This window comes from Eubacterium sp. An3 (assembly GCF_002159465.1).
GTDB lineage: Bacteria > Bacillota > Clostridia > Lachnospirales > Lachnospiraceae > Anaerobutyricum > Anaerobutyricum stercoris.
In genome coordinates this window covers 1-57,671 of sequence record NZ_NFIR01000019.1, presented here as the reverse complement: position 1 = coordinate 57,671, position 57,671 = coordinate 1, and the positions used below count along the sequence as shown (strand labels likewise).

Genomic DNA, 57,671 nt, shown 5'->3' with positions numbered 1-57,671 from the left:
CTTCAGGATCTGATGGAATGGCATTGTGACAGGTGTGGAAACCATTATGTCATATAAAGTGTGTCAAAGATGAAAAGAAAGAGTTTAAAATAATGATCGGACAGTATTCTTTATACCAATGGCTGATATTTTTTTATATTTACAGTTTTTTTGGATGGATATTTGAATCATCTTATGTGTCTTTGCGAAAAAAGAAATGGGTGAACAGGGGATTTCTGATGGGCCCGTTTCTTCCAATATACGGAGGCGGCGCGGTAATGATGCTCTTTGTATCGGAGCCTTTCCGCTCCAATTTAATACTCACTTATTTCGCAGGAGCGGTGGGAGCCACTCTGCTTGAGCTGGTTACCGGTATCGTTATGGAAAGTATTTTCAAGATAAAATACTGGGATTATTCCTCAAAAAAATACAACTATAAAGGGTATATCTGCCTGTCGTCCACCATTGTGTGGGGATTTTTTACTGTGTTGATGAATGAAGGGATTCACCCGTGGATCACTGCTTTTCTGAAGACGGTGCCGGTTCTGCCTCTTCATATTGTTTTTGGTATTGTTTCCGTGCTTTTTATCGTTGACCTGGCGGTGTCTGTGAAGGAAGCGCTGGATCTTCGGGACATGCTGGAGAAAATGGAGAGTCTGCGCGAGGAAATGCTGCGGCTGCGGCGGAGAGCGGATGTTGTTATTGCCTGTCTGGATGACAGCTGGCGGGAATTTGTGGAAAAGAATCCTGCCGCAGACCGGTTTGGAGAGATTTACAAAGGTCTTGAACTTCGTTATAATAAGATCAGGCAGAGCGTCATGGAGAAGGGGATACTCACAGATGACCAGAGAAATGAGCTGGGTGAGCTGAAAGAGCGTTTTAACGTGCTGATCGAACAGCTGGAGAAGCTTCGAAAAGGAAAAACGCACACAAGGCTCAGGAAACGTCTGAGAATACGAATCCTCGGCAATCCGACCATGACTTCCGCGCGCTACCCGGTCTCTCTGGAGTCTCTTAAAGAGCGATTCCGGGAATCCAGAAAAGAAGAATCCCGGAAAGACTAAGGGCGGCAATACATTTTCACACATATTTTTATGAAAGAAAGGACTATACTATAATGAATTTGAACTTAAAAGGCATTCGGATTACAAGATGTGAGTTCCACAATGAGATGGGACCAAATACAAAATTGAATCTTCAGGTAAATGTTAATAATCAGATTAAGCTTCCGAAAGATATGTCGGCGGAATCGGTGGGAACAGTCATCACAAAGGTGATGGTGGGATCTCCTCTGCATCCTCTGTATCTTTATCTGGAACAGGTCAGCAGTTATGCCGATACCGACGAAGTAAAGGGGGAGACTCCGGATATGGAAAGTATGATGAGCCTCTACAAAACCATCTGTGTACCGATGGCTATGAAGGAGCTGGAAGAGACCATTAAAAAGATTTGTGCGGTTTATCATATTCCGGAGATTAAGATTCAGAAAAATGACAATACAGAGAAAGGACGGCACGGTTATTTGAACTGATCGGATATTCTTTGGAAACGGCATTTCAGTCTGCGGGCATTCTGCTGCACCGCCGGCAGGTATTTCATCGGATACGGTCATACTTACAGAAATATTACAATAGCGAGAAGTTATTAAGATAGTATGAAGTTGCCGAAAAAGAATTGACGAACGATGAAAGATGCGGTACTGTTTATCATAAATGATTGATCAACAAATGACGTGCGTCATGCCTTTTGTGTCAGGCGGCGCGCGGATGCACTAGTTAGAATATCAGAACCCGAAAGGTGATTTTTATGAGAGACAAATTAAATCAGTATAAACATGTTTTGTTGTTGTTATATTTTCCTTTTTATCTGGCTGCTTTCCGCTATCTTGAGAATATAAGACCGGATCGTTTACACATTATCAGTTCACCCCTGGACCAGTACATTCCGTTCATACCGGTGTTTATCCTGCCGTATCTGTTCTGGTTTCTTTACATTGCGGGACCGGGTCTTTATTTTCTGTTCTGTGAGAAAGAAGTATTCTGTCGGCTGATGTATTTTGGAATGATAGGAATGACTGTCTTTCTGGTGGTGTCCTGGGTATATCCGAACGGTCTTGCCATCCGGCCGGACAGTTTTGCTGATAACAATGTCTTCACGCAGCTGACGAGATTTGTTTACAGTGTGGATACCGCGACAAATGTACTTCCAAGTATCCATGTTTTTAATTCTGTGGGCATTTATCTGGCGGTGAAAGACAGCGAGCGCCTGAGTCAGAAAAAAGGAATACGGTATGCGTCGCTGATCATGACAACCTTGATTATTTTGTCCACCATGTTTGTGAAACAGCATTCCGTGGTGGATGTCGTTGCCGGACTGACATTGTCCTACGTTTCCTATGAACTGGTTTATGGCGGCCGGGCCGTACAGATATGGAACAGCATGAACATGGTGAAATACCGTAAAAAAGAAGAATTGAAGTCCTGACAGCGTGACGGGCAGATGACCGCCATAGCAGAGGAATATATAAACTGCCTGGAAGGGAAGAGGACAGCATGAGAAAAATTATGTTTGTAGGACGGAGTGAGTCAGGGAAAACTACGCTTACTCAGGCGATGAAGGGAAAAAAGATCATTTATCATAAGACACAGTATGTGAATCATTATGACGTTATCATTGATACGCCGGGAGAGTATGCGGAGACGAGGCGTCTCGGCGGTTCTCTGGCTGTATATGGAGCGGAATCTGACGTGATCGGACTGCTCATAAGCGCTACGGAACCTTTTTCTCTTTATCCGCCCAACTGCACTTCTCAGAGCAATCGGGAGGTTGTGGGTATTGTGACGAAATGCGACCACTGGGCGGGAGACCCGGAGCAGGCGGCGGAATGGCTTCGTCTGGCGGGCTGCAAAAAGATTTTCTATACCAGCTCTTTTACCGGTGAAGGTATTGCCGATATCATCTCGTATCTCAAGGAAGAGCATGAGACTCTGCCATGGGAGACGGTAAAAGCACAGTATGATAAGCTGGAATACGGAAGTAATGCTTCGGATGAAGACATGAACATCAACGGCGTGGTGGTGTAATTCATATGTAATCATATAAAAAGCGGATGCAGGAGCAGCGCCCGATGGCTGTCTCATGCATCCGCTTTTTTGATAGGCGCATTCGGATAAAATCCGGTTAAGCGCAAAAAAAATAAGCTCCCTGCCGGACTTGAACCGGCGACCTACGCATTACGAATGCGTCGCTCTACCAACTGAGCCAAGGAAGCTTGTCTGAACTGACTTGTCTATTCTACAATATTTCAGCATAAAAATCAATAATAAATTTATTTCTGCGATTGTTTTTTTGCTTTTGTCTGTCCTGATGCGGCAATCTGCTCAGATCTTTCCCGTACATTTTTTGCATATGCCGTGAAAAACAACGCTGCACTCCGTAATCTCTCCGTCAAAGTTCTTGTTCAACTGTTGATATAGGGAAGAATCCGGATAATAGGGAAGATCGAGGAGGCATCCGCAGGAATCACAGATAAAATGAGAATGCGGCGTAGACAGACCGTCAAAACGGTCGGTACGATCCTCGCAGGATATTTTTTTAATTTTGCCAAGCTTGGTGAGAAGAGAAAGATTGCGGTATACCGTTCCCAGGCTGATGTTGGGAAAGCTCTCTCGCACCTCCATGTAGATAGAGTCAGCTGTAGGATGATCATGATGGGAGAGAACGCATTGTAAAATCGCTTCTCTCTGCCGGCTTTTCTTCATAGGAGCAGTCATTGATGAATCATCTCCCTCCGTAATTAATATTGATAATCGTTACTGTTCTCATTATATATGAGGAGTAATAAATTTGTCAAGAATCAGGTTGACAAAGAAAAGTATGGATAGTATACTTTGAGCATCGAAAGAAATGTGATTTTAGGAAAAAGGAGATATTTTCTTATGTTAGAGAAGATGAAGGAAATTATTGCAGAGCAGCTTGGCGTAGAAGAGGATGAGATTTCTCTTGAGACTTCCTTTAAGGAAGACCTGGGAGCAGATTCCCTTGACTTATTTGAGTTAACCATGGCTTTGGAAGAGGAGTATGACATCGAGATTCCTGCTGAAGAACTGGGCGAGATTGAAACCGTGAACGATGTCGTTGAATATCTCAAATCCAAAGGTGTGGAAGAATAAGAGTCTGCATGCGATAAGAGACACGAACAGGTATTGAAAGATAACACATCTTTCAATACCTATTTTTGTGTGGCGCTGTTTTCTTACATAATAAATACAAAACAGTCATTTTTATGAAGTTTGAAAAAAGTATTGGAAATTCGATTCATTTCGTTTATAATAGCTATAAGTGTGCAAATTAATGAGCAGAAATGCAGTCAGACAGGGCCCGTACGGACTCTGCTTCAGATAGACAGGATAAAGATAGAAAGGAGATTCCCAATGGCTACGGATATTGGAATTGATTTAGGTACAGCGAGTATTTTAGTATATGTAAAAGGTAAAGGCGTTGTGTTAAAAGAGCCTTCTGTTGTTGCTTTTGATGTGGATACGAGAAAGATCAAGGCAATAGGCGAGGAAGCAAGACTGATGATAGGAAGAACGCCGGGAAATATTGTGGCGGTTCGTCCATTAAGACAGGGTGTCATCAGTGATTATTCCGTTACGGAGAAGATGCTGAAATACTTTGTTCATAAAGCAGTGGGCAAGAGTCTTTTCGGAAGAAAACCAAGAATTTCTGTCTGTGTGCCAAGCGGCGTTACTGAGGTGGAAAAGAAGGCCGTGGAAGATGCTACTTACGCAGCGGGAGCAAGAGATGTTAAGATTATTGAGGAGCCTGTGGCAGCGGCTATCGGAGCGGGAATCGATATTGCGAAACCTTGCGGCAACATGATCGTGGATATCGGTGGCGGAACTTCAGATATCGCGGTAATCTCTCTGGGAGGCACTGTTGTCAGCACCTCCATTAAGGTGGCAGGCGATGATTTTGACGAGGCGATCGTCCGTTATATGAGAAAGAAACATAATCTGCTGATCGGTGACCGGACAGCAGAAGATATTAAGATTCAGGTGGGCAGCGCCTACGTGAGAGCGGAGGAATCTTCCATTGAGGTTCGCGGCCGAAACCTGGTGACAGGTCTTCCTAAGACGGTGACTGTGACCTCAGAAGAAACCAGAGAGGCATTGAGAGAGGCTACAGCACAGATTGTTGAAGCTGTCCACAGCGTGCTGGAGCGCACTCCGCCGGAACTGGCCGCAGATATTTCCGACCGTGGAATCGTACTTACAGGAGGCGGAAGTATGCTGCAGGGACTGGAGCAGCTTATTGAGGAGAAGACAGGAATCACAACTATGACGGCCGACGATCCTATGACCGCGGTTGCCATCGGTACAGGACAGTTTATCGAGTATCTTGGCGGAAGATAAGGAAGGTAAGTTTGGAAGTAAACTTCCAAATCTACCATTATTAACGCAGCAAGTGCGTCAGGAAAGAGGAAAAGATGGCACATCTGGAAGGTTATGTAAGCCATATTCGATTTCATAATGAAGAAAACGGATATACCGTTTTGGAACTGGAAACGACCCACGGGGATGAGATCCTCGTGGGAACTTTTCATTATATCAATGAAGGAGAGTATCTCTCTGTGGAGGCGGAATTTACAGAACATCCGGCCCATGGCCCCCAGTATCAGGTGATTTCTTATCAGGTGAAAGAGCTGGAAGATAAGGAGGCCATGGAGAGGTACCTTGGCTCCGGGGCTGTCCGGGGTATCGGTCCGGCGCTGGCTGCCCGGATCGTGAAGAAGTTCAAGGGGGATACTTTCCGTATCATAGAAGAAGAGCCGGAACGTCTGGCAGAGGTGAAGGGCATCTCCATCCACAAGGCGATGAACTTCGCCGTGCAGTTTCAGGAGAAGCAGGAAATGCGTCATGCCATGATGTTTTTATCCGAGTATGGGATCGCCAATCATCTGGCGGTCCGTATTTTTGAGGAATATGGCGATAAAATGTATGATATTCTGCGGACGAATCCTTACAGACTGGCGGAGGATATTCACGGCATAGGATTTCGTATCGCGGATAATATCGCCGCAAAGGCGGGAATCGCGCCGGATTCGGAACATCGGATCTGCGCGGCCATTCTGTACACGCTCCAGCAGAGTGTAGGAGCCGGTCACGTGTATCTGCCAAGAGAGATTCTTTGCCGCAATACCGGGCAAATGCTCGGTATGCCCCCGGAATATATCGGGGATCATCTGATGAATCTGGTGATGGATAAAAAGCTGATGATTCGCGTTGCGGGTGAGGAGGAACACGTTTATTTAAGCACCTACTATTTTATGGAGAGGAATGCTGCCTCCATGCTCCTGAATCTTGATCTGAAGTTTCCGGCAGATGAAGAAACACTTGCCGGTCGTATCTCCTCATTGCAGGAAGAGACTGGCATAGAGCTTGACGAGCTGCAAAAGTCCGCCGTGCGGCAGGCGCTGACGGAAGGAGTTCTCGTGGTCACGGGCGGGCCCGGCACGGGAAAGACTACGACCATCAATCTGATGATCCGCTGTTTTGAGGCGGAAGATATGGATATCGTTCTGGCGGCTCCCACGGGCAGAGCGGCGAAGCGTATGACGGAGGCAACAGGCTACGAGGCAAAGACCATTCACCGTCTGCTGGAATTGAACGGAGGAATTGAGGATGGCGATACCTGGCGCTTTGAGAAGAATGAGGAGAACCCTATAGAGGCTGATGTGATCATTTTGGATGAGATGTCTATGGTGGACATTTCCCTGATGTATTCCTTCCTGAAGGCCGTACTGCCAGGTACCCGGCTGATTCTGGTGGGAGACTCCAATCAGCTGCCAAGCGTGGGCGCAGGAAATGTACTGAAAGACATCATTGAATCGGAAGTGTTTCCTGTGGTGCGGCTCACGAAGATCTATCGGCAGGAGGCTACCAGCCAGATCGTGTTAAATGCCCACAAGATCAACGAGGGAGAGCAGATCGTCCTTGATAACCGGAACCGGGATTTCTTTTTCTTTGAGAAAAAAGATATCCGCTCCGTGACGGCAGGAGTCATTTATCTTGTGAAGGACCGCCTGCCGGAATACATCGGCGTGAATCCCTTTGAGATACAGGTGCTGACGCCCATGCGCAAAGGCGAACTGGGCGTGGAACACATGAATCAGGTACTCCAGTATTATCTGAATCCCGCCTCGTCCGATAAAGAAGAGCGGGAAGTGCACACCGGAGTTTTCCGGGAGGGAGACAAGGTGATGCAGATAAAGAATAACTATAAGATCGAGTGGAAGGTCGTCAATAAAAAAGGATTTTCCGTGGAAGAAGGACTGGGCGTTTTTAACGGAGACATGGGCGTCATCCGCAAGATTAATACATTTACGGAAAAAGTGACCGTAGTCTTTGATGAGAACCGCCAGGTGGAGTACCCGTTCTCCAATCTGGATGAACTGGAGCTGGCTTACGCCATCACCATACATAAGTCCCAGGGCAGCGAGTACCCGGCAGTGGTGCTGCCGCTCTTAAGCGGCCCGTCCATTTTGTGCAACAGGAATCTGCTCTACACGGCGGTGACCAGAGCGCAGCGGTGCGTGGCCATCATCGGCCGCCAGACTATGGTGGAGCAGATGATCCGCAACGAGTCGGAGCAGAAGAGATATACAGGGCTTAGAGACTGTCTGATGGAGGGCAGCGTGTAAAAAACTGGTTTTAATCTCTGGAGACGCCGATACATACGGAGTAAATATATACATTTTTCACTCCGGCGGCGTGGAGGATGCGGGTGCAGATTTCCATGGTGGCTCCCGTGGTGTAGATATCGTCAATTAAGAGAACCGTGTTGATGCCTGTAATTTCCTTCCGGCAGGCGGGATTGACCATGAATGCGTCCTGCAGGTTGTTGAGACGCGCCTGAGGGCGGAGAGCTTTTTGGGGCGGCGTGTCAATGGTGCGCAGAAGCAGGTGACTCAGGCATGGAATATGCAGCAGGACGGACAGATCCCGGGCCAGAAGTTCCGCCTGATTATAACCCCGCAGACGGCGTTTGTGGCTGTGGATGGGAACGGGAACCAGTACGTCCGGTTTCCGTCGGAGAATATCTGCTGCATGGCGAGAAAAGATTTCGCGGACAAAGAACTGGGAGAGAACGCGGCGATTCTTGTACTTGAAGGCCGTCATGGCAGGACGTGTCTTTTCGTTATACAGAAAAAGCGCCAGGCCGGAACGAAAGCTTTTGGGAAATATGCGGCAGTCGTAGCAATATTCCTGCTCTCTAGAAGAGACCGGTTTGCCGCAGGACAGGCAGGTCGGTTCCTGCACATAGGGAAGCTGCGGAGCGCACTTGCTGCATACATAGTCCCTGTAAGGAAGCAGAACGCCGCAGACAGGACAGTTCCTCGGATAAAGGATGGGAAGAACACGGTCATAAAAGAGGAAGCGCAGCAGATTACGGGAGGGCAGACGGACCGGAACGACAGAAGAAGGCGCATCTGCCCGGCTGTTTGTATGAGTTTTATGACAGAATTTACAATAAATATAACGGAAAAACCGGAAATGCAGACGGTGCATTCCCGGTTTTTTCTTTTGTACAGATTTTTTTAATATATTAAGTTTCTCTAATATATCAAACATATTACGCCTTTCCTGTACTGCCAAAACCGCCCCGGTCCGTGTGGTGAAGCGTGTCTGTCTCCTCAAAATGGATGACAGGCTGGTGCTTCATGATACGGAACTGACAGATGCGGTCATTGACGTGAATCTCGGTGTCACGCACGGCGAGAACCGGCATGTACCACTGGTCATTGTCGCCGCAGTAGGATTCGTCGATGACACCCATGTGATTGGTCTGGATGACGCCAAAATTCTTGAATGTGGAACTTCGGGGCACCACATGGGCCTCATAACCCGCCGGAAGCTCCATGGCGACGCCTAAAGGAATGAGAGCAAACTCTCCTTTCTTCAATGAGACGTCTGCGGCGGCCCGCAGGTCGATCCAGTCCGACTTGTTTTCTATGTAGGTTAATTTCTCAATCTCATCAGAGAAATACTTGATTCGTATAGTTTCCATAAATGTATCTCCTTGTAACCGGAAAATGGCTGGGCTGGCGCAGGATGATGCAGATTACAGCGGGGCGTCTGCCGGCTGATCCAGGGTGATAAGCCTCTGGTTGCTGCTTCCGCGGAATTCCAGCGTCAGGTCGCGCAGTTCTTCGACATAAGGACCGTCCACCAGCACATTGGTCACAGACAAAAGATTGCCAATAGCAGGGTCTGTCTTGGCCATCTCCAGCAAATCTTCATAGACATAACCTGTGTAAGTCATAACATGACCGCCGGTGGCGCGTACCATGCGTCCCAGGGCTGCCAGAGGTTCCGGCTGGCAGAAAGGTTCTCCGCCGGAAAAAGTGATGCCGGAAAGGAGAGGATTCTTTCTGTATTCTCTAAAAATATAGTCTATTGTTTCCACATAGCCGTCAGTAAAAGAGTGAGTCTGGGGATTGTGACAGCCTTTGCAGTGATGCGGGCATCCCTGCACAAAAACGACATAACGGAGTCCCGGTCCGTCCACGATGGACTCTTCCACCAGACCGCTTAAGCGTAACTCAAAGGCCATGTTTTACGCGGTCTCTTTCTTCGGCTTTTTTGGCGTTATTAAAACGATCCATAGTACCCACCAGATATCCGGTGATTCTTCTGATGCGGTCAAAGTCGACATTTTTTCCGATTGCAGTGGTTTCTGCTGTTTTATTATTCAACATAAAAATGCTCCTTTCTATCTTTTGATGGGCGGGACGTCCGGATACTTCTTCTGAAGTTCCAGAAGCTTCTCGATGGAGATGGATTCTCCGGCCCGCCTTCCACAACGTGGACAGACGTCGTTAATGACTCCAGTATACCCGCAAACCGGGTCGCGGTCAACCGGGTGATTGATAGAACCGTAACCGACGCCCTGTTCTTTCATGTACCGGATAATGGATTCGAAGGCAGGAAGGTTACGGCTGGTATCGCCGTCAAGCTCCACATAGCTGATGTGACCGGCGTTGGTCAGCGCATGATATGGCGCTTCCAGCTCAATCTTCCGGTATGCCTTGATCGGATAATATACCGGTACGTGGAAAGAATTGGTGTAATACTCTCTGTCAGTGATGCCCGGCAGTTCTCCGTATTTTTTGCGGTCCATTTTTACAAAACGTCCGCTCAGCCCCTCGGCAGGGGTGGCAAGCAAGGTGAAATTAAGACCTGTCTTCTGGGACTCAGCGTCCAGTTTATGACGCATGTGGCTGATGATGGCGAGCCCCAGTTTCTGTGCTTCTTCACTCTCGCCGTGATGTTTGCCGATGAGCGCCTTTAATGTCTCTGCAAGGCCGATAAAACCGACGCTCAGTGTTCCGTGCTTCAGTACCTCGCCTATGGTGTCGTCAATGGACAGGTGCTCGGAATCAATCCAGATGCCCTGGGCCATCAGGAAAGGATAGTTGCGTACCTTTCTGGCCGCCTGAATCTTAAATCGATGCAGCAGCTGACGGATAACAAGATCCATCATATCATCAAGTTTCTGATAAAAAACTTCGAGATCGCCGTGGGCTTCAATTCCCAGCCGGGGCAGGTTGATGGAAGTAAAACTTAAGTTACCCCGCCCGAAAGTAACCTGTCTGTCCGGGTCATGGACGTTGCCGAGAACCCTGGTCCGGCAGCCCATGTAAGCGACTTCTGTATTAGGATCGCCTTCTTTGTAATAAGACAGGTTGAATGGCGCGTCAATGAAACTGAAGTTCGGAAACAGGCGTTTGGCTGAAGTTTTGATGGCCAGCTGGAACAGATCGTAATTCGGGTCGCCCGGATTATAATTGACGCCTTCTTTTACTTTGAAGATCTGTACCGGGAAAATAGGGGTTTCTCCTGCTCCCAGACCATCTATGGTAGACTCCAGCAGGTTTCGGATGACCATGCGGCCTTCCGGCGAGGTGTCCGTCCCATAATTAATGGAAGAAAACGGAACCTGTGCTCCGGCTCTGGAATGCATGGTGTTCAGGTTGTGGATGAGGGACTGCATGGCCTGACGGGTCTGCTCTTCCGTATACTGCATGGCCTGTTCCATGCAGAAGCTATGCATTTCATCCAGATTTTCCTTGAGGCTGTCCTCCAGAGGAAGCTGGCGGAAGGCGTCAAGGTAAGTCTGTTCCTGTCCCATCTTCAGAGGAAAGGTCACTGCATTTCTTAACACCTTTTCCAGGGTCTCAGCCTTCTGCCTGTCATAGCGCAGCCGAACCTCCACGAAGGAGCGCAAAGCCTTGAAATATTCTTTCGTGTAGGTCTTGGATACGCCTTCTGCCATGGCGTAGTCAAAGTTCGGGAGACTCTGGCCGCCGTGCATCTCGTTCTGGTTGGCCTGAATGACGATACAGGCCAGCGCCGCATAAGTAATGATGGACTGGGGTTCACGCACATAGCCGTGTCCGGTGGAAAATCCGCTCTTGAACAGGCGGATCAGATCGATCTGGCAGCAGGTCTCCGTCAGCATATAAAAATCCATATCATGGATATGGATGTCTCCGTTGGTGTGGGCCGCTCCGATATCTTTCGGCAGCACGTAGTTGGTGATGAAATACTTGGAACCTTCCGAACCGTACCGGAGCATGGTTCCCATGGCAGTGTCGCCGTCGATGTTGGCGTTCTCCCGCTTAATATTCTCCGATTTGGCGCTGGAGTAGGTCAGACGCTCATAAATATTCATCAGATCGAACTCGGTGCTGCGGATCTTGGCATGTTCCGCCCGGTACAAAATATAAGCCTTGGCGGTGGATGCGAAATCGTAGCGGATCAGCATGGCCTCCACAATATCCTGTATCTGCTCAACGGTGGGAACCTCCACATCTTCCACGGCATCGCAGACCTTCTGTGTCAGATAAGAAAGATCCGCGGGAGTCAGATGATCCTCGGAGGCAGTGCTGGCGCGATGGATCGCATTCAAGATCTTGATGGAATCAAAAGGAACCAGGTCGCCGTTGCGCTTCTGAATCTGTTTTCCCATAATATAGTAAAACTCCTTTAATATGTCATATAGACGAAACACAATATATAGTAATTGCGATGAAAACAAACACTATATAGTGAGTTGCGTACCACAATAGTATCACCGGACGAGGGTTTCGTCAACGGAAAATAGTTGTTGCATTTTCCGTAAAAAAGGGTAAGATATTATCAGACAATAAAAAACAGTTCTGACAATTGGCTGATTTGTTTATAAAGGGGGATATCCTGGAAAGTTATCCACATTTTCGGTAGAAGTGTGGAAAAGTCAAATGGACGAGGAAAACAGAGACTTATCAACAATAAAATAAAAAGTTATCCACATTATCCACAAAATCCACAGGTGATTGTGGATAATTTATGCACAACAAAAATAGACGGCTGTACATTTTATATATTTTTATAAAAAAGGAGAAATTTGAACGGCGGGAAGCAGGAGATGGAATATCATGCAGAATATAATCCCGCTGTAAAAAAGGGATTGACTCCGGACGTACGGTATGGTATATTAAGCTGGCGATGGAATAGGTCTTTTTTTTATGCCTAAAAAAGACAAATGCATAATTAAAAAATTGGAGGTGGAAGTTGTGCGCGTGAAGATTACATTGGCATGTACAGAGTGCAAGCAGCGTAACTACAATACTACGAAGGAGAAAAAGAATCATCCGGAAAGACTGGAAACCAGCAAGTATTGCAGATTCTGCAGGAAGCATACTGTTCATAAGGAAACAAAATAGTTGAACCGTTTATAAGGAGTGATGACATGAGCGACGAAAAAAAGAAAACAGGAATCCGTGGTTGGTTCCGTGGTCTTCAGTCCGAGTTTAAAAAGATCACCTGGCCGGATAAGGACAGGCTGGTACGAGAAACAGCGACTGTCGCAGTGGTATCTGTAATCCTTGGTATCATCATTGCTACCCTGGATATGGTTCTTCAGTATGGAATTAATTTTCTTGTCTAGCAAAAGGGTAAAGGTGAATATATGTCAGAATTGAACTGGTATGTGGTCCATACCTACTCAGGCTATGAAAATAAAGTAAAAGCGAATATTGAAAAGACAATTGAAAACAGAAAGCTGCAGGATCAGATATTCGAAGTCAGAGTTCCCCTTCAGGAAGTTGTAGAGATGAAGGGCGGAGTTAAAAAAAATGTTTCCAAAAAGATGTTTCCCGGATACGTTCTTGTAAACATGGTTATGAATGACGACACATGGTACGTCATCCGCAACACAAGAGGCGTTACAGGTTTCGTAGGCCCGGGATCTGAGCCTATCCCTCTGACGATGGCTGAGATGAGAAATCTGGGCATCGCTGAGACGGAAGAAGAGGTTGAGATCGATGTGGAAGTCGGCGATCTGATCGAAGTGGTATCCGGCGCATGGGAAGGTCGTGTGAGCCAGGTCAAAGATATTAACATGGGCAAGCAGACCGTGACCATCGAGGTGGATATGTTCGGTCGGGAGACTTCTGTAGAGATTGGATTTTTAGACGTAAAGAAATTATAAGATGTCTGAACAGGACAGTGGGAGGGAGATTCCCGCAATTACCACAATAGGAGGTTAGCTATCATGGCGAAGAAAGTAACAGGTTATATTAAATTACAGATTCCGGCAGGCAAGGCAACTCCTGCACCGCCTGTAGGTCCGGCCTTAGGTCAGCACGGAGTAAATATCGTACAGTTTACGAAGGAGTTCAACGCAAGAACAGCAGATAAAGGCGATCTGATCATCCCTGTCGTAATCACGGTATATCAGGACAGAACATTCAGTTTCATTACAAAAACTCCACCGGCAGCAGTATTATTAAAGAAATACTGCAACATCAAATCCGGTTCCGGCGAACCAAACAGAACAAAAGTGGCATCTATCTCCAAAGATAAGATTAAAGAGATTGCCGAAATGAAAATGCCGGACTTAAATGCAGCTAGTATCGAAGCAGCTATGAGCATGATTGCAGGTACTGCAAGAAGCATGGGAATCACTGTTGAGGACTAATTGTAATTTTGAAGGATTTAATTTGACGAAGTGGGAGGGTCGCTCCCGATAATACCACAGGAGGTTATTTTTAAAATGAAAAAAGGTAAGAGATATCAGGAAGCTGCAAAGCTCAGAGATAAAACCAATTTATACGAAGCACCGGAAGCTATCGCCATCGTAAAAAAAGCAGCCAGTGCAAAATTTGACGAGACAATCGAAGCTCACTTAAAGATGGGTCTTGACGGACGTCACGCAGACCAGCAGATTCGTGGTGCGGTTGTACTGCCTCACGGAACTGGTAAAAAAGTTCGTGTCCTTGTTTTCGCAAAAGGCGACAAGGCAGAGGAAGCTGCAGCAGCAGGCGCAGAATTCGTAGGAGCAGAGGAGTTGATTCCGAAGATCCAGAACGAAGGATGGCTTGAGTTTGACAAAGTTGTTGCAACACCGAACATGATGAGCGTAGTAGGACGTCTGGGACGTATCCTCGGACCGAAAGGCTTAATGCCTAACCCGAAAGCCGGCACCGTAACCATGGACGTAGGCAAAGCCGTTCAGGAATTAAAAGCCGGTAAGATTGAGTACAGATTGGATAAGACCAACATCGTTCACGTGCCAATCGGAAAAGCTTCTTTCACAGAGGAGCAGTTAAACGAAAACTTCCAGACATTAATAGATGCTATTATTAAAGCAAAACCAGCGGCAGCAAAAGGACAGTATATCAGAAGTGCTACACTGACTTCTACAATGGGCCCTGGCGTAAAACTGAATACAGCAAAATTAGTTTAATATTGTCTCTGAACGAACAATTGGACTGATAGACTGTGTGTATTACAGTTAGAAAAAAGGATTCTGTATTCCACCGCTTTTAAAGCGGTAGAAACAGAATCCTTTTTTTGTGTTAAAATTTTAATAAAAGTTAAACTGCCTCATGGAAGGTTCGCATGATGACCTCCAGCTGTTGTTCCCGGCTCAGGCGGTTAAAGTTCACGGCGTAGCCGGATACCCGGATGGTAAGCGTCGGATAGTTTTCCGGATGTTCCATGGCGTCAAGGAGAAGTTCGCGGTTCATCACATTAACATTTAGGTGATGTGCGCCCTGCACGAAATATCCGTCCAGAATAGAAATCAGGTTGCGGGCTCTTTCCGGATTGGTTTTGCCCAGAGCAAGAGGGGTAATGGAAAATGTATTGGATACCCCGTCCTGGCAGACAGCGCGGTAAGGGATTTTGGCCACGGAATTTAAAGAGGCAAGAGCGCCGTGGATATCCCGGCCATGCATTGGATTTGCGCCAGGGGCAAACGGTTCGCCTGCTTTTCGTCCATCTGGGGTGGATCCGGTTTTTTTACCATACATGACATTGCTGGTGATGGTCAAAGCCGAGAGAGTGTGGATGGCATTACGATACAGCGGATGTTTTTTAAGTTCGGAAGAAAAATAGTTGGTCAATTCTACGGCGATGTCATCCACGGCATCAATATCGTTTCCGTACTTTGGAAAATCTCCTTCGATCCGGAAATCAACGGCGATTCCCTGTTCGTTTCGAATCGGATATACTTTTGCAAATTTTATGGCAGATAAAGAGTCTGCTGTCACAGATAAGCCGGAAATACCAAAAGCTGCCAGACGCTCGACCAACGTATTATGAAGTGCCATCTGGCTTGCCTCATAGGCATATTTATCATGCATATAATGAATGATATTAATCGTATCAACGTAAAGTTCCGCTACATAAGAAAGAACCTTTTTATAATCGGTCAGCACATGAGCGTAATCCAGGACTTCTTCTGTATTTTTTTCAATGCCCGGAACGACAAGAGTGCCTTTTAATTCATCCACACCGCCGTTAATGGCATAGAGGAGACTCTTTGCCAGGTTGGCACGAGCGCCAAAAAACTGCATTTGCTGTCCGACGGACATAGCAGAAACACAGCAGGCGATGCAATAATCATCTCCATAAAGCGGGCGCATCAGATCATCATTTTCGTATTGAATAGAGTCGGTGTCAATGCTCATCTTAGAGCAGTATGCTTTGAAAGGCATAGGAAGATTCTGACTCCATAAAACGGTCAGGTTTGGTTCTGGTGCAGTGCCAAGATTGGTCAATGTATGGAGATAGCGGAAGGTATTTTTTGTGACAAGAGTTCTGCCATCTATGCCCATGCCGCCAAGACTTTCGGTCACCCAGGTAGGATCACCGCCAAAAAGTTCATTATATTCCGGTGTGCGCAGATGACGAACGAGACGAAGCTTGATAATAAACTGGTCTATCAGTTCCTGGGCGCCTTGTTCGTCAAGAAGACCTTTTTCCAGATCTCTTTGAATATAGATATCCAGAAATGTTGCTGTGCGGCCAAGGCTGGTGGCGGCTCCGTTGTTTTCTTTGATACCGGCAAGATATGCCATATAAAGATTTTGGACAGCTTCTTTTGCAGTTTCAGCTGGTTTGGTAATATCGCATCCGTAGCGGGCTGCCATATTGCTCATTGCTTTTAACGCACGAATCTGTTCATTGACTTCTTCCCGAAGGCGAATCCGTTCCTCATTCATTGGACCGTCCAAATGTTTTAAGTCTTCCAGTTTTGACTCGATAAGAAAGTATGTGCCGTAAAGAGGAACTCGTCGATAATCTCCGACAATTCGGCCCCGGCCGTATGCATCAGGAAGACCTGTCAGCAAGCCGGCGGAACGGGCAAGGCGGACTCTCTCTGGATAGGCATCAAATACGCCTTCATTATGGGTTTTGCGATACAGATGAAAATTATTCTCTACTTCTGGATCCAGTTGATATCCGTATTCTGCCAGAGCAGATTTGGCCATTCGCATACCGCCGAAAGGATTGACAATGCGCTTTAGCGGGGCATTGGTCTGAAGTCCGATGATGATTTCGTTTTCTTTATCAATATAGCCGGGGGCAAAATTGTCAATGCCGGATACTGTCGTTGTATCTACATCGATGATTCCTTTTTTGATTTCTTCTACGATTAGAGCATGGGCTTTTTCCCACACTTTTGCGGTGCGTGGACTTATACCGGCAAGGAAATCTTCATTTCCGGTATAAGGAGTATAGTTTTTTTGAATAAAATTTCGCACATTCACCAGATGACGCCATTCTCCGGTCTGAAATCCTTGCCATGCGGTACAATTTACATCAATATTCATGTCTCTTTTCCTCCTGTCTGTTCTTGTGTCTTACATGGATATGGGAAGCATTTGATTCATTTTTTTCTGCCATTCCTGCAGTTGTTCGTCGTTCATAGGGGGAACGCCTTCTAACGGATAGGGAAGATGCATGGTGTGGTACTTGGAAACACCTAAAGTGTGATAAGGAAGTAATTCCACTTTCTGTACGCCGTGTATCTGTCGGATGTAGTTTCCGAGTCCTGTAAGATGCGTGGCACTATCTGTGATGCCGGGTACCACAACGTGCCGAATCCACAAAGGGATCTGCATTTTTTGTGCTGTTGCCAAAAAAGCTAGTGATTCTTCAGGAGACCGTCCTGTAATATGACGATACCCGTCCTCTGTATAATGCTTTACATCAAAAAGAACCAGGTCGGTGTAGGATAATATCTCTTCATATCCTCCAATACCGCAGCCTGCTGTATCCAAACAAGTATGGATACCGGTCTGTTTGCATTTTTTTAATACATCAATTAGAAAATCTTTTTGCAACAATGGTTCACCGCCGGAAAATGTAACGCCTCCTTTTTCTCCGTAATAGGGTTGAAAACGTTGCAGACGACGGACAACTTCCTCGGCGGTCATGGTTTCGTGGCAACTGCTTGTACACGACCAGGTATCCGGATTGTGGCAGTACAAACAGCGGAGATGACACCCCTGTAAAAAAACTACGGTCCGAATACCCGGACCATCCACTAATCCCATGGATTCCCAGGAATGGATGTTTCCTGCAGTCATAACATGCTCCTTTCATGAAAAAACCGGTTTTGGATAAAAATGTAAAGAAAAAGAGCCGCGCGTCCAGACAGTTTCTGCCCAGACGGTCGGCTCTCTATGGTCATATTTCATGTGGTCTGTTCCACAATATCCGTCAGTCATATGACAATCCCTATTGTAAGGGGAAAAAGGGGAATCTGTCAACAGTTTTTGCTATTGAAAGAAAATAGAAGAATAGTATATAATGGAGAAAACAGTAATTAGAAGTAAAAAATGGGAAGAAAAGGAGGATAAAATGAAAAAAATTATAGGTATACTGTTGTGTCTGTGTGTAAGTTGGGGGTCTGTGTCAGAGATTGCTCTGGCTGCAACGCAAAATAGCACAGATACAATAGTGAAAGAACAGCAAACAGAAAAAACGACAAAGAAAAAACAGAAAACGATTTTTATTGCTGCAGGTCATCAGGAACGAGGAATTTCTTCAAGGGAACGCTTGGCACCAGGATCTTCGGCCACGAAAGCGAAATTAACATCCGGGACGACCGGTGTCAGCACGGGTATACCGGAATATAAAACTAATCTTGCCATAGCAAAAGCAACGAAAAAAGCGTTAAAAAAAGCAGGATATAATGTGGTTATGCTTCGAACCACAAACAAATGTCCGCTGTCTAATCAGCAAAGAACAAAAAAAGCAAATAAGAGTGGAGCGAATCTGCATATCTGTATCCATTGTAATGCAGGGGCGTCCAGTGCAAAAGGACCGCTGGTGATTGTGCCGGCAAGCTCGCGTTATGTAGGTAAAAAGATCTATGATAAATCCTGTCGGCTGGGAAGTAATCTGTTATCTGCTGTGACAAAATCTACCGGAAAAAAATCGCATGGTACTATTCGGTCGAATTATTATACGACCATTAATTGGGCGGAAATTCCAACCGTAATTCTTGAGTGTGGTTTCATGAGCAATCCATCAGAAGATCGGCAGTTAAATTCAGCCAGTTATCAGAAAAAAATTGCAAAGGGTATTGTAAAAGGAGTCAACAAATATTTTAAAAATAAATATTGACATTTAAAAATGAACTTGTTAATATAGGTCTATCTATAGTGCTGGGTTGTTACTCAAAGCAGGCAAAACCAGATTTTCAGAAAGAAGGAACATCCTTTCTATGCTGGAAATCTGGTTTTTTTTATCAAGGCATATCATAAACTGCAAAAGAGTGATAATTCGGATATTTTATATTGAGGAGGATCATTATGAGAATTATTAGAACAAGAGATTATGATGAAATGAGTTTGAAGGCAGCAAAATTGATTTCTGCACAGATTTGGTTAAAACCGGCTTGTGTTCTGGGCTTGGCGACAGGTTCCTCACCAATTGGTCTTTATAAAAATCTTGTACAGTGGTACGAACAGGGTGAGTTGGATTTTTCACAGGTAAAAACAGTGAATCTGGATGAATACAAAGGAATGAGCCCGGAAAATGAACAGAGTTATTATTATTTTATGCATGAGCATTTATTTGATCATGTAAATATCAATCCAGATCATACACATGTACCGGATGGTATGATGGAAGATAGTGAGGCTGAATGCCAGAGATATGAAAAATTAATTCAATCCATGGGCGGTGTAGATTTACAGTTGTTAGGCCTTGGACGAAATGGTCATATTGGATTTAATGAACCGGCGGAGTCCTTTGCAAAAATGACACACTGTGTAGATTTGACAGAAAGTACCATTGAAGCGAATAAGAGATTTTTCGCATCTGCAGAAGATGTACCGAGACAGGCATATTCCATGGGAATCGGCACAATCATGAAAGCAGATAAAATTGTCGTTGTTGTTAGCGGAGAAGATAAGGCAGAAGCACTTGCTAAAGCAGTTTATGGTGAGATTACACCAGAAGTTCCGGCATCGATTCTTCAGCTTCATAATAATGTGACAATTGTTGCGGATGAGGCTGCACTTTCTAAAATGCCGAAATAAAGACAGAGAATCAAAAAAAGCATAATGCCGTAATTGGGAAAGAAGGGCATAATATGATTATTAAAAATGTAAGAATCTATAAAGAAGACAAAACTTTTGCTCTGGGACAGCTGGAAATTGCTGATGGTATATTTAAAAAAGTAACAATAGGAAACGATACCGGTGAAACTTTCGATGAAGAAGTAATTGACGGAGAAGGCTGTTTGGCGATACCGGGACTGGTGGATATTCATTTTCATGGATGTAAGGGAGATGATTTTTGCGATGGAAGCCAAGAAGCCATTGCAAATATGGCCGCTTATGAGGCGCAGATTGGAGTAACATCCATTTGTCCGGCGTCTATGACTGTTTCAGAAGAAGAGATTCATCAAGTAATGGTAACGGCAGGAAAGTATCAATCGCAAACAGGGGCAAGATTGGTTGGCATCAATATGGAAGGGCCATTTATCAATGTAAAGAAGAAAGGTGCACAGGCAGCAGAACATATTAAATGTTGTAATGTGGATTTGTTTCACCAATTTCAACAAGAGTCAAATGGATTGATTAAATTGGTGGATATCGCACCGGAGACCGAAGGAGCAATGGATTTTATCGATGCAGTCAAAGACGAAGTCGTAGTATCGATTGCTCATACAACTGCGGATTATGAGACTGCGCGGGAAGCGTTGGAACGTGGAGCCAGTCATGTGACACACTTATATAATGCTATGCCTCCATTTACACACAGAGAACCTGGTGTGATTGGTGCGACGAGAGATAATCCAAATTGTCATGTGGAATTGATCTGTGATGGGATTCATATTCATCCGTCGGTGGTACGTGCCACCTTTGCAATGTTTGGTGCAGAGCGTATTATTTTAATCAGTGACAGTATGCGTGCAACAGGACTGACGGACGGTCAATATACGTTGGGCGGACAGGAAGTGTTTGTGAAGGGAGCAACAGCGACATTAGCTGATGGCACAATCGCTGGTTCTGTCACGAATTTGATGGATTGCATGAAAAATGCAGTGAAAAATATGGGGATTTCTCTGGAGGATGCCATTGCCTGTGCGACGATAAATCCGGCAAAAGAGATTGGAATCGATACGGTTTGCGGAAGTATTACAGAGGGAAAATATGCGGATCTCGTATTGCTTGATGCGGATCTGAATGTAAAGGCCGTTTATGTGGGCGGATGCAAGCAGTGATTGTCAATTGGCATAACCGACAAAAATATTAACATTTTATAAACAACATTAACAAAAAGCAACTCATACCTTGACATTTTTTGTCTAGCCTGTTATTATAGGCACATGACTTACAAATGAATATATAAGGATTGTTACTGTAATAGCAGGCAAAACCGGATTTTAAAGCAAGACAGCGTTGTCAGGCTTATTAAATCTGGTTTTTTTTTATTTGTTAAAACCTGCCATCGATAAAGAAGAGAGAAAGTATGATAATTCAAAAAATAATTAATAACAATATTATTTCTGCATACGATGAATCAGGAGCAGAAATTGTTGTGATGGGGCGAGGAATTGGATTTGGAAAAAAGGCGGGAAATCAGGTTCCGGATGACCGCATTGAAAAAGTATTTCGAATTCAAAGTCACAGTGTGGCAGAACAGCTGCAGGAACTGCTGGCAAATATGCCTTTGGAACATGTAAAAGTTTCCAGTGATATTATTGCTTATGCGAAAGAGCATCTGAAATTAAAGTTAAATCAAAGCATTTATGTTACATTGACAGACCATATTAATTTTGCTATTGAAAGACTGAATCAGGGGATTGCGCTTGAAAATGCTCTTCTTTGGGAGATTAAACGTTTCTATTCACAGGAATTTGAATTGGGGCAATATGCCTTAAAAATGATTCATGAAAAGCTTGGTATTGATTTGCCGGAAGATGAGGCAGGATTCATTGCCCTGCATTTTGTAAATGCAGAGTATGGAACAGATATCCGTGATGCATGGAATTTCCCAAATCTGATGAAAGAAATATTGGCAATTGTAAAAAGTGAATTACAAATTGATCTGGATGAGCAATCGATTCATTATGAACGTTTTGTAACACATGTCAAATTTTTATTGCAAAGAGTATATCGGAAAGAACTATTACCAAATGAAGAAGCAGAATGGGCTGCGATGGTAAAAGGCAAATATCCAAAAGAGTATTGTTGCAGTGAAAAAATAGCAGAATATATCGAGCAGGCCACAGGAAGCAAACTGTCGGGCGAAGAAATTATGTATTTGTCAATTCACATTCGTCGTGTGACCATGGTAGAGTTGTGAAGATAGAATCAATAAGGAGAAAAAAGAATGTTTGGTTTTTTAAAGAAGAAAAAGACAAAAGGATTTTCGTTAGGATCACCGGTAAAAGGAGCAACAATATCACTAAAGGAAGTAAATGATCCGACTTTTCGTGAAGGAATGCTGGGAGAAGGCGTTGCGATAAAACCAACAGAGGGAAAGATTTATGCGCCGGCAGATGGCAGCATTGGGATGGTATTTGATACATTACATGCCATTAGCTTAACAACAATGGAAGGTGCAGAAGTACTCATTCATGTAGGTTTGGATACTGTGAAAATGGAAGGCAAAGCATTTAAATCGTATGTAAAAGCAGGAGATACGGTCAAAAAAGGCGATCTGTTGTTAGAGGCGGATTTGGAGAAAATAAAATCTGCCGGCTATGATGATGTGACCGCAATGATTATATGCAATACAGACCAGTATGCAGATGTCAGTGGAATTTGCGGAAAAGAAGTAAATCCGGGAGAGGATATTGTAGTCATTCAGACAAAATAAAAAATGGTATTTTAACCGATATATTCGGATTAAAATAAAAAAAGGGATTTCATAAGAGAGAAAAGAAAGGGAGGAAAAGTATGAAGTTTTTACAAAAATTAGGAAAAGCGTTAATGCTTCCTGTGGCTTGTCTGCCGCTTTGTGGTTTATTAATGGGTATTGGTTACCTGCTGTGTCCTGCAACCATGCAGGGAGGAAATATCGAAGGGTTTGTACCGTTACTTGGATTATTCCTTGTAAAAGCCGGTGGAGCTCTTATTGATAACATGGCATTATTGTTTGTTATCGGTGTTGGTGTCGGCATGTCTGATGATAATGATGGAACAGGCGGTCTTGCTGCTTTAGCATCTTGGCTTATGATGACAACACTGTTAAGTACAGCATTTGTTACAACTTTAATGCCTAGTATTGCAGATAGTGCAAATAAAACACTGGCATTTGATAAAATTGCAAATCCATTTATCGGTATTCTTGCTGGTATTATTGGTTCTACCTGCTACAATAAATTTAAAAATGTAAAATTACCTGACTGGTTATCCTTCTTCAGCGGAAAACGTTGCGTGGCAATTGTTGCAGGTTTAGTTTCTATTGTAGTTTCTGCTGTATTGCTGTTTGTATGGCCAGTAGTATTTGGTGCTTTAATTGCATTAGGTAAAGGTATTGCCGGAATGGGCGCATTAGGTGCAGGTATCTATGCATTCTTAAACAGATTGTTAATCCCAACTGGTCTGCACCATGCATTAAACAATGTATTCTGGTTTGACACCATTGGTCTTGGTGACCTGTCTCATTTCTGGGCAGGAGATACTTCTGCTGATGTAAGCTGGAGCTTGGGTATGTATATGTCCGGTTTCTTCCCATGTATGATGTTTGGTGTTCCAGGTGCTGCTTTAGCAATGATTCAATGTGCAAAAGATAATAAGAAAAAAGTAGCAATTGGTCTTGTAGCTTCTGCTGCTCTTTGTGCTTTTGTTTGTGGTGTTACAGAACCGTTTGAATTTGGATTTATGTTCTTAGCTCCTGGTCTGTACGTAATTTATGCTTTGTTATATGGTATCTTTACATTTGTTACAGCTTTGGTTGGATTCCGTGCAGGTTTCTCCTTCTCCGCAGGTGCAACAGACTTACTGTTTTCCGCATCACTGCCTGCAGCACAGAAAACATGGATGATTCTTCCTCTTGGCATTGCAGCATTTATTATTTTCTATGTTGTATTCCGTTTTGCAATTACAAAATTTGATTTGAAAACACCAGGAAGAGAAGACGATGATGTGGATGAAACACAGGTAACTCTGGCTAATAACGATTATACAGAGATTGCAAGAATCGTTTTAGAAGGTGTTGGCGGAAAAGACAACGTTACATCTATTGATAACTGTATTACAAGACTTCGTCTGGAAATTGTAGATCAGGCACTCGTAGATGAAAAGAAAATTAAATCAGCAGGTGTTGCCGGAGTTATCCGTCCGGGAAAAAATTCCGTGCAAGTTGTTGTCGGAACAAAAGTTCAGTTTGTAGCTGATGAATTCAAAAAATTATGTAAATAATAAAATTACATAAAATCCCTTTGCATGAAAGCTGTCGTAGTCAGTATTACTGAAAGCGGCAGCTTTTTATTTTGAAATTATGGCAAGGTATATTTTTTCAAAAAAAACTTGACAGTATTTATTTGAAATGCTATTATAGCAAAGTATGAACGCCGAAGACAGCAGGTGCCGATAGGCATAAAGTGAGAACGCCTGCCGAGGAAGTTATATTCTGATAGTGAATATTTCTCACTCTCTGTCTTTGGACAGGGAGTTTTCTTTTTTGTTTCCGGAAAAATTTTAAAATATTTCTTCTATATATTAAGAAGAGAACGGGAGCATAAGACATCAAAAAGATGTCGCGGCGGTACACACAATATTTTAAGGAGGTGCACCAGGAGAATGGCTAAAGTTGAAGTAAAACAGCCGATCGTTGACGAGATCAAAGCGCAGTTAGACGGTGCGAAATCTTTGGTTGTTGTTGACTATCGTGGAATTTCTGTGGCTGATGTGACAGAGCTTCGTAAACAGTGTCGTGAAGCAGGAGTGGTTTATAAAGTTTATAAAAACACAATGGTAAGACGTGCTGTTGAAGGAACTGAGTTCGAGGGTATTGTAAAAGACCTGGAAGGAACCAACGCTTTTGCAATTTCCAAAGAAGACGCAACACTGGCTGCAAGAACTGTTTCCAAGTTCGTCAAAAAAGCAAAAGTCTGCCAGTTAAAGAGCGGTGTAGTTGAGGGAACATACTACGATGCAAAGGGCATCGAGATGATCGCTACTATCCCATCAAGAGACGAGCTCATCGCCAAATTCATGGGAAGCATTCAGTCCCCAATTGCCAACTTTGCCCGTGTGATCAAACAGATCGCAGAGAAGCAGGGCGGCGATGCTCCGGCAGAAGAAGCAGCAGCAGAGTAATCTGCGAAAGATGATATTGACACATAACAGGTCATAGGCGGACGCAGGATGTCCGAGATTTAATCAATAATATTCATGGAGGGAATTAAGATGACAACTCAGGAAATCATTGAAGTTATTAAAGGTTTATCCGTATTAGAATTAAATGAATTAGTAAAAGCATGTGAAGAAGAGTTTGGCGTATCCGCAGCAGCAGGCGTTGTTGTTGCAGCTGGTGCAGCTGGTGCAGCTGACGAAGCAGAAGAGAAGACAGAGTTTGATGTTGAGCTGACAGAGGTTGGCGGACAGAAAGTTAAAGTTATTAAAGTTGTTCGTGAGATCACTGGTCTTGGTCTTAAAGAAGCAAAAGCTGTTGTTGACGGCGCTCCTAAGAACATCAAAGAAGCTGTTTCCAAAGAAGAAGCAGAAGACATCAAGAAACAGATGGAAGAAGTTGGAGCAAAAGTTACAATCAAATAATTGGGCTTTTTCGACACGAATCCGGAATAATGACTATAAGACGCCTGTTTTCCTTTGAGGAAAGCAGGCGTTTTTGTCAACCCTTCGGTTTAACTTGTGAAAATACTGGAAAAAATTTATATAAAACAGGAAAAAAATAGTTGACATGACATTTTAGCTATGATATCATATTAAACTGATTCACAATGGGCATGTGTGCCTGCATGAAAAGAAATGAAGCAACCAGAAGTTTATCAGCAAGATTGTTCAAGGGGTGAAACATCAATGGAAAAGAACAGACTGCGACCTATGCGAATTCCGGGAAGCAAAAATATCAGAATGAGCTATGCAAGACAAAAAGATGTACTCGATATGCCGAATCTCATTGAGGTGCAGAAAGATTCCTATCAGTGGTTTCTGACAGACGGACTGAAGGAAGTATTCGATGACATTTCTCCGATTACTGATTACAGCGGACAGCTCAGTCTGGAATTTGTTGATTTTCAGCTTTGCAGAGAGGACAGAAAGTATTCAATAGAAGAATGTAAAGAACGGGATACTACCTACGCTGCTCCTTTGAAAGTGAAGGTACGCCTTCATAATAAGGAGACGGACGATTTCAAACAGCATGATATTTTTATGGGAGACCTGCCTCTGATGACAGAGACAGGAACTTTTGTGATTAACGGCGCAGAGCGTGTTATCGTTAGCCAGCTCGTCCGTTCCCCTGGTATCTATTACGCGATCAGCCATGATAAGACAGGTAAGAAGCTCTTTTCCTGTACGGTGATTCCGAACCGTGGAGCATGGCTGGAGTATGAGACGGACTCCAACGACGTTTTTTATGTTCGTGTGGACCGTACCAGAAAGGTACCGATCACAGTACTGATCCGTGCGCTGGGTATCGGAACCAACGCAGAGATCAAGGAGCTTTTCGGCGAGGAGCCTAAGATTTTAAAAACGCTTGAAAAAGATACGGCCACCAATTATCAGGAAGGTCTCAAGAAGCTGTACGAGAAGATCCGTCCGGGCGAACCGCTGTCAGTGGAGAGCGCGGAGAGCCTCATCAACAGCATGTTCTTTGACGCGAGACGGTATGACCTGGCCAAGGTTGGACGTTATAAATTTAATAAAAAGCTGATGTTCAGGAATCGTATCGCAGGGCATGTACTGTCCCAGGATGTTGTTGACCCTACTACCGGCGAAATCTTATTTGAGGCTGGTACCAAGGTGACAAAGGAGCAGGCAGATGAGATTCAGAATGCAGCTGTTCCTTTTGTATATCTGGAGACAGAAGAGCGGGAAGTGAAAGTCCTTTCCAATATGATGGTAGATATCCGCAGCTTTGTGGATGTGGACCCGAAAGAAGTTGGTGTGACAGAATTAGTTTATTACCCATCCCTTGAAAAAATTCTGGAAGATTATGATGATATAGAAGAGATTAAAACAGCCATTCGCAAGAGTATCAGCGAGCTGATTCCGAAGCACATTACAAAGGAAGATATTCTGGCTTCCATCAACTATAATATTCACCTGGAGTACGGTATCGGCAACGATGACGATATCGACCACCTGGGCAATCGTCGTATCCGTGCGGTAGGTGAGTTGCTGCAGAATCAGTATCGTATCGGTCTGTCCCGTATGGAGAGAGTAGTCCGTGAGCGTATGACGACTCAGGATATGGAGTCCATTTCCCCGCAGACACTGATCAATATCAAGCCGGTCACTGCGGCGGTGAAGGAGTTCTTCGGAAGCTCCCAGCTGTCCCAGTTCATGGATCAGCATAACCCGCTGTCCGAGCTGACCCACAAGAGACGTCTCTCCGCATTGGGACCGGGTGGTCTTTCCAGAGACCGTGCCGGATTCGAGGTCCGCGACGTACATTACTCCCACTACGGAAGAATGTGTCCGATCGAGACTCCTGAGGGACCGAACATCGGTCTGATCAACTCCCTTGCGACTTATGCGAGAATTAACGAATATGGTTTCATTGAGGCTCCATATCGTAAAGTAGATAAAACTGATCCGAAGAATCCGGTAGTAACCGATGAGGTTATCTACCTGACGGCGGATGAAGAAGATAACTATACTGTAGCGCAGGCCAACGAGCCTCTGGATGAGGAAGGACATTTCATCCATACCAACGTATCCGGACGTTACAGAGAGGAGACTTCCGAGTTTCCGAAGTCCAGAGTGGACCTGATGGACGTTTCTCCTAAAATGGTCTTCTCTGTGGCTACATCCATGATTCCTTTCCTGGAGAACGACGACTCCAACCGTGCGCTCATGGGTTCTAACATGCAGCGTCAGGCGGTACCTCTGTTAAAGACGGAAGTGCCTGTTGTCGGAACCGGAATGGAGGCCAAGGCGGCAAGAGACTCCGGTGTATGTATCCTTGCTCACCATGCCGGTGTGGTAGAATACTCCACCAGCAAGGAGATCATTGTAAAACGTGACGACGGTATCCGTGATACCTACCATGTTATCAAGTTCTCCCGAAGCAACCAGGGTAACTGTATGAACCAGCGTCCGATCGTCAATAAGGGCGACCGCGTGGAAGTGGGCGATGTGCTGGCAGACGGCGCGTCCACCTGCGGCGGCGAGATGGCTCTCGGCAAGAACCCTCTCATCGGTTTCATGACCTGGGAAGGTTACAACTACGAGGATGCCGTACTGCTCAGTGAGAAACTGGTGCAGAAAGACGTATATACCTCCGTTCATATTGAAGAGTATGAGGCAGAGGCCAGAGACACCAAGCTTGGTCAGGAAGAGATCACAAGAGACCTGGCAGGCTTAAGCGAAGATGTGCTGAAGGATCTGGATGAGAACGGTATCATCCGTATCGGTGCGGAAGTTCATGCCGGTGACATCCTGGTAGGTAAGGTTACTCCTAAGGGAGAGACTGAGCTTACCGCAGAAGAGAGACTGCTCCGCGCCATCTTCGGCGAGAAGGCAAGAGAGGTTCGTGATACCTCCCTGCGTGTGCCGCACGGCGCATACGGTGTCGTTATGGATACCAAAGTATTTACCAGAGAAAACGGCGACGAGCTTGCTCCGACCGTTAACAAATCTGTTCGTGTATATATTGCTCAGAAACGTAAGATCTCCGTGGGAGATAAGATGGCCGGCCGTCACGGTAACAAGGGTGTCGTTTCCCGTATTCTGCCGGTAGAGGATATGCCGTTCCTGCCGAACGGACGTCCGCTTGACATCGTACTGAACCCGCTGGGCGTACCTTCCCGTATGAATATCGGGCAGGTGCTGGAGCTGCACTTAAGTCTGGCATCCAAAGTGCTTGGATTTAACGTGGCGACACCGGTATTCAACGGCGCCAACGAGCACGACATCATGGATACCCTGGAGATGGCCAACGATTACGCCAACAAGACATGGGAAGAGTTCGCGGAGATCTGGGGTGACAAGGTCAACGACGATATCATGCAGTATCTGTATGACAACCGTGACCACAGAGAAGAGTGGAAGGGCGTGCCGATCGACCGTACCGGAAAGGTTCGTCTCCGTGACGGACGTACCGGCGAAGAGTTCGACTCTCCGGTCGCCATCGGTTTCATGCATTACCTGAAACTGCACCATCTGGTTGACGATAAGATCCATGCACGTTCCACAGGTCCTTACTCTCTCGTAACACAGCAGCCTCTGGGTGGTAAAGCTCAGTTCGGCGGCCAGCGTTTCGGTGAGATGGAGGTATGGGCTCTGGAGGCATATGGAGCATCTTATACTCTGCAGGAGATTCTGACTGTGAAGTCCGATGATGTGGTAGGTCGTGTGAAGACATACGAAGCCATCATCAAAGGTGAAAATATCCCTGAACCGGGTATTCCGGAGTCCTTCAAGGTACTGCTCAAAGAGTTCCAGTCCCTTGCTCTGGATGTCCGCGTCCTGAAAGAGGATATGACAGAAGTTGAGATTCAGGAGAGCACAGAGCATGTCAATGAATCTCTTACTCCGATGATCGAAAGCAGTCCGGATGATAATAATTACAAGGACGAAGATGAACTGGAAGCTTACGGATATAAAGAAAGTACGCTGGAGGAAGAAGCTGGCGAGTCAGCACCTCAGGAGTTCTTTGCAGCATCGACGATGAGTTCAGATGATTCTGAATTTTAGGATAATATGGAAGGAGTAACCTATGTCTGATATGAATAATCAACCAGCAGAACAGCCAATTAATTTTGATGCCATCAAAATCGGACTTGCATCTCCGGAAATGATTCGTAAATGGTCCAGAGGTGAAGTAAAGAAACCGGAAACCATCAATTACCGTACTCTGAAACCGGAAAAGGATGGCCTGTTCTGTGAAAGAATTTTCGGACCGAGCAAGGACTGGGAATGTCACTGCGGTAAATATAAGAAGATTCGTTACAAAGGCGTTGTCTGCGATAAATGTGGCGTTGAGGTTACCAAATCCAGCGTCCGCAGAGAGCGTATGGGTCACATTGAGCTGGCAGCTCCTGTTTCCCATATCTGGTACTTCAAAGGAATCCCGAGCCGGATGGGACTGATCCTTGACATGTCCCCGAAGGCACTGGAAAAGGTACTGTACTTTGCTTCCTATGTTGTCCTGGATCCGGGCAATACGAACCTGAACAAAAAAGATGTGCTGTCTGACGCGGAATACCGCCGTATCTGTGAGGAATACCGCACAGAGGACGACGGTCTCGGAAGCTTCCGCGTGGGCATGGGCGCAGAGTCCGTGAAGGAACTGCTCATGGAGATTGACCTGGAAGCAGAATCCGCAGAGCTTAAAAAGAGCCTGAAGAATGCCAGCGGACAGAAGAAAGCAAGAAACATCAAACGTCTGGAGGTTGTGGAGGCGTTCCGTCTCTCCGGCAACCGTCCGGAATGGATGATCCTTGATGCGGTTCCGGTCATTCCGCCGGATATCCGTCCGATGGTACAGCTGGACGGAGGACGTTTTGCCACATCTGACTTAAATGATTTATATAGAAGAATTATCAACCGTAACAACAGACTGAAACGTCTTCTGGAGCTGGGTGCGCCGGATATCATTATCCGTAACGAAAAACGTATGCTTCAGGAGGCTGTGGATGCCCTCATTGACAACGGACGAAGAGGAAGAGCTGTGACTGGTCCTGGTAACCGTGCGCTTAAGTCCCTTTCCGACATGCTGAAAGGTAAACAGGGACGTTTCCGTCAGAACCTTCTTGGAAAACGTGTGGACTACTCCGGACGTTCCGTTATCGTCGTTGGACCGGAGCTGAAGATCTATCAGTGCGGTCTGCCGAAAGAGATGGCCATCGAGCTGTTCAAACCGTTTGTTATGAAAGAGCTGGTAAGCAACGGTCTGGCGCACAACATCAAATCCGCCAAAAAGATGGTGGAGAAGCTGCAGCCGGCTGTGTGGGACGTACTGGAAGACGTTATCAAAGAGCATCCGGTTATGCTGAACCGTGCTCCTACGCTCCATCGTCTTGGTATTCAGGCGTTCGAGCCGATTCTGGTGGAAGGTAAAGCAATCAAGCTCCATCCGCTGGTATGTACCGCCTTCAACGCCGACTTCGACGGTGACCAGATGGCTGTGCATCTGCCGCTTTCTGTGGAAGCGCAGGCTGAGTGCCGGTTCCTTCTGCTGTCCCCGAACAACCTTCTGAAACCGTCCGACGGTGCGCCGGTTGCCGTTCCTTCTCAGGATATGGTCCTCGGTGTGTACTATCTGACTATGGAGAAAGAGGGAGAGAAGGGCGAAGGCAAATGCTTCAAATCAGAGAACGAGGCATTCCTTGCTTATGAGAACGGAGTGATCACTCTTCATTCCAAGATTAAAGTAAAGAGAAGAGGAAGAAGACCGGACGGCACCATGGGAAGCCGTATCGTCGACTGTACCATGGGACGTATCCTGTTCAATGAAGTTATCATGCAGGATCTGGGCTTCGTAGACCGTTCCGATCCGGAGAACTTCCTGAAACTGGAGATTGACTTCCAGTGCGGAAAGAAACAGTTAAAACAGATTCTTGACCGGTGTATCAGCGTACACGGCACCACAAAGACTGCCGAGGTACTTGATGACGTCAAGGCTTTAGGTTATAAATATTCTACCATCGGCGCATTGAGCGTATCCATTTCCGATATGACCGTGCCGAAGGAGAAAGCGCAGATTCTCGAAGATGCTCAGAAACAGGTAGAGTACATTACCAAACAGTACCGCCGTGGTTTCATGACAGAGGAAGAGCGTTACAAAGCCGTTGTCCAGACATGGTTCGCAGCCGATGAGGAGTTGACCGACAAGCTGATCAACGGACTGGATAAATACAACAACATTTACATGATGGCCGACTCCGGAGCCCGTGGTTCCAACCAGCAGATTAAACAGCTGGCCGGCATGCGTGGTCTGATGGCGGATACATCAGGACGTACCATCGAACTTCCGATCAAGTCCAACTTCCGTGAAGGTCTGGACGTACTGGAGTATTTCATCTCCGCTCATGGAGCCCGTAAAGGTCTGTCTGATACGGCGCTTCGTACAGCTGACTCCGGTTACCTGACCCGTCGAATGGTTGACGTATCACAGGAGCTTATCATCCGCGAGCAGGATTGCTGCGAGGGAGCTGCTGAGATTCCGGGCATGTATGTGGAGTCCATCATGGATGGAAAAGAGACAATCGAGACTCTTGAGGAGCGTATCACAGGACGCTACGCCGCAGAAGATTATAAAGACGCGGACGGTAATATGATCGTGGCGGCCAACTGCATGATCACCGCAAAACGTGCTGCAGAGGTCGTAAAGGCCGGATACACCAAGGTGAAGATCAGAACGATGCTCACCTGTAAGTCTCATACAGGCGCCTGCTCTAAATGTTACGGCGCCAACCTGGCAACCGGCCAGGCAGTGCAGGTGGGTGAGGCAGTCGGCATCATCGCCGCTCAGTCCATTGGTGAGCCTGGTACACAGCTTACCATGCGTACTTTCCACGCCGGCGGCGTAGCCGGTGATGATATCACACAGGGTCTTCCTCGTGTGGAGGAGCTTTTTGAGGCACGTAAGCCGAAGGGTCTTGCTATTATCACCGAGATCGGCGGATACGCAGAAGTAAAAGAAACCAAAGAGAAACGGGAGATTATCGTTACGAATAATGACACAGGCGAATCCAAGTCCTATGTTATCCCGTACGGTGCGAGAATCAAGGTTCTCGACGGAACCTATCTGGAAGCCGGCGACGAGCTGACGGAAGGTTCTGTCAATCCGCATGATATCCTGAAGATCAAAGGCGTCCGCGCCGTTCAGGATTACATGATGCGCGAGGTACAGAGAGTATACCGTCTGCAGGGTGTTGATATCAATGATAAGCACATTGAGATCATCGTTCGTCAGATGCTCAAGAAAGTCCGCATCGACGAGGCGGGAGACAGTCAGTATCTGCCGGGTTCACTGGTAGATATTCTGGAGTTCGAGAAGACCAACGAAGAGCTTATTGCCGAGGGCAAAGAGCCGGCAACCGCCGAGCAGACACTCCTTGGTATCACAAAGGCTTCTCTGGCGACAAACTCTTTCCTGTCAGCCGCATCCTTCCAGGAAACCACAAAGGTTCTGACCGATGCAGCAATCAAAGGAAAGATCGACCCGCTGATCGGACTGAAAGAGAACGTACTTTTAGGTAAACTGATTCCGGCAGGAACCGGCCTGAAGAAGTACCGTAATCTTCATCTGAACACCAGCGCAGCCCCTCAGATCGAGGAAGAGGAGCTGGATGAGTTTGATTATGAAGAAGGTTACACTTCTCTGGAAGATGAGACCAAGGAAAATATGGCGGAGGAAGCCGTGCTTTCCATGGACGAGGTTCACACAGAAGAGTAAGGCGATATCCTGTTTTCGTCAGAAAATGTGACACAATAATAAAGACAGATAGATACGGACAAAGGGCCGCGGCGAAAAAGCCGCGGTCTTTGTTGTAAAAGATAAGATGATGTCGTAGAAGAAAAAGTCTGGCGCGGACAAAGGTTTTCTTAGTAAATAGGACAAAAGTTTTCTTAGTAAATAGACTCTTGACAAAGGCTGGGAATACCGATATAATCTAGAATTGTGTGCGGGCGTATAACTGCGCCCGCAATTGGATATAATCAAGATGATTTGTCCATGAGGCAATATGCCAGAAGAAACTATCAGGCAACCACATTAGAAAATATGTATGGAGGTGAAATTCAGAATGCCTACTTTTAACCAGTTAGTGAGAAAAGGAAGACAGTCTGTAGCAAAGAAATCCACGGCGCCTGCACTTCAGAAAGGATTTAACTCCTTAAAGAAGAGAGCAACAGATGCCAGCTCACCACAGAAACGTGGTGTATGTACTGCAGTTAAGACAGCAACTCCTAAGAAGCCTAACTCAGCGCTTCGTAAGATTGCCAGAGTTCGTCTTTCCAACGGTATCGAGGTAACAAGCTATATCCCGGGTGAAGGCCACAACCTTCAGGAGCACAGCGTTGTGCTGATCCGAGGCGGAAGAGTAAAAGACTTACCAGGTACCAGATACCATATCGTCAGAGGTACTCTTGATACAGCCGGCGTAGCCAACAGAAAACAGGCTCGTTCCAAATACGGCGCTAAGAGACCTAAAAAATAAGCCTTATCAGGCACTGACTTCCGGTACAAAAAGAATGTACCGAAGTATACCCACGCTGGGTAAGACAGTATGAATCAATGCCGGAATAGCAATATTTTCTCTGTTGGTTGCAGGTAAATATAGATCGCAGTCCGAGCATGAACATTGGAGAAATATTTCTCCGTGAGTACCGATGATTTAATATCTGAGAGAATCAGAAAGTTTTAATTAAGGAGGGAAGAACCGTGCCACGTAAAGGACATATTGCAAAAAGGGATGTATTACCGGATCCTATTTATAATAACAAAGTGGTAACAAAGCTTATCAATAACATCATGTTAGATGGTAAGAAAGGCGTTGCTCAGAGAATCGTTTACGGTGCATTTGAGCGCGTAGCACAGGAGACAGGCAAGGATGCTCTTGAAGTGTTCAACGATGCCATGAACAACATTATGCCGGCTCTGGAAGTTAAATCCAGACGTATCGGTGGTGCTACTTATCAGGTACCTATCGATGTAAGACCGGACAGACGTCAGACTCTGGCTCTTCGTTGGATTACTCTTTACTCCCGTAAGAGAGGCGAGAGAACCATGGAAGAAAGACTGGCGAAAGAGATTATGGATGCTGCAAACAACACAGGCGCATCTGTAAAGAAGAAAGAAGATATGCATAAGATGGCAGAAGCTAACAAGGCTTTCGCACATTACAGATTCTAATAGGAGGAAAGAGACTTGGCTGGAAGAGAATATCCACTTGAGAGAACCAGAAATATTGGTATTATGGCCCATATCGATGCTGGTAAGACAACATTGACAGAGCGTATCCTCTATTATACTGGCGTGAATTACAAGATTGGTGACACTCATGAAGGTACTGCTACCATGGACTGGATGGAGCAGGAGCAGGAAAGAGGTATTACAATCACTTCCGCTGCCACAACATGTCACTGGACTTTACAGGAAAACTGCAGACCAAAAGACGGTGCGTTAGAGCATCGTATCAACATTATCGATACACCGGGACACGTGGACTTTACCGTTGAGGTAGAGCGTTCTCTTCGTGTACTGGACAGTGCTGTCGGCGTATTCTGTGCGAAGGGCGGCGTTGAGCCACAGTCCGAGAACGTATGGCGTCAGGCAGACACTTACAACGTACCTCGTATGGCATTCATCAACAAGATGGATATCATGGGTGCGGACTTCTACGGCGCAGTAGAGCAGATTAAGACAAGATTAGGAAAGAACGCGATCCCGATTCAGCTTCCTATCGGAAAAGAAGATGATTTCAAGGGAATCATCGACCTGATGGAGATGAAAGCTTACATCTATAACGATGAGAAGGGCGAGGACATCGACATCGTTGATATTCCGGAAGACATGAAGGATGACGCAGAACTTTACCGTACCGATATGATCGAGAAAATCTGCGAATCTGACGACGATTTAATGATGGCATACCTTGAGGGTGAAGAGCCATCTGTCGAAGAGCTGAAAGCTGCTCTTCGTAAAGGAACATGTGATTGTTCCATGGTTCCTGTATGCTGTGGTACAGCCTACAGAAACAAAGGTGTACAGAAGCTTCTGGACGCTATCATCGAATATTTACCGGCGCCTACCGATGTAGAAGACATCAAGGGTGTTGACCTGGACGGCAACGAAGTATCCGTAGAATCTTCTGACGATGCTCCGTTTGCAGCTCTGGCATTCAAGATCATGACAGACCCGTTCGTAGGTAAGCTGGCATTCTTCCGTGTATATTCCGGTACTATGAATTCCGGTTCCTACATTTTAAATGCCACAAAAGGCAAAAAAGAGCGTGTTGGACGTATCCTTCAGATGCATGCCAACAAACGTACAGAGCTTGATAAAGTATATGCAGGAGATATCGCTGCAGCAGTAGGATTTAAGATTACTTCTACTGGTGATACGATTTGTGATGAGCAGCATCCGGTTATCCTGGAGTCCATGGAGTTCCCGGAACCGGTTATCGAGCTGGCTATCGAGCCTAAGACAAAAGCTGGTCAGGGCAAGATGGGTGAGGCTCTGGCAAAACTTGCTGAAGAGGACCCTACCTTCCGTGCTCATACCAATACAGAAACAGGACAGACCATCATCGCCGGTATGGGTGAGCTCCATCTGGAGATCATCGTAGACCGTCTGCTTCGTGAGTTCAAGGTAGAAGCAAACGTCGGCGCTCCGCAGGTTGCTTACAAAGAGTCCTTCACAAAAGCTGTGGATGTGGATTCCAAGTACGCTAAACAGTCCGGTGGACGTGGTCAGTACGGTCACTGTAAAGTACGTTTCGAGCCGATGGATGTCAACGGTGAAGAGACATTTAAGTTCGATTCCGAGGTTGTCGGCGGTGCTATTCCTAAGGAATACATTCCGGCTGTCGGCGCTGGTATCGAAGATGCAGCCAAAGCAGGTATCCTTGGCGGATTCCCTGTAGTAGGCGTACACGCTACTGTTTACGACGGTTCTTACCATGAGGTCGACTCCTCCGAGATGGCCTTCAAGGTAGCAGGTTCCCTGGCATTCAAGGACGCTATGAAGAAAGCAGACCCTGTATTACTGGAGCCTATCATGAAGGTTGACGTAACCATGCCGGAAGAGTACATGGGTGACGTTATCGGTGATATCAACTCCCGTCGTGGACGTATCGAAGGAATGGAAGATGTGGGCGGCGGACGTATCGTACATGGATTCGTTCCGTTATCCGAGATGTTCGGTTACTCCACAGACCTGCGTTCCAGAACACAGGGACGTGGTAACTACTCCATGTTCTTCGATCACTATGAAAAAGTTCCGAAAAATGTACAGGAGAAGATTCTGGACGCGCGGAGCAAATAATTTCGTAAGAATTATGTAAGTAGAATATACAAATAAGAACCAAATTTTACTTGCAAATCAACTTAAAATGAAATATAATCATAGCAGGTGCGGCTAAGAGAAGCCGCGGCTTGGCTATGACCAGAGCCTGCTCGGTCAGACAGGCCGAGCGGCAGAATGTGTATTATTAAATCAGCCCGTCGGGGCGTATATTTAAGGAGGAAATTCAAATGGCTAAAGCTAAGTTTGAAAGAACTAAACCACATTGTAATATTGGTACCATCGGACACGTTGACCATGGTAAAACAACTTTAACAGCTGCTATCACAAAGACTCTTCACGAGAGATTAGGTCTTGGTGAGTCCGTAGCATTCGATAACATCGATAAAGCTCCGGAAGAGAGAGAACGTGGTATCACAATCTCCACAGCTCACGTTGAGTACGAGACAGAGAAGAGACATTACGCACACGTTGACTGCCCAGGTCATGCCGACTACGTTAAGAACATGATCACAGGTGCTGCTCAGATGGATGGTGCTATCCTTGTAGTAGCTGCTACAGACGGTGTTATGGCTCAGACAAAAGAGCACATCCTTCTGTCCCGTCAGGTAGGTGTTCCTTACATCGTTGTATTCATGAACAAATGTGACATGGTAGACGACGAAGAGTTATTAGAGTTAGTAGATATGGAGATTCGTGAGCTCTTAAATGAGTACGAGTTCCCAGGAGATGACACTCCAATCATCCAGGGTTCCGCACTTATGGCACTGGAAGATCCAAGCGGCGAGTGGGGCGACAAGATTCTTGAGCTCATGGACGCTGTTGACGAGTGGATCCCAGACCCAGAGCGTGACACAGACAAACCATTCCTGATGCCTATCGAGGATATCTTCTCCATCACAGGTCGTGGTACTGTTGCTACTGGTAGAGTAGAGCGTGGTGTACTGCACGTATCCGATGAGGTTGAGATCGTTGGTATCACAGAAGAAACACGTAAAGTTGTTGTAACAGGTGTTGAGATGTTCCGTAAACTTCTTGACGAAGCTCAGGCTGGTGACAACATCGGTGCTCTTCTCCGTGGTGTTCAGAGAACAGAGATCCAGCGTGGACAGGTTCTGGCTCAGCCAGGCAGCGTTACATGCCATCAGAAATTTACCGCTCAGGTATACGTATTAACAAAAGACGAGGGTGGACGTCACACTCCTTTCTTCAACAACTACAGACCTCAGTTCTACTTCCGTACAACTGACGTTACAGGTGTTATCACTCTTCCAGAAGGAACAGAGATGTGCATGCCTGGTGACAACGTAGAGATGACAATCGAGCTGATTCACCCAGTAGCTATGGAGCAGGGTCTTACATTCGCTATCCGTGAAGGTGGACGTACTGTTGGATCAGGCCGTGTTGCTTCTATCGTAGAGTAATTCGTATAAGTATTGGTTTATTCTGAACTAATCGAATAAAATATTCGTGGAATAGAATAAATATTGAACGATTCAGCCGCTTCCATTTTTGGAGGCGGCTGTTTTGCTGTGAGCCGCTGTTATGTATTTCTCAAAAGTATGTATTCCCAATTTACTAAGTGTTGAGAAGAATATAGTAGAAAGCAGATACCCAGGCTGTGTTTACTTTTTTATATTTAATATATTAAAACAATATTTTTAATAGACAAATAAATATTGTAGGTGTATAATAGTTAAAAAAAGAAGGGGGAATTTTTATAAGAGAGGAACCAGAGAGATTTAAATTAGAAAATACAACAATATGGTCTTTTCCAGAAAGAGGAAACTGGGCTACGCATTCAGGAAAATATAGGGGGAATTGGTCACCATATATTCCTAGAAATATTATTTTACGATACTCAAAGAAAAAAGATTGGATACTAGATCAATTCTTAGGCAGTGGCACAACATTGATTGAAGCAAAGTTATTGGGAAGAAATGCAATCGGTGTTGATATAAATTCTGAAGCTGTCAAATTATCTAACACAAATCTAAATTTTACTTGTCAGGAAAAATCAAAAATATTCACCAAACAAGGAAACGCAAGTAATTTATCATTTATAAAAAACGCAAGTATAGATCTTATCTGTACGCATCCTCCATATGCGGATATTATACGATACAGTGAGAAAATTTCAGGAGACATCTCCCACTTAAAATACGAGGAGTTTTTGAGGGAATTGGAACAAATTGCAGGAGAATCATATAGGGTCTTAAAGAAGGGAGGAATATGTGCATTTATGATTGGAGATATGCGAAAGAAAGGTTATGTATTACCTTTAGGAATGAGTTCGATGCAGAAATTTGTGCGTACAGGATTTAAACTTAAAGAAATTATTATAAAAGAGCAACATAATTGTCGTTCTACAAATTATTGGGAGGGAAGAGAAAGAAAATTTTTAATGCTGGCACACGAATATATTTTTATATTGGAGAAGAGAGACAATCATGATTTCATTTAAAATGTTTTATTGAATGAGAACAAATGTTTTTCAAAAAGTATGCGTTCGCTGAAATAAATATTGATATAGCTGAAATCACATGATAGAATAATAATATAACACTATTTTAGAAAAGGATTTAGAGGTTAAAATATGGCGGTTAGTTATAAAAAATTATGGAAATTGCTTATCGATAGAGATATGAAAAAGAAAGATTTATGTGTGGCTGCGGGTATCAGCCATGCGTCAGTGGCGAAGCTTGGAAAAAATGAGAATATTACCACAGATGTACTGGTGAAAATTTGCACTGCTTTAAAATGTGATATTAGTGATATCATGGAAATAATAGAAATTGAAAGGAATAAGGAGTGATGGAACAAGTTTTAAAGAAGGCAAAGCAGATACAGGCAAAGCCTATTGTGAAATGGGCTGGGGGAAAGACCCAGATGTTAGGAGATATCATGCCTAAAATTCCTCAAAAATATGGAAAATATATAGAGCCATTTATTGGCGGTGGTGCGCTGTTTTTTGCATTAAGTCCAGATAAAGCAATAATCGCGGATAGTAATCCAGAACTGATTAACCTGTATCAACAAGTTGCCGATAACGTAGAGACTGTTATTTCATATCTGAAAAAATATAAAAATACTAAAGAAGATTTTTACGAAGTACGTTCGTTAGATTGGTTTAAATTAAAAAAAGAAGAAGCAGCGGCGAGAACGATTTATTTGAATAAAACATGTTTTAATGGTTTATATCGTGTCAATAAGAAAGGACAGTTTAATGTTCCGTTTGGTAAATATAAAGCTCCTAATTTTTGTGATGAAGAAGCTTTATATGCTGCATCAGATGTATTGAAAAAAGCAACTATAACATGTGGAGATTATTTATCTGTATTGAAAGAATATGCAGAACCAGGAGATTTTATCTTTTTAGATCCTCCATATTTGCCAATTTCAGAATATTCAGATTTTAAAAGATATACAAAGGAACAATTTTATGAAGAAGATCATGTAGAATTAGCGAAAGAAGTTAAAAGATTACAGGAGTTAGGCTGTCATGTAATATTGACAAATTCCAATCATCCATTGGTTCATGAGCTGTACGCAGATTATAAGATCGAGGTTATTCAAACAAAAAGGTATATTTCTTGCAACGGAAGTAAAAGAAAAGGAGAGGATATTATAGTAGATATTTTGCCAAAACAGAAAACTTGGTTAAAAATAGTACCGAAACCTTTGCCTCAGCAGGTAATGAAATATCCAGCAACTAGATATATGGGTTCTAAAAGTAAATTATTACCTCAAATTTGGGCTGTTGCGTCACAATTCAATTTTGACTCTGTAGTGGATCTGTTTTCCGGTTCTGGCATTGTGGGTTACATGTTTAAAGCTCAGGGGAAAACTGTAATTAGCAATGACTATATGGCAATGTCGGCAACCTTTGCCAAAGCAATGGTGGAAAACAATAATGTTGTGTTGCCATTGGATGAGGCAAAGAAATTATTGATTGAAAAAAGAGAGTCTGATCATTTTGTAGAAGAGACATTTCAAGGCTTATATTATAAAGATGAAGAGAATAGGCTAATAGATATTTTACGAACTAATATTGCGACTATTAGAGATCAATATAAGAAAGCAATTGCAATGACGGCATTGATTAGAGCTTGTATAAAGAAAAGACCAAGAGGAATTTTTACATATACCGGAGATCGGTATAATGACGGTAGAAAAGATTTACAGAAATCTTTAGAACAGCAATTTTTGGAAGCGGTGGAAAGTATCAATAATGCAATTTTTGATAATGGTTGTGAAAATAAATCTAAGCATGGTGATGCAATGGAAATAAAAGTTAAGCATCCAGATTTAGTATATATTGATCCGCCATATTATTCTCCATTGTCAGATAATGAATATGTACGTAGATATCATTTTGTTGAAGGTTTGGCACGAGATTGGAAAGGTGTGGAAATACAGGAAAATACAGTGACAAAGAAATTTAAATCATATCCTACACCGTTTTCAACCAGGAAAGGTGCTACAGATGCATTCGATAAGTTGTTTAAAAAGTTTTCAGAAAGCATTTTGATTGTATCTTATTCTTCAAATAGCCAACCAACACAAGATGAAATGGTTTCACTTATGTCAAAATACAAAGATCATGTAGAAGTAGTGCCAATAGACTATACATATTCTTTTGGAAATCAAAAACATGCTAGGACAAATCGAAATAAGGTACAGGAATATTTATTTGTTGGATTTAACGGAGAAGATATATGGAAGAAAAAATAGATATTTGGTTAGTGGGAAATACTGGATTACGAAATCCGAATAGAATACAAGAAGGTTTTAAGGCGTTTGCAAATTCGCCGTATGTGGGAAAACTTCGTGGGAAAGAGAATGAAATTGGTTTTATGAATTTTCTTAATAACCAAGGAATTATTCAAAATGAAGTCGGTAAAGATACATCTGGTAGTCATGCTCGGAAATGGCGTTTGATGTTTTCAAAAAATGGTTTCATTTATCCACAAGTAAAGAAAAAAGATGGAGATCAAGGTGAACTGGGACACTTAGATGATATAACACCATTTGGACGAACTTTTTTAAAGGCAGATACGTATCCGGCAGTGCAGGAATGTTATTTAAGGGCATTAAGTGTTGAACAGTTTGCCATGCCGGATGGAAATTCTTATTTTTCTCCATTGAGGTGGATACTGGCGATTATGTTAGAGTTAGAGAAACGAACAGGAAGTTCAGAGATCACCAGAATAGAATTTGCATTATGGGGACATACAACAAATCCAAGTTATTCAATTGAAAAGGTCGTAGACAATATTTTGGATTTGCGTACTCGAAGAAAACAAGCACCGTCAAAACGTAATTTTGATAGGAAAGAAGTTGCAGAACGTGGAAAACGCTATAATAAGAAAACAGATAATTTTCTTGATTATAGTGATATGAACATGCGGTACTTACGTATTTCCGGGGTGCTACAACGAAAAGGAAGAGGAATGATTATTGTTCCGGCTAAACATATTTTGGCCGAAAAATTGGCAAAATCAACATCCAATGAAGAATCGATAATGATTCAATATAAGCGCTTGTGTGAAGGTGCGGAATTACCAACGGATAATTTAGATACTGCTAAAGCGTTATTGAATGATTTAATAAAGCAGATGAAAAATAGACATATTTTGTTTGATATTACAGATCTGCCATTGAATACCGCAACAGAAGCCAATATTGCTAGAAAACGTTTAGAAAATATCTTATCTCAGACAGATGAAATCCAGTATGCGAAAGAACAATGTAATCAATGGCAAGAAATAGCAGACTATATGGAGCTGTTGATTAAAGGCGGTGGAAAGCGTACATACGATGATGATAATGTTATTGAAGTACCAAAAGATGAGACCCCGGCATATTTGGAGTGGATTTTATGGCGAGCCTCTTTAGCTATTGATCATATGGTCAATAAACCTTATGAGGTAAGGGGATTTAAATTGGATTCAGATTTTCTTCCGGTATCTGCCGCTGGTGGAGGGAAAGGTGATCTATATTGTGAATTTAATGACTTTACAATCTTAACAGAAGTTACGATGTCTACGTCATCACGTCAAGAGGCAATGGAGGGAGAACCTGTAAGAAGGCATGTGTCGGATGCTGTTTTAAAATATGATAAGCCAGTATATGGCATGTTTATTGCAGTGAAAATAGATACAAATACGGCAGAAACATTCAGACATGGAATTTGGTATGCACGAGGCGATATAAAGCAGAGATTGGATATTGTTCCATTAACATTAGCTCAGTACCGGAAGTATTTTATGGCAATGTTTAGAACAGGTTACGTTAATCCAGAAAGACTACGAGAATTGATTTTATTGTGCGAAACAAGAAGAGATATTTTAGATGCACCAAGATGGAAAACATATATAGATACTGCGATTAATGAAGAAATAAAAAGAATGGAACAAGCATTATTGGTAAGTAAAACTTAGGAATTGTAGTAGTGTAACCAGGAGAAAAAATATATATATCATTTAATATATGGTGATAATATAATCTACGTAGAAGCATATTTTAAAAAGTATAAATATACATAAGATAAGGAGTAGATGATGTATAACTATGTAAGCAATTATAAAGGACGAATTGATTTGATGGATTTATATGGGGATAATTCATTGTTATTATATGCGTTGCAATTGCGATATGACATCGAAGATATAATATCGGTTGCTTCGGAAGCATTGACAGATGGAAGTGATGATAAAAAGTGTGATTTGATTTATATAGATAGAGATTCGGGATTTGCAGTCATAGCTCAAGCTTATATGAAGAAAAATCCAACAGAAACAGACTTAGCGAAAGTAAATAAAGCAAGTGATTTAAATGTAGCAGCATCATGGATTTTTACGAGAGATATGAATGATATACCGGATAGAATAAAAGATTCAGTTAATGAATTGCAGGATGCGATTAAGGAAGGCGATATTAACACAGTTTATTTTTGGTATGTTCATAATATGAATGAAAAAAACAATCCAGAAGTTCAGGAGGAATTAAACACTGTTCAGATCGCAGCACAAAAATTGATAAACGATTTAGCTGGAGATAATTCTGTCAAAGTAGTAGCATTAGAGGTTGGAAATAATACGATTGAACGTTGGTATAATAGCTCTAGTAAAAGAATTACAATCGAAGAAGTGATTGATGTGGAAGGTACTGGGAAAGCCTTTGAAGTCAAGGGTGAAAAGTGGAAATCCTGTGTAACAGCAGTAAAAGGTAGTTGGATACGAAAACTTTATTTAATGTATAAAGATGATTTGTTTTCTGGAAATCCAAGAAATTATTTAGGAGCGGGAAAAAGAAAAAATAAAATAAATTTAGGTATTATGAACACAGTACAAGAACAACCAGAAAACTTTTGGGCATATAATAATGGATTGACGGCCTTAGTAAATGATTATGAAATGGATCATGATAATATAAACAAAGTACATGGAATAACTATAATTAATGGAGCACAATCAACTGGAGCCATCGGAGCTGTAGAAAGCTTTAAAAAAGATTTTCTTGTTCCGATACGTTTTATTGTGTGCAGTGAGCCTAAAATTATAGAAGAAATTATTAATAATAACAATAAGCAAAATGAAATCTTGCCATCTGATTTAAGAAGTAATGATAAACAACAAGTAAGACTTAGAAAAGAATTTGAAAAATATCCGCAATTATCTTACAGTGGTGGAAGAAGAGATAGTACAAGGGTTAGAAACAAAGAAGTATTTGATCCATATTTAGTTGCTCAAACCTTACTAGCTTTTCATGGAGATTGTGTAACTGCTTATAATTCAAAAAAATTGATATGGGACGAAGATAAAGAATATACAAATATTTTTTCGGATCAGCTGACTGCAGAGCATATTATTTTTGTGTATTCATTAGGACGAGCTATTGATGAATTTAAAATTAAATTAAAAAATAAAAAAGAACAGAGAACGGATATAGAGAATGATGAATTTAATTTTTTAAGTAAGCGCGGATCTAAAATGTTATTGATATTAGCAGTAAGTACTTGTATGGAAAACTTACTTGGAAAGAAGATTTTAGATTCTTGGAAACTAGTATTTAGAGACAATAGAAATTTTGATAAGTTAGTTGAAGAGTGGAAGATAATATTAGATGTTTTGATGCCATTGCATTCTACGCTTGAACCGGCAATAGAAAGTGGTCTAAAAAGTAAGGAAGCTACACAAAATGCTGCTAAGCAATTAAGAGCGTTATTAGCATCGTTCAGTGGAATGTATGCTCAACAATTGAAACCATTCTCAGATATTATAAATACAGATATGTAAAGAAATTATAAAATACTACAATAATAACAAAATTATCCAAAATCACATGTATACAGTGGAAAATCTGGACTGTATCATTGATGGGTGGTGCTGATTTTTATTCCTATTTCAAAGAGAAAGGACAATACATCATGATAAAACTAATCGTTTCCGATGTGGACGACACATTGCTTCCGGAAAGCACCATGGATCTCAATCCGGAATACTTCGAGGTGATAAAGAAACTGCAGGAGAAAGGCGTCATCTTTGTGGCGGCCAGCGGACGGCAGAAAGTCAGCATCAAAAAAGTATTCGCTCCGATTCAGGAAGAGATCGCCTACCTGGCGGACAATGGAACCGACATCTCAGCCGGAGACTTTGTGCGGTCCATGAAGTTTGAAGAAGGGGATTACGCGAAACTGGCGCAGGATCTGGATGCCTTAAGCAGCCAGGGATTTACCTATATGCCGAGCATGCCGGATTGGAACTTCGTGAATGAAGCGAGAGAAGACTTCTATCAGGTGGTTCTCGGATACGGCTGCCAGGTGAAAAAAGTGCCGAATTTAAAGGCTCTTCCGGATATCAGCAAAGTATCTCTCTATCATCCGGACGGTATCCCGGCGGATGTGGAGCAGACTATGAAGGAACGCTGGTCTGATAAGATGGATGTCTGTATCGCCGGAAGCTGTTATCTGGATTTCACCAAAAAAGGCTGTAACAAAGGAAAAGGTCTGTCTCTTCTGCAAAAACACTATGGTATTACATATGAGGAGACAGCCGCATTCGGCAACGCCGATAACGACATTTCTCTCATCGAAAAGGCCAAATACGGCTACGCCGTGGGCAACGCCAGCGAAGGTCTGAAGAAAGCCGCCTACGAAGTCCTGGTGCCGATGCAGGAAGATGCGGTGCTTGGCAAGCTGAAAGAAATACTGGAGGAGATGGAGTAAAGCAGGTTTCCGGTTACTGCTCAAACCCGGGCCGCGCACGGACTGCGTAGCTGTGAGTCAACATAATTTAACCGGCAGTTTCCGGTCTTTTTACAATCATTTTACAGGAATATGGTTGAAAAATAAAACAAGAATGTGATAGAAAATAACCGGAGGTATGATTTTATGATCAAAAAAATGGAAGGTTTCAGTAAAGAGGGAAACTGGTATAAAGGAAATCTTCACTGCCATACGACGGATTCCGATGGAAGTTTGACGCCTGCAGAGGTAGTGCAGTACTATAAGAAAGAAGGATATGATTTTCTGGCAATTAGTGACCACAATATTTTTTCGGATTATCGGAGAGATTTCGATTGCGATGAATTCATTATTCTGCCTGCCGTTGAGGCGTCTGCTGTTTTGTATAAAGACGAGAGTAAAAACAGGGCGGAACGGTTAAGTATTCATCATATACATGGGATTCTTGGCAATGAGGAAATGCAGCGTAAAGCGGCGAAAGGACTTTTCTCCCATCTGCAGGACTATCCGGAAAGAGAATACTGCGGTTCCTGGAACGGCGCGCAGGTCGCACAGGAGCTTCAGGATGATCTGAAGGCCCATGGATGCATCACCATATACAATCATCCGGTGTGGTCCAGAGTGAGAGAAGAGGACTTTATTTATACGGACGGACTCACTGCTCTGGAGATTTATAATTACGGCACTGTCAATGAGAGCGCCACAGGATTCGATTCCCTGCGCTGGGATGTGATGCTCCGCAATGGAAAGCATATTTTTGCCACGGCGTCAGACGATAATCATAATGACGGAGTTGTCAGAGACAGCTTTGGCGGATATATCATGGTGAAAGCGGAGGCGCTGAATCACGAGTCTGTGATTAATGCTATTATCAATGGAAATTATTATTCCTCCGCAGGTCCTTCTATCTACAACTGGGGTATTGAAAATGACACAGCTTTTGTGGAGTGCAGCGCTGTGAGCCGGGTGAACTTCATGGCAGGGAATTACATTAATGCAGGTGGTTCTGTCATAGCGGAATCAGGAAAAGATGATATTACGCGTGCAGAGTTTCCTTTGCGTGGAAATGAACAGTACATAAGAGTAGAATGTATAGACAGATATGGAAAAACAGCATGGTCTAATCCGATTTTTCTTTAGGAGCTCATGATGAGCTCCTTTTTCTTTTACAGAGAAAACCGTTAGGATTCCTGTAAAACATAGGAGAAACATAAAACCTATGAAAGACAGGAAATCTATGGGGGACAGGAAAGGAGATACGATGGTGAGATACCTTTTATCAATATCAGAACTGGCGAAACTGAAGAACATAACCAGTGAGACACTGCGTCATTATGACAGGATTGATCTGCTGAAGCCGGATTATGTGACTAAAAGCGGCCGCCGCATGTATTCGATCCGGCAGTATGAAAAGTTGGGGACGATTCTTGAGCTGCGGGCAATTGGTATGAGTCTCCACGAGATTCAGGAATATTTTAATAACAGAAACCTGAAGAAATCCATTTCCATGCTGCGCAGATATCAGCAGGAATTTGAAAAAAAGCTGCAGGAACAGATACAGCTCAATGAAATACTGATTGAAAAAATGAAATTTCTGGAGAGTCTGTCTGAGCTTCCTGAGATGGAAACGGTCTTTGAGACATATTTTCCGGAACGGTATATGGTCACTTTAGGAGAAGAGTCCGGAGATAGGGAAAAGCATGCCATGGCATTTACTATGCTGGAAAATTATGTGCGGGAGAAAATACCGATTCTTGCCAGCGACCGGGTGGGCGTCTTCTCGGATGAGCGGCTGCTGGAACCAAATGACCAGTTGATCTCGGCAGTTCCCATGCTACTTGTCTCACCCAAAAATGCTGATGAAGCATATCTGAAAAAAATCACCGAAGGGAACTATGTCTGTATGCTTTACAAAAATGGAACTTTGGAGAAATATGATTCCTCTTTTGAAAAGGTGAAAGATTATATCAGAGAAAAAGGATATCGGATTTGCGGCAATATCCTGCAGATATATAAGATTGACGTGACCCTCTCCAGCGACAGAGAGGAAACGGTACTGGAGATTCAGGTTCCGGTGAAGAAATAAATTTTACCTGAGAATTACAAAACTTTACGGTTTTCTGTATTGAAGTTTTTGCGGCACAAAGAAATAAACTGATGTTGCTGAAGAAAAAAGAAAAACGTAACAAACTCAGGAGGGAATATTGATGAAAAAGAACGTTTTGAAATTAACAGCAGCAGTTCTGGCGTTTTCCGTTTTATTGACCGGATGCAGCGGATCCGGAAGCAGCACGGCGGAAAAAGTGGATCTGAACAGTATGACGCTGGAGGAAATTACAGCGAAAGCAAAGGAAGAAGGAGAAGTGAATTCTGTGGGAATGCCGGATGACTGGGCTAACTGGGACGACACCTGGCAGGGAATATCTGATACTTATGGACTGAAACATACGGATGTGGACCTTTCTTCAGCAGAGGAACTGGCAATGTTTGAGGCAGAAAAAAATAACGCCACAAAAGATATCGGCGATGTGGGAGAAACCTACGGCGCCGTGGCGGAAGAACAGGGCCTGACCCTGAAATATAAGACCAGCTACTGGGATGAGATTCCGGACTGGGCGAAGGACGATGACGGTGACTGGGTGGTAGCTTATTACGGAACTATGGCGCTGCTTACCAATAAGAAACTGGTTCCGGAAGCGCCGACTTCTTTCCAGGATCTGCTGGAGGGAGATTACATGGTATCCATCGGTGACGTGGCAAGATCCACAAGAGCGCAGTACGCGGTGCTGGCGGCAGCTTACGCAATGGGAGGCGATGAGAGCAACATCCAGCCGGGACTTGATTTCTTCCGTCAGCTGGCAGAACAGGGCAGACTGGATAAGGGCGAATTTACTTTAAGCCGGATTGAAAAAGGTGAGATCGGCGTGGCGATCATCTGGGATTTCGTGGGCATCGGTTACCGCGAACAGATCAAAGAAAATAATCCGGGCGCTGATTTTGAGATCTGTATCCCGGAGGAAGGCTCTGTACAGAGCGGCTACACAACGATCATCAATGCCTATACCCAGAGACCACATGCAGCAGCTCTCACAAGAGAATACATTTTAAGTGATGAAGGACAGCTGAATCTGGCGAAGGGCTATGCGAAAACAGTCCGTGACATCGAGCTGCCGGCGGATCTGCAGGCGAAGATGATACCGGATGAGCAGTACCAGAACATCAGAATGGTGGAAGACGCGGACGCGTGGGAACAGACCGTGGCAGAGCTTCCGACCTTATGGAATGAGCAGGTAATGGCTTACGCCAAATAACTTATGGGATGAACAGATAATGGCTTACGCTAAATAAGGAGAGCAGCAATGAAAAAAGGTCATAAAAAGCAGTATTTGTTTGCATTACTTCCTTTTGTGATTCTGATAGGACTTTTTGAAATCATTCCAATTATCTCAGTCGTTATCCGGAGTTTTACTCCGGATGACGGAACCATCGGAATTACACTGGATCATTATATTCGGATTTTTTCTACACATTTATATCGTTCGGCAATTATAAACAGTCTGGTAATTGCAATCTTTTCCTCAGTCATCGGACTTGTGGTGTCCTTTTTCGGAGCCAAGGCGGCCTACGAAAAGGGAGGCATCGCAAAGAAAATATTCATGAGCATTTTAAATATGGTATCGAACTTTTCCGGTGTGCCGCTGGCATTTGCTTACATTATCATGCTGGGAAATACCGGTGTCCTCACATTGATCGGACAAAAATACGGAATCGGTTTTCTTGCTGAATTTCCACTTTACTCCGTTGTGGGACTGATGATCACTTACATTTATTTTCAGATACCTCTGTCAATGCTTCTGCTTCTGCCGGCCTTTGAATCCATCAAGAAAGAATGGAAGGACGCTGTCGGACTTCTGGGAGGAAGCAGCCTGACATTCTGGCTGAAAGTGGGAATTCCTGTTTTGATGCCGAGTATTCTCGGAACCTTTTCTACCATGTTTGCCAATGCCATCGCGGCTTATGCCACGGCTTACGCACTGGTTATGAATAACGTTTCCATTCTTCCAATACGAATTTCGGAGCAGTTTGTGGGCGACGTGGTGCAGAATCCGCATCTGGGCGGAGCGCTGGCGGTCATTTTGATGATCCTGATGATTCTTTCTATTTTGATGAACGAAAAAATTCTGCAGGGAAACAGAAGGAGGAAAACCGGATATGCGAAGTAAAGGAAAGAAAGCAGGGAGCAGCCTGGTTTTGTGGATTATAGGAGTTTATTTGCTGTTTCCGTTGTTCCTGACATTTTTATACTCATTATTTACGGAGTGGATGACCATTCTGCCGAAAGGATTTTCTCTCAATGCCTATGTGGAATTGTTCCAGGATGTGTATTTCTGGCAGAGCATCCTCCGGTCTTTGATCATTTCCATCGTGCCGATCGCGGTCTGTACCATCGTGGTGCTTCTGGCGATGTACGTGATCATCGTGTACCTGCCGGGACTGGACAAGATCATGAAGATCGTCTGTACCATTCCGTACGCAGTGCAGGGCGTCATTCTTCCAATCAGTGTGCTGGGATTATACGCAAACGCACCGGCGCCGTTCAGCAACAGGGTCTTTATGCTGGCCTGCACCTACTGTATCGTCGTGCTGCCGTACATTTATCAGGGCGTCCGCAACAATCTCAACGCGGTACATGCCCCGAGACTTCTGGAAGCGGCGCAGATGCTGGGAGCCGGAAGATTTTATACCTTTTGGAAAATCATTCTGCCGAATATCATGAACGGAATCATGGTTTCCGCCATGCTGGCCATGTCCATTGTATTCGGAGACTTCGTGATCGTTAATACTCTGGCAGGAAATTATTTCCCGACCGGGCAGATGTACCTGTATGCGGAGATGCGCCAGTCCGGACAGCACGCAAGCGCGGTAATCGTACTTTTATTCTTTGTGACCTTGATGATTTCACTGGCAGTGTTTGGTCTGCAAAAAAATAAAAAGAAGGGCAGGTAAAAGAAAATGGCTTATATCGAATTTCAGAATATCAATAAATTTTACGGGGATAATCAGGTGCTGAAAAATGTAAACCTGTCCATCGAGGAAGGACAGTTCGTAACGCTTCTGGGACCGTCCGGCTGTGGAAAAAGTACGCTGCTGCGGTGTCTGGCAGGACTGGAGGAAATCTCCTCCGGGCAGATTCTCATGGACGGCAAGGACATTACCAATCTGAAGCCGAAGGACAGAAATATCGGAATGGTCTTCCAGCATTACAGTCTGTTTCCCAATATGACGGTGGAAGATAATATTGCTTTCGGCCTGAAAATGAAAAAGAAATCAAAGGAAGAAATCGCTGAAAAAGTGAAGGCTGCCATGGAAATGGTGGAGCTGACAGGAAAAGAAAAGGAATATCCGGATAATCTGTCGGGAGGACAGCAGCAGAGAGTGGCTCTGGCAAGAAGTATCGTCCAGCAGCCGAAGGTTCTCCTGCTGGATGAACCATTGAGCGCCATCGACGCGAAGCTTCGGAAGTCTTTGCAGAACAGCATCCGGGAAGTACATAAAAAACTGGGACTGACTTCCATCTTCGTGACCCATGATCAGGATGAAGCCATGGTGATGTCCGATACCATCCACCTGTTCCATGAAGGAAAAATCGAACAGTCCAGTAATCCGATCGAGATGTACACATCCCCGGTAAGCAAATTTGCCGCGACCTTCATCGGAAACTACAATATTCTTTCCGAAGAAGAATTCGCCGCAGTGACCGGGAAAAGAATAACGTCTCCGTCAGGCATCGCCATCCGTCCGGAGACTCTGCAGATCATCGGCGAGAACGGCCCGGAAGAAGATTATACCTTTGAGGGAGTGATCGTGGATAACATTCCGAAAGGAAATGTACTGCAATATCATGTGAAGATCCGGGATGTGATGCTGAAGATCGACGTGCTTTTCCGCAGCAAGAGCCTGTTTGACAACGGAACCAGAATTAAAGTGACCGTTGCGGATCACAACTGTATCCGATTATAGATAATTCGACTATAAATAATATGAAGTGACCTGCTTCATAACAGAAAAGAGGAAATAACGATGAAATATGGAACAGTGAATTCTCTGCAGTCGCCGCGGTTTTCCGGTATCCGGACCTTTATGCGGATGGAAAATGTACGGGCCTCAGAGGATATTGATTTTGCTATGGTGGGAATCCCTTTTGATACCTGTGCCACATACCGCAGCGGAGCGCGCTTTGGCCCTTCGGCCATCAGAGAAGCGTCGGCGCTGGCGGCAAAGCCGTACCATCCGGAACTTGAAGTGGATATTTTTGAGCATTGCTCCGGCGTGGACTGGGGAGATGTGGGTTCCGTTCCGGGATATGTGGAAGATTCCTTCTCCATCATCACAAAGGAGATGCAGGAGATCTTCTCCCACGGAATCATTCCCATCGCCATGGGCGGCGACCACAGCGTGACGCTGGCAGAACTTCGGGCGTGCCATGCGGTGCACGGCCCGGTGGCTCTGTTGCATTTTGACGCACACTATGATACGATTTCCGAGTATTTTGGAAAACCGTACAGCCATGGAACACCATTTTATCATGCGGCAAAAGAGGGACTGGTGGACACCTCCTGCTCCCTGCAGGTGGGAATTCGGGAAGGTCTCTATGGAGCGGAAGACGCTGAAAATTCCCGGAAGCTCGGATATGAAGTCATAAAGGCGTCAAAAATGCACCGTATGACGGCGGAGGAAGTCATAGAGAAGATATACGAGAGGACAAAGGGGAAAAAAGTGTTTCTGACCTTTGATATAGATTTCCTTGACCCGGCATTTGCGCCGGGAACCGGAACGCCGGTGCCGGGAGGATTCTCCACCTGGGAGGCGCAGGAACTGCTCCGGGGACTAAAAGAGCTGAACGTGGTCGGATACGACGTGGTGGAAGTTGCCCCGGCTTACGATGCGGGAGGAATCACATCCATCGCAGCGGCAGAGATCATGCAGGAGTTCATGGCGCAGATTGCATGGAGGAAAAAACATGGAAAACTTTGAAAAGCTTGTGTCAGAGCAGCCGTTGGTGAAGCAGATGCAGCGCCGGGAAGAAGTATTCTGGGTGAATCCCCGGAAGACTTCCTTCGCGGAGAGCATGGAAGACTGCGAGCTTAACGCCGGCGACGTGGAAGATGCACAGCAGAGACTGCTGCGGTTCGCGTCTCTCATCGAGAAATATTTTCCGGAGACAAAACCCCTGCATGGGCTGATCGAGTCTCCGCTGGTGGAAATAAACGCCATGAAAGACTATCTCAATGAGAAATACGGGGCAGCCCTTGACGGGAGGCTTTTTCTGAAAGAGGACAGTCATCTCGCCATTGCCGGTTCCGTAAAAGCCCGGGGCGGCATCTACGAGGTCCTCAACTATACAGAGAAACTGGCCAGAGAGCATGGATTTCTCGGAGAGGGTGAGAGCTACGAGAAACTGGGTGGAGAGCACGGATTCCCCGGAGAGGGTGAGAACTACGAGAAGCTGGGCGAGGAAGAGGTGCGGCGCTTCCTGAACGGTTATACCATTCAGGTGGGATCCACCGGCAACCTGGGACTGAGTATCGGCATTATCAGCGCCGTGCTGGGATATAAAGTGATCGTCCACATGTCCGCCGACGCGAAGCAGTGGAAAAAGGAACTGCTCCGGAGCCATGGCGTTGTGGTGAAAGAGTACGAGGGAGACTACGGGGAAGCGGTGAAAAAAGGAAGAGAACTTTCTGACGCGGACCCTCACAGCTATTTTATCGACGATGAGAACTCCAGAACGCTCTTCCTTGGCTACGCCACAGCAGGAGAACGGATCAAGAAACAGTTCCATGACAAAGGAATCGTCATTGACGAAAAGCATCCGCTTTTTGTCTATATCCCATGCGGGGTGGGCGGTGCGCCAGGCGGCATCAGTTTCGGCCTGAAACAGGTATTCAAAGACGCCGTACACTGCTTTTTTGTGGAACCGGTACAGGCTCCGTGCATGCTGCTGGGGATGGCCACCGGCCTCAATCATGAGATATCCGTTCAGGACATCGGACTCAGCGGCAAAACCCACGCCGACGGTCTGGCCGTGGGACGACCTTCCGGTTTCGTGGGAACCATCATGAAAAAAATGTTCAGCGGCGGCATGACCGTCCGGGACTATAAATTATATGAATATATGAGAGACCTGCTGGCACAGGAGGACATTTTTCTGGAATCCAGCGCCTGCGCTGCATTTCAGGGACCGGTATTCCTGAACCGGAACCCGAAACTGCAGGAATACATCCGGAAAAATGGTCTGGAAAATAAAATGCAGGGTGCGGTTCATGTGGTATGGGCCACAGGCGGAAGTCTGGTGCCGGAAGATATCAGAGAGGAATATATACACACAGAACTGCCGGAGTAAAAGGGCAGCTCGCTGCACGCAGAGACGCCAGAATAAAATGGCAATCCACTACACGGAGGCGCGAGACTAAAACGGCAGCTCGCCCATGGAGAAAATATGTTTGACACACACATGCATACAAGTCCCTTTTCCACAGACGCCGGGATGAAACTTCCGGAACTGCTCAAAAGGAAACAGGAGACCGGACTGGGAATCGTTCTGACAGAGCATATGGACTATGATTTTCCGCCTCCTCTGGTCTACGAATTTTGTACCGACGACTATTTTAAAACCTATTCGCCTTACCAAAATGAAACCTTTCTTCTTGGAATAGAAATCGGTCTCCAGTCCGCCGTCTGCCAAAAAAACAGCGCCCTGATCCGTTCCTGTCCTTTTGATATGGTGATCGGTTCCATCCACGCCGTCTGTGGAAAAGATCTATACGAAAAAAATTATTTTGAGGATTTCCCGGATAAAAAAAGCGCCTACAGTGCTTACCTGGAAACTATGTACCGCTGCATCAGCGAGTTTGATGACTTTGATGCCCTGGGGCATATGGATTACATTTGCCGGAAAGCGCCCTACGAGGACCCGCTTCTTTATTATGAAGAATTCAGAGAAGAAATCGACAGAATATTAAAACTCCTGGCAGTCAAAGAAAAATCACTGGAAATCAACACCCGCCTTTTCGGACAGAAAGAGGCGGTACGGGAACTGGCCGTCATATGCCGGCGTTTTGTGGAGTTGGGTGGCCGCACCGTGACCATCGGTTCTGACGCCCATCACGCCGCAGCCATCGGCAGCTCCCTGAAGCCCGCTTACGACCTGGCGTTTCAGTGCGGAGCAGAGCCGGTGGTATACAAAAAACGCCGCCCCTGCCCGGCGGTATAAAATCTTTCTTATATCTAATATCTAATAAAGCAAAAGCATCTTATAATGGCAGGATACCTCCAAAGTAGATAGATTAAAAATCTGTTACTTTGGAGGTGTTTTGCATTTTAGGGAAATGAAGCTCACGCTGGAGGAAAAGGTTATGGGGATTTTTGAATCTGGGCGTTGATATTACGGTTATTTTTTTAATAAATTCATTTTTAACCGTACTTTAATTACTAAGTATTACGATTATTTTCCTTGTTATCTTGTGTTTTCTCATGAATCACGGTGGTATCTGCGAATATCGTTAAAAAACTGGGAATAGATTCGTCGTGAGCGCAGCTTTTGGCGAATAGCGATAGGAAACACAGGGGAAGTATGCTAAGATAGGGATAGGAATTTATTGGGTTTTACGGAGGGGATACTATGATTGATCACATACCATCTCAATCAGCTATGATTGAATTACTCGGACAATCTTTGTTTGAGGTTTGGCAAAAATTATGCTTGGTCATTGATGAAAAATACGAAATGGAACGATTATGGAATACTGGCGGTAAGAACTGGGCTTATGAGTATAAATATCGCAGAGGTGGCAAAACACTTTGTGCTTTGTATGCTAAAAGTAATTGCGTGGGTTTCATGATTATTTTTGGCAAAAATGAAAGGGCAAAATTTGAAGCGATACGCGATACCCTTTCGGAGTCCGTTTGTAAGAGATACGATGAGGCTGAAACATATCATGATGGGAAATGGGTTATGTTTGAGCCGACAGATACGGCTGAATTTGATGACTATATGAAATTATTAGCTATTAAAAGGAAGCCAAATCGGAAATAACAAATGTAGTTTTGGGGAGGTGTGAAAAATGACAACTTCAAATATAAAAGCCCGTATTCCCTGCGACATTCATAAAGTGTGGGAAGTTGTTACGGATGTTGAGCATTACACATGGCGCAGTGATTTGAGCAGAACAGAAGTTATAAATGATAAGCAGTTTATTGAATACACCAAAGAAGATTATCCGACCACCTTTACGATCACTGCCACGGAACCATATAAGTGTTGGGAATTTGATATGGAAAACAGCAACATGGAAGGACACTGGATTGGTATTTTTACTTCCAGAGATGGTGAAACAGAGATTGACTTTACAGAGCATGTAACAGTGAAAAAATTTTTTATGAAACCTTTTGTAAAGTCTTATTTAAAAAAGCAACAAGCTCAATTTGTCTCTGATTTGAGAAAAGCGGTATCGTACTTAACAGAGGAATAAAATAGAATTCATATAACTGAATAACCGCTGCCCTCACAGCAGCGCCACCGAGCAGGAAATCACAAATGGACTTCCTGCTTTTTCTTTTGTCCCTGATGTTACATCGAGTTGGATAGATTCAGACTGTAGCGGACAGCTCAAAATTTTCCCCAATATTATTTGATATTTTTTAAAATATTATGTGGATTCCTGTGCCGGATTGGTACTTATAGAATAGACAGATATCTGTCCGATGGAAGTAGATAGATGTTTGTTTAGTGAAAATACATGGACATTTGTCCGATATTTTCATACAATGTATGCAGTAGATGTATTACATATCTGTCGTAAAAATGTATGGAAAGTGGAGGTAATCAAGAAATACGCGTGGAAAAATATGAAAAAAATCTAGTGTACCGTCTCATTCATTCTGCGGCATCCTGCGTATTGTGAATGATACAGTACACTAGTCTGAAAGTGCACATTCAGAGATCACGGAGGTGAGGAGATGGAGGATAAAGATATCATCGCTTTGTACTGGGAGCGGTCAGAAAGAGCAATCGAGGAAACGGATATCAAGTATGGAAGGTTGTGCCGCAGTATATCCATGGGGATTGTAGATGATACAAGAGACAGCGAGGAAGTTATAAATGACAGCTGGCTGGCGGTATGGAATACGCTGCCGCCGCAGTGGCCAAAGCTTTTTAAAGCGTATGTGTGCCGGATTGTCAAAAATCTTTCCCTGAAGAGATTTACCCATAACCATGCATTGAAAAGAAAATGTGTATACGAGCAGTCGCTGGAAGAGCTGGACGACTGCGCGGGACATGGAGCGGCCATTGACGATGCGGTGATGAAAGAGGAACTGGTAAAAACGGTCAGCCGGTTTCTGGGAGATCTCTCGGATAATAACCGGGATATCTTTCTGGAAAGGTACTGGTTTGCCAGTTCCCTGGAAGAGAT

53 protein-coding genes, 1 tRNA gene, 1 riboswitch and 1 other annotated feature (1 of these 56 running past the window's edge) are annotated in these 57,671 nt (G+C 44.3%); of the genes, 45 read left to right on the top strand and 9 right to left on the bottom strand.

Going from position 1 to position 57,671, the window contains the following annotated elements; all coding sequences use genetic code 11:
- The 5 genes from B5F87_RS14215 to B5F87_RS14195 all read left to right on the top strand — a co-directional run.
- Nucleotides 1-57: the 3' portion of an Rrf2 family transcriptional regulator gene (locus B5F87_RS14215; protein WP_087282162.1), read on the top strand. The gene continues 384 nt to the left of window position 1, outside the view; 57 of the gene's 441 nt are visible here — the last part of the coding sequence; the start codon falls outside the window, past its left edge; it ends in the stop codon at nt 55-57.
- A 35-nt stretch (nt 58-92) separates the two neighbouring features.
- Entirely contained in the window at nt 93-1,043 is a 951-nt protein-coding gene (locus B5F87_RS14210) for a putative ABC transporter permease (protein WP_087282160.1), read from the top strand.
- 53 nt (nt 1,044-1,096) lie between these two features.
- Nucleotides 1,097-1,510 (top strand): hypothetical protein, encoded by a 414-nt coding sequence (locus tag B5F87_RS14205; RefSeq protein WP_087282158.1) that lies wholly within the window; start codon nt 1,097-1,099, stop codon nt 1,508-1,510.
- A 275-nt stretch (nt 1,511-1,785) separates the two neighbouring features.
- Nucleotides 1,786-2,463 (top strand): phosphatase PAP2 family protein, encoded by a 678-nt coding sequence (locus B5F87_RS14200; protein WP_087282156.1) that lies wholly within the window; start codon nt 1,786-1,788, stop codon nt 2,461-2,463.
- 68 nt (nt 2,464-2,531) lie between these two features.
- Nucleotides 2,532-3,062 (top strand): EutP/PduV family microcompartment system protein, encoded by a 531-nt coding sequence (locus B5F87_RS14195; protein ID WP_087282154.1) that lies wholly within the window; start codon nt 2,532-2,534, stop codon nt 3,060-3,062.
- Between the two features lie 115 nt (nt 3,063-3,177).
- Here the strand turns inward: B5F87_RS14195 and B5F87_RS14190 are convergent.
- Nucleotides 3,178-3,250: transfer RNA gene (locus tag B5F87_RS14190), tRNA-Thr, on the bottom strand.
- A gap of 109 nt (nt 3,251-3,359) precedes the next feature.
- Complete coding sequence (locus B5F87_RS14185; RefSeq protein WP_087282152.1) at nt 3,360-3,752, bottom strand: transcriptional repressor; 393 nt, start codon at nt 3,750-3,752, stop codon at nt 3,360-3,362.
- A gap of 165 nt (nt 3,753-3,917) precedes the next feature.
- On the opposite strand from B5F87_RS14185, the gene acpP reads away from it, so the two are divergent.
- From acpP to B5F87_RS14170, 3 genes are all read left to right on the top strand, one after another.
- Nucleotides 3,918-4,151 (top strand): acyl carrier protein, encoded by a 234-nt coding sequence (acpP, locus tag B5F87_RS14180; protein ID WP_087282149.1) that lies wholly within the window; start codon nt 3,918-3,920, stop codon nt 4,149-4,151.
- Between the two features lie 261 nt (nt 4,152-4,412).
- Nucleotides 4,413-5,396, top strand: a complete 984-nt coding sequence (locus B5F87_RS14175) for a rod shape-determining protein (RefSeq protein ID WP_087282147.1) — start codon at nt 4,413-4,415, stop codon at nt 5,394-5,396.
- A gap of 74 nt (nt 5,397-5,470) precedes the next feature.
- The gene (locus B5F87_RS14170; RefSeq protein WP_087282146.1) at nt 5,471-7,684 is read left to right on the top strand and encodes an ATP-dependent RecD-like DNA helicase; all 2,214 of its coding nucleotides are present in this window, start codon (nt 5,471-5,473) and stop codon (nt 7,682-7,684) included.
- Between the two features lie 10 nt (nt 7,685-7,694).
- On the opposite strand, the gene B5F87_RS14165 is transcribed toward B5F87_RS14170, so the two are convergent.
- The 5 genes from B5F87_RS14165 to B5F87_RS14145 are packed head-to-tail and all read right to left on the bottom strand — an operon-like array spanning nt 7,695 to nt 12,015.
- Nucleotides 7,695-8,615: a ComF family protein gene (locus B5F87_RS14165; protein ID WP_087282144.1), complete on the bottom strand. Its 921-nt coding sequence runs from the start codon at nt 8,613-8,615 to the stop codon at nt 7,695-7,697.
- Between the two features lies 1 nt (nt 8,616).
- On the bottom strand, nt 8,617-9,051 hold the full coding sequence (locus tag B5F87_RS14160; RefSeq protein ID WP_087282141.1) for a dUTP diphosphatase: 435 nt from the start codon (nt 9,049-9,051) through the stop codon (nt 8,617-8,619).
- 54 nt (nt 9,052-9,105) lie between these two features.
- Entirely contained in the window at nt 9,106-9,597 is a 492-nt protein-coding gene (nrdG, locus tag B5F87_RS14155) for an anaerobic ribonucleoside-triphosphate reductase activating protein (protein ID WP_087282138.1), read from the bottom strand.
- Nucleotides 9,587-9,742, bottom strand: coding sequence for an anaerobic ribonucleoside-triphosphate reductase (gene nrdD, locus B5F87_RS21595; protein ID WP_087282136.1), 156 nt, complete (start codon nt 9,740-9,742; stop codon nt 9,587-9,589). The genes nrdG and nrdD overlap by 11 nt, the downstream gene beginning before the upstream one ends.
- 14 nt (nt 9,743-9,756) lie before the next feature.
- A complete protein-coding gene (locus tag B5F87_RS14145; protein ID WP_087282135.1) occupies nt 9,757-12,015 on the bottom strand; it encodes an anaerobic ribonucleoside triphosphate reductase in 2,259 nt (752 codons plus the stop codon).
- A gap of 586 nt (nt 12,016-12,601) precedes the next feature.
- Between B5F87_RS14145 and rpmG the strand changes: the two genes are divergently transcribed.
- The 5 genes from rpmG to rplA all read left to right on the top strand — a co-directional run bounded on the left by rpmG (nt 12,602) and on the right by rplA (nt 14,775).
- Nucleotides 12,602-12,751: a 50S ribosomal protein L33 gene (gene rpmG / locus B5F87_RS14140; RefSeq protein ID WP_139109041.1), complete on the top strand. Its 150-nt coding sequence runs from the start codon at nt 12,602-12,604 to the stop codon at nt 12,749-12,751.
- A gap of 26 nt (nt 12,752-12,777) precedes the next feature.
- On the top strand, nt 12,778-12,975 hold the full coding sequence (secE, locus tag B5F87_RS14135) for a preprotein translocase subunit SecE (protein ID WP_087282133.1): 198 nt from the start codon (nt 12,778-12,780) through the stop codon (nt 12,973-12,975).
- Nucleotides 12,976-12,996: 21 nt separating this feature from the next.
- The gene (gene nusG, locus B5F87_RS14130) at nt 12,997-13,518 is read left to right on the top strand and encodes a transcription termination/antitermination protein NusG (RefSeq protein ID WP_087282131.1); all 522 of its coding nucleotides are present in this window, start codon (nt 12,997-12,999) and stop codon (nt 13,516-13,518) included.
- 63 nt (nt 13,519-13,581) lie between these two features.
- On the top strand, nt 13,582-14,007 hold the full coding sequence (gene rplK / locus B5F87_RS14125) for a 50S ribosomal protein L11 (RefSeq protein WP_087282129.1): 426 nt from the start codon (nt 13,582-13,584) through the stop codon (nt 14,005-14,007).
- Between the two features lie 75 nt (nt 14,008-14,082).
- Nucleotides 14,083-14,775, top strand: coding sequence for a 50S ribosomal protein L1 (rplA, locus tag B5F87_RS14120; RefSeq protein ID WP_087282127.1), 693 nt, complete (start codon nt 14,083-14,085; stop codon nt 14,773-14,775).
- 130 nt (nt 14,776-14,905) lie between these two features.
- Here rplA and pflB read toward each other — a convergent pair whose 3' ends face one another.
- The gene (pflB, locus tag B5F87_RS14115; RefSeq protein WP_087282125.1) at nt 14,906-17,149 is read right to left on the bottom strand and encodes a formate C-acetyltransferase; all 2,244 of its coding nucleotides are present in this window, start codon (nt 17,147-17,149) and stop codon (nt 14,906-14,908) included.
- A 30-nt stretch (nt 17,150-17,179) separates the two neighbouring features.
- Entirely contained in the window at nt 17,180-17,908 is a 729-nt protein-coding gene (pflA, locus tag B5F87_RS14110; protein ID WP_087282123.1) for a pyruvate formate-lyase-activating protein, read from the bottom strand.
- A 69-nt stretch (nt 17,909-17,977) separates the two neighbouring features.
- Nucleotides 17,978-18,059: riboswitch (ZMP/ZTP riboswitch) on the bottom strand.
- Nucleotides 18,060-18,182: 123 nt separating this feature from the next.
- On the opposite strand from pflA, the gene B5F87_RS14100 reads away from it, so the two are divergent.
- From B5F87_RS14100 to B5F87_RS13945, 32 genes are all read left to right on the top strand, one after another.
- Nucleotides 18,183-18,950, top strand: coding sequence for an N-acetylmuramoyl-L-alanine amidase (locus B5F87_RS14100; RefSeq protein WP_204246080.1), 768 nt, complete (start codon nt 18,183-18,185; stop codon nt 18,948-18,950).
- Between the two features lie 188 nt (nt 18,951-19,138).
- On the top strand, nt 19,139-19,870 hold the full coding sequence (gene nagB, locus B5F87_RS14095) for a glucosamine-6-phosphate deaminase (RefSeq protein WP_087282118.1): 732 nt from the start codon (nt 19,139-19,141) through the stop codon (nt 19,868-19,870).
- 53 nt (nt 19,871-19,923) lie between these two features.
- Nucleotides 19,924-21,060, top strand: coding sequence for an N-acetylglucosamine-6-phosphate deacetylase (gene nagA, locus B5F87_RS14090; RefSeq protein WP_087282116.1), 1,137 nt, complete (start codon nt 19,924-19,926; stop codon nt 21,058-21,060).
- Nucleotides 21,061-21,308: 248 nt separating this feature from the next.
- Complete coding sequence (locus tag B5F87_RS14085) at nt 21,309-22,145, top strand: PRD domain-containing protein (RefSeq protein WP_087282114.1); 837 nt, start codon at nt 21,309-21,311, stop codon at nt 22,143-22,145.
- A 27-nt stretch (nt 22,146-22,172) separates the two neighbouring features.
- A complete protein-coding gene (locus tag B5F87_RS14080) occupies nt 22,173-22,661 on the top strand; it encodes a PTS glucose transporter subunit IIA (RefSeq protein ID WP_087282112.1) in 489 nt (162 codons plus the stop codon).
- Nucleotides 22,662-22,741: 80 nt separating this feature from the next.
- Nucleotides 22,742-24,208 (top strand): N-acetylglucosamine-specific PTS transporter subunit IIBC, encoded by a 1,467-nt coding sequence (nagE, locus tag B5F87_RS14075; RefSeq protein WP_087282110.1) that lies wholly within the window; start codon nt 22,742-22,744, stop codon nt 24,206-24,208.
- 134 nt (nt 24,209-24,342) lie between these two features.
- Nucleotides 24,343-24,477: a sequence feature (ribosomal protein L10 leader region), on the top strand.
- A 112-nt stretch (nt 24,478-24,589) separates the two neighbouring features.
- Entirely contained in the window at nt 24,590-25,108 is a 519-nt protein-coding gene (rplJ, locus tag B5F87_RS14070; protein ID WP_087282108.1) for a 50S ribosomal protein L10, read from the top strand.
- 90 nt (nt 25,109-25,198) lie between these two features.
- The gene (rplL, locus tag B5F87_RS14065; protein WP_087282106.1) at nt 25,199-25,567 is read left to right on the top strand and encodes a 50S ribosomal protein L7/L12; all 369 of its coding nucleotides are present in this window, start codon (nt 25,199-25,201) and stop codon (nt 25,565-25,567) included.
- A gap of 264 nt (nt 25,568-25,831) precedes the next feature.
- Entirely contained in the window at nt 25,832-29,674 is a 3,843-nt protein-coding gene (locus tag B5F87_RS14060) for a DNA-directed RNA polymerase subunit beta (protein WP_087282105.1), read from the top strand.
- A gap of 22 nt (nt 29,675-29,696) precedes the next feature.
- Nucleotides 29,697-33,380: a DNA-directed RNA polymerase subunit beta' gene (gene rpoC, locus B5F87_RS14055; RefSeq protein WP_087282103.1), complete on the top strand. Its 3,684-nt coding sequence runs from the start codon at nt 29,697-29,699 to the stop codon at nt 33,378-33,380.
- A 349-nt stretch (nt 33,381-33,729) separates the two neighbouring features.
- The gene (rpsL, locus tag B5F87_RS14050; protein ID WP_087282102.1) at nt 33,730-34,143 is read left to right on the top strand and encodes a 30S ribosomal protein S12; all 414 of its coding nucleotides are present in this window, start codon (nt 33,730-33,732) and stop codon (nt 34,141-34,143) included.
- 224 nt (nt 34,144-34,367) lie between these two features.
- Nucleotides 34,368-34,838, top strand: coding sequence for a 30S ribosomal protein S7 (rpsG, locus tag B5F87_RS14045; RefSeq protein WP_087282101.1), 471 nt, complete (start codon nt 34,368-34,370; stop codon nt 34,836-34,838).
- Between the two features lie 15 nt (nt 34,839-34,853).
- Nucleotides 34,854-36,971: an elongation factor G gene (fusA, locus tag B5F87_RS14040; protein ID WP_087282099.1), complete on the top strand. Its 2,118-nt coding sequence runs from the start codon at nt 34,854-34,856 to the stop codon at nt 36,969-36,971.
- 209 nt (nt 36,972-37,180) lie between these two features.
- Nucleotides 37,181-38,374, top strand: coding sequence for an elongation factor Tu (tuf, locus tag B5F87_RS14035; RefSeq protein WP_087282096.1), 1,194 nt, complete (start codon nt 37,181-37,183; stop codon nt 38,372-38,374).
- Nucleotides 38,375-38,664: 290 nt separating this feature from the next.
- Nucleotides 38,665-39,414, top strand: a complete 750-nt coding sequence (locus tag B5F87_RS14030) for a DNA methyltransferase (protein ID WP_087282094.1) — start codon at nt 38,665-38,667, stop codon at nt 39,412-39,414.
- A gap of 132 nt (nt 39,415-39,546) precedes the next feature.
- A complete protein-coding gene (locus tag B5F87_RS14025) occupies nt 39,547-39,765 on the top strand; it encodes a helix-turn-helix transcriptional regulator (RefSeq protein ID WP_087282092.1) in 219 nt (72 codons plus the stop codon).
- The gene (locus tag B5F87_RS14020; RefSeq protein ID WP_087282090.1) at nt 39,765-41,684 is read left to right on the top strand and encodes a Dam family site-specific DNA-(adenine-N6)-methyltransferase; all 1,920 of its coding nucleotides are present in this window, start codon (nt 39,765-39,767) and stop codon (nt 41,682-41,684) included. Before B5F87_RS14025 ends, B5F87_RS14020 begins: the two co-directional genes overlap by 1 nt.
- Nucleotides 41,669-43,393 carry an AlwI family type II restriction endonuclease gene (locus tag B5F87_RS14015; RefSeq protein ID WP_087282088.1) on the top strand — a complete coding sequence of 575 codons (1,725 nt, stop codon included), beginning with the start codon at nt 41,669-41,671 and terminating at the stop codon, nt 43,391-43,393. The genes B5F87_RS14020 and B5F87_RS14015 overlap by 16 nt, the downstream gene beginning before the upstream one ends.
- Before the next feature lie 162 nt (nt 43,394-43,555).
- Nucleotides 43,556-45,250, top strand: coding sequence for an AIPR family protein (locus tag B5F87_RS14010; protein ID WP_242964485.1), 1,695 nt, complete (start codon nt 43,556-43,558; stop codon nt 45,248-45,250).
- A gap of 131 nt (nt 45,251-45,381) precedes the next feature.
- Complete coding sequence (locus tag B5F87_RS14005) at nt 45,382-46,179, top strand: HAD family hydrolase (protein ID WP_158097057.1); 798 nt, start codon at nt 45,382-45,384, stop codon at nt 46,177-46,179.
- Nucleotides 46,180-46,344: 165 nt separating this feature from the next.
- Nucleotides 46,345-47,337 carry a PHP domain-containing protein gene (locus B5F87_RS14000; protein WP_087282084.1) on the top strand — a complete coding sequence of 331 codons (993 nt, stop codon included), beginning with the start codon at nt 46,345-46,347 and terminating at the stop codon, nt 47,335-47,337.
- 79 nt (nt 47,338-47,416) lie between these two features.
- On the top strand, nt 47,417-48,283 hold the full coding sequence (locus B5F87_RS13995) for a MerR family transcriptional regulator (RefSeq protein ID WP_242964481.1): 867 nt from the start codon (nt 47,417-47,419) through the stop codon (nt 48,281-48,283).
- A gap of 121 nt (nt 48,284-48,404) precedes the next feature.
- Nucleotides 48,405-49,508 (top strand): ABC transporter substrate-binding protein, encoded by a 1,104-nt coding sequence (locus tag B5F87_RS13990; protein WP_087282082.1) that lies wholly within the window; start codon nt 48,405-48,407, stop codon nt 49,506-49,508.
- A gap of 48 nt (nt 49,509-49,556) precedes the next feature.
- On the top strand, nt 49,557-50,420 hold the full coding sequence (locus tag B5F87_RS13985) for an ABC transporter permease subunit (protein ID WP_087282079.1): 864 nt from the start codon (nt 49,557-49,559) through the stop codon (nt 50,418-50,420).
- The gene (locus tag B5F87_RS13980; RefSeq protein ID WP_087282077.1) at nt 50,410-51,204 is read left to right on the top strand and encodes an ABC transporter permease subunit; all 795 of its coding nucleotides are present in this window, start codon (nt 50,410-50,412) and stop codon (nt 51,202-51,204) included. Before B5F87_RS13985 ends, B5F87_RS13980 begins: the two co-directional genes overlap by 11 nt.
- A gap of 6 nt (nt 51,205-51,210) precedes the next feature.
- The gene (locus tag B5F87_RS13975) at nt 51,211-52,218 is read left to right on the top strand and encodes an ABC transporter ATP-binding protein (RefSeq protein WP_087282075.1); all 1,008 of its coding nucleotides are present in this window, start codon (nt 51,211-51,213) and stop codon (nt 52,216-52,218) included.
- Nucleotides 52,219-52,278: 60 nt separating this feature from the next.
- Complete coding sequence (gene speB / locus B5F87_RS13970) at nt 52,279-53,232, top strand: agmatinase (protein ID WP_087282073.1); 954 nt, start codon at nt 52,279-52,281, stop codon at nt 53,230-53,232.
- Nucleotides 53,219-54,601, top strand: a complete 1,383-nt coding sequence (locus tag B5F87_RS13965) for a D-serine ammonia-lyase (protein WP_087282070.1) — start codon at nt 53,219-53,221, stop codon at nt 54,599-54,601. The genes speB and B5F87_RS13965 overlap by 14 nt, the downstream gene beginning before the upstream one ends.
- 96 nt (nt 54,602-54,697) lie before the next feature.
- Complete coding sequence (locus tag B5F87_RS13960; RefSeq protein WP_087282068.1) at nt 54,698-55,471, top strand: histidinol-phosphatase HisJ family protein; 774 nt, start codon at nt 54,698-54,700, stop codon at nt 55,469-55,471.
- A 408-nt stretch (nt 55,472-55,879) separates the two neighbouring features.
- Nucleotides 55,880-56,293, top strand: a complete 414-nt coding sequence (locus B5F87_RS13955) for a DUF3788 domain-containing protein (protein ID WP_087282066.1) — start codon at nt 55,880-55,882, stop codon at nt 56,291-56,293.
- Between the two features lie 28 nt (nt 56,294-56,321).
- The gene (locus B5F87_RS13950) at nt 56,322-56,729 is read left to right on the top strand and encodes an SRPBCC family protein (RefSeq protein WP_087282063.1); all 408 of its coding nucleotides are present in this window, start codon (nt 56,322-56,324) and stop codon (nt 56,727-56,729) included.
- Nucleotides 56,730-57,216: 487 nt separating this feature from the next.
- A partial coding sequence (locus B5F87_RS13945) for a sigma factor (protein WP_087282061.1) occupies nt 57,217-57,671 on the top strand: 455 nt, incomplete at its 3' end.

Bases quoted from the DNA above. Each gene is read 5' to 3' on its own strand.
- B5F87_RS14210 (WP_087282160.1), top strand. From the start codon at position 93: ATGATCGGACAGTATTCTTTATACCAATGGCTGATATTTTTTTATATT.
- B5F87_RS14205 (WP_087282158.1), top strand. From the start codon at position 1,097: ATGAATTTGAACTTAAAAGGCATTCGGATTACAAGATGTGAGTTCCAC.
- B5F87_RS14200 (WP_087282156.1), top strand. From the start codon at position 1,786: ATGAGAGACAAATTAAATCAGTATAAACATGTTTTGTTGTTGTTATAT.
- B5F87_RS14195 (WP_087282154.1), top strand. From the start codon at position 2,532: ATGAGAAAAATTATGTTTGTAGGACGGAGTGAGTCAGGGAAAACTACG.
- B5F87_RS14185 (WP_087282152.1), bottom strand. From the start codon at position 3,752: ATGACTGCTCCTATGAAGAAAAGCCGGCAGAGAGAAGCGATTTTACAA.
- acpP (WP_087282149.1), top strand. From the start codon at position 3,918: ATGTTAGAGAAGATGAAGGAAATTATTGCAGAGCAGCTTGGCGTAGAA.
- B5F87_RS14175 (WP_087282147.1), top strand. From the start codon at position 4,413: ATGGCTACGGATATTGGAATTGATTTAGGTACAGCGAGTATTTTAGTA.
- B5F87_RS14170 (WP_087282146.1), top strand. From the start codon at position 5,471: ATGGCACATCTGGAAGGTTATGTAAGCCATATTCGATTTCATAATGAA.
- B5F87_RS14165 (WP_087282144.1), bottom strand. From the start codon at position 8,615: ATGTTTGATATATTAGAGAAACTTAATATATTAAAAAAATCTGTACAA.
- B5F87_RS14160 (WP_087282141.1), bottom strand. From the start codon at position 9,051: ATGGAAACTATACGAATCAAGTATTTCTCTGATGAGATTGAGAAATTA.
- nrdG (WP_087282138.1), bottom strand. From the start codon at position 9,597: ATGGCCTTTGAGTTACGCTTAAGCGGTCTGGTGGAAGAGTCCATCGTG.
- nrdD (WP_087282136.1), bottom strand. From the start codon at position 9,742: ATGTTGAATAATAAAACAGCAGAAACCACTGCAATCGGAAAAAATGTC.
- B5F87_RS14145 (WP_087282135.1), bottom strand. From the start codon at position 12,015: ATGGGAAAACAGATTCAGAAGCGCAACGGCGACCTGGTTCCTTTTGAT.
- secE (WP_087282133.1), top strand. From the start codon at position 12,778: ATGAGCGACGAAAAAAAGAAAACAGGAATCCGTGGTTGGTTCCGTGGT.
- nusG (WP_087282131.1), top strand. From the start codon at position 12,997: ATGTCAGAATTGAACTGGTATGTGGTCCATACCTACTCAGGCTATGAA.
- rplK (WP_087282129.1), top strand. From the start codon at position 13,582: ATGGCGAAGAAAGTAACAGGTTATATTAAATTACAGATTCCGGCAGGC.
- rplA (WP_087282127.1), top strand. From the start codon at position 14,083: ATGAAAAAAGGTAAGAGATATCAGGAAGCTGCAAAGCTCAGAGATAAA.
- pflB (WP_087282125.1), bottom strand. From the start codon at position 17,149: ATGAATATTGATGTAAATTGTACCGCATGGCAAGGATTTCAGACCGGA.
- pflA (WP_087282123.1), bottom strand. From the start codon at position 17,908: ATGACTGCAGGAAACATCCATTCCTGGGAATCCATGGGATTAGTGGAT.
- B5F87_RS14100 (WP_204246080.1), top strand. From the start codon at position 18,183: ATGAAAAAAATTATAGGTATACTGTTGTGTCTGTGTGTAAGTTGGGGG.
- nagB (WP_087282118.1), top strand. From the start codon at position 19,139: ATGAGAATTATTAGAACAAGAGATTATGATGAAATGAGTTTGAAGGCA.
- nagA (WP_087282116.1), top strand. From the start codon at position 19,924: ATGATTATTAAAAATGTAAGAATCTATAAAGAAGACAAAACTTTTGCT.
- B5F87_RS14085 (WP_087282114.1), top strand. From the start codon at position 21,309: ATGATAATTCAAAAAATAATTAATAACAATATTATTTCTGCATACGAT.
- B5F87_RS14080 (WP_087282112.1), top strand. From the start codon at position 22,173: ATGTTTGGTTTTTTAAAGAAGAAAAAGACAAAAGGATTTTCGTTAGGA.
- nagE (WP_087282110.1), top strand. From the start codon at position 22,742: ATGAAGTTTTTACAAAAATTAGGAAAAGCGTTAATGCTTCCTGTGGCT.
- rplJ (WP_087282108.1), top strand. From the start codon at position 24,590: ATGGCTAAAGTTGAAGTAAAACAGCCGATCGTTGACGAGATCAAAGCG.
- rplL (WP_087282106.1), top strand. From the start codon at position 25,199: ATGACAACTCAGGAAATCATTGAAGTTATTAAAGGTTTATCCGTATTA.
- B5F87_RS14060 (WP_087282105.1), top strand. From the start codon at position 25,832: ATGGAAAAGAACAGACTGCGACCTATGCGAATTCCGGGAAGCAAAAAT.
- rpoC (WP_087282103.1), top strand. From the start codon at position 29,697: ATGTCTGATATGAATAATCAACCAGCAGAACAGCCAATTAATTTTGAT.
- rpsL (WP_087282102.1), top strand. From the start codon at position 33,730: ATGCCTACTTTTAACCAGTTAGTGAGAAAAGGAAGACAGTCTGTAGCA.
- tuf (WP_087282096.1), top strand. From the start codon at position 37,181: ATGGCTAAAGCTAAGTTTGAAAGAACTAAACCACATTGTAATATTGGT.
- B5F87_RS14025 (WP_087282092.1), top strand. From the start codon at position 39,547: ATGGCGGTTAGTTATAAAAAATTATGGAAATTGCTTATCGATAGAGAT.
- B5F87_RS14020 (WP_087282090.1), top strand. From the start codon at position 39,765: ATGGAACAAGTTTTAAAGAAGGCAAAGCAGATACAGGCAAAGCCTATT.
- B5F87_RS14015 (WP_087282088.1), top strand. From the start codon at position 41,669: ATGGAAGAAAAAATAGATATTTGGTTAGTGGGAAATACTGGATTACGA.
- B5F87_RS14010 (WP_242964485.1), top strand. From the start codon at position 43,556: ATGGATTTATATGGGGATAATTCATTGTTATTATATGCGTTGCAATTG.
- B5F87_RS14005 (WP_158097057.1), top strand. From the start codon at position 45,382: ATGATAAAACTAATCGTTTCCGATGTGGACGACACATTGCTTCCGGAA.
- B5F87_RS14000 (WP_087282084.1), top strand. From the start codon at position 46,345: ATGATCAAAAAAATGGAAGGTTTCAGTAAAGAGGGAAACTGGTATAAA.
- B5F87_RS13995 (WP_242964481.1), top strand. From the start codon at position 47,417: ATGAAAGACAGGAAATCTATGGGGGACAGGAAAGGAGATACGATGGTG.
- B5F87_RS13990 (WP_087282082.1), top strand. From the start codon at position 48,405: ATGAAAAAGAACGTTTTGAAATTAACAGCAGCAGTTCTGGCGTTTTCC.
- B5F87_RS13985 (WP_087282079.1), top strand. From the start codon at position 49,557: ATGAAAAAAGGTCATAAAAAGCAGTATTTGTTTGCATTACTTCCTTTT.
- B5F87_RS13980 (WP_087282077.1), top strand. From the start codon at position 50,410: ATGCGAAGTAAAGGAAAGAAAGCAGGGAGCAGCCTGGTTTTGTGGATT.
- B5F87_RS13975 (WP_087282075.1), top strand. From the start codon at position 51,211: ATGGCTTATATCGAATTTCAGAATATCAATAAATTTTACGGGGATAAT.
- speB (WP_087282073.1), top strand. From the start codon at position 52,279: ATGAAATATGGAACAGTGAATTCTCTGCAGTCGCCGCGGTTTTCCGGT.
- B5F87_RS13965 (WP_087282070.1), top strand. From the start codon at position 53,219: ATGGAAAACTTTGAAAAGCTTGTGTCAGAGCAGCCGTTGGTGAAGCAG.
- B5F87_RS13960 (WP_087282068.1), top strand. From the start codon at position 54,698: ATGTTTGACACACACATGCATACAAGTCCCTTTTCCACAGACGCCGGG.
- B5F87_RS13955 (WP_087282066.1), top strand. From the start codon at position 55,880: ATGATTGATCACATACCATCTCAATCAGCTATGATTGAATTACTCGGA.
- B5F87_RS13950 (WP_087282063.1), top strand. From the start codon at position 56,322: ATGACAACTTCAAATATAAAAGCCCGTATTCCCTGCGACATTCATAAA.